This is a genomic window from Salinisphaera hydrothermalis C41B8, from assembly GCF_000732535.1.
Classification (GTDB): Bacteria; Pseudomonadota; Gammaproteobacteria; order Nevskiales; family Salinisphaeraceae; genus Salinisphaera; species Salinisphaera hydrothermalis.
In genome coordinates this window covers 1-40678 of record NZ_APNK01000031.1, presented here as the reverse complement: position 1 = coordinate 40678, position 40678 = coordinate 1, and the positions used below count along the sequence as shown (strand labels likewise).

The window sequence follows — 40678 nt, the reverse complement described above, 5'->3', positions numbered from 1 at the left end:
CGTAACGCCGACTACTTCTTCCTCAAAATCAAAGCCGCGTTTCCCGGTAAAGTGCGATGAACCCGAAAATTGGCGTCCAACGCGGCGGCGGGATCGGCAGCGGCCAGCATCGTCGCAGCCATGGGGCCGCTGTCGGCATTGAAATAGGCCACCGGCAGCCAGCGCACGACGGCACCGGGGTGATCGGCGTGCAGATGCCGCCACAGCTCGGCATCAGACGGCGCGTTCGGATCGAAAATCACCTGAAAGAGCGGCGTCGCCCCGGCATCGCCGCCGGTGACGATGCCCCGGCCGCCGCCAGCACGGACGCCGCATCCGCCGGCAACGCATGGAACGTGACCGCCGGTCGGGCCGGCTTGGGTTTGGGCTTGGGAAGGAACGGCGTCAATTCGTCGATGCGCTGGCGTGTAAGCACGGCGCGTAGCGCATCGGCCGGCAGCCCCGGGTAGCGCTGGGCCGCAAATGCGACCCAGGCCTCGCGATAGTGCAGCCAGGCGCGTTCGGTCTTGCGGATGCCGGCATGGGTGACGGTCGTCCACGGCAGACTGTCGGCCGAACCATAGGGCCCGCGTTCGTCCGGTGCGGCATGCATGGCCATGATGCGGGCATAAACCGCGTTGAGCTGCTTGTCCGCCGCCGCGTAGTCAGCGGCCTTGTCAGTCGGCCACCGTTTCTTTTCAAGACGATCCAGCAGGTGCTCGAAGACCTGACGCAGGTGCTGTTCCTGCTCGATCTCGAAAGCGGCACGCGCCGTGCCGCTCAAATCGACTTCGTTGTCGCCAATGGTTCTGGCATAGGTTTGCTCGGCATGGCGCAGAGTCGAAAACGCCGAGCGCGCGGCCGGCGACATCGTCGTGGCAAGCCGCTCGATCCGCAGCTCGCGTTTCGCGCTCTCGATGGACGCATCGCGGGCGGCGCAGAGGCCGCCGGCAAAACCGCTGGTAATGTCGTCGCAGTAATCGAAGTCGTGGCCCTGCCAGTGTTCGGCCGCCAGTTTCTGCAGATGCAGGACGCGGCCATCCAGCTCGGCCGGCGCGCCGTGAACACGACAGGCCAACGCCGTGGCGAGATTCAGATCACGACGCGCGCCCATGCCGTTGGCATAGATCATCATCAACAGGCTGATGCCGGCGAACGGCTGGTCGCCGGCATCGTCGTCCGCGCCCGCGGCATGCACCAGGGCGCACTGGCGTGCGCGCTCGGGCTGGCGCGGCTCGCCGATGCCGTAATACAAGGCGGCGGCATCACAACCGGCCAGCGCCTTGCGCGTCTTGGCGTCGGGCCGGTCGGCGGCCGGCGGTTCGAGATCCTTCAGCCGCCGACAAACCGCCCTGGACTGGGCGAACTGGGGTTTCTGCGCGATCCGGCTGTCGTCATCCGCCCAGTTCCAGGCCGAGGCGATGCCCGGCAACAAGCACAGCCACATCGCCCCGCCGATCACTCGATGACTAGTGGGTCGCATCGTTGTCCTCCGCCAGTGGATCGAACCCGAAGCCATCCCCAATGGCCTGGAGAGTCGGCAACGGCCCCGGAGGCAAGCGACGGTGCCGCACCGTGTCCTTGTCATCGGACACAGTGCCGTGTCGAAGTTCAACGCGACGGGTCGTATAGTCGACGTGTACTTCGCGCGTGCTGCCATCCATGCGATGTACCGCCATGCTCTGGTAGGCGATCAGACGAAATGCGCCGGCGATCCAGCGAAACGTGAAGGCCGGCTGGAAGATTTCCGCGCCGAAACCGCCGAGGGCGATCTGCAGCGTGCCATCGGCAATCGCGAAATCGCTGGCCACGACGCCATCGATCGGATCGTTGTCGCGATCGTTCTCGACCCGCGGAATGAGCGTGTGATTGACGAGCACGCAACGAAAGCCACCATCCGTCCGGGCGAATAGAACCACGAGCATGCGCGGATTGGTATCGACCGGCGGACTGTCGTCGAACGGCATGCGTACACGCAGCGCCGGATCGTCGTCGTGCAGGATCAGCGCACGATCGACACGACCGTCGCCGTTGAGATCGCCGCGTGCCTGGCGCTCGATCCGCCAGCCGGCGGGCACGAAATCGGCGACCGCAGCCGCGGCGGCCGGCAGGCTTGGATAGCGCACCGGCGGCGCCTGATTGATGTCGCTGGCCGCCGCGGCGGCCAGCCCAATCCACAATAGGCTCGCCATCAAGCCGGCGCCGACCGAATCCGCCGCGCCACTGTTCATGGCAACGCGCTACGCGTGAAAAACACCAGTTTCAGGCCGATCGGCTTGACCGGGCCATTCGGCGAAGCAGCGGTAAGATTCACGCAACGGCCGGTTTTCGGACACGCCACGAGGCCGAAAAAACCAGGCTGGACTGTCTGTCTGCGAATCGTCCATCCCTGCCGCTCGAGTACGGGTGGATAGAACGCAGCCGCTTGGGCGGCGGTCACCCCCTGCAAGCGTGCCACCGGCATGAAGTTGCTCGCGGCCAGATCATGGGCATATGTCGGCACCGGAAAATCGCGCGGGATTTCCCTCGCCAGATCGGTATAGCCGGGGATGGACTCTTGGTTCGGGTGCCCGCCTTCGTTGCGGTCGAGCTGAGCCAGGGTGATCGTATCGGCCGCCGAGGCGACCCCGCCTCCCACGAGCATGGCGACCATCCACAGCCCACAGGCCGCAGCGAAAGAGCGCGCGACATCCCATCCCGAGGTTCGCATGAGCCGGCTCAGTGATTCATCGCCGCCTGGGCGCGCATATCCTGCTGAATAAAGCGATCGACTTCGGCTTTGTGCGCACGGACGAAATCGAGGTTGTGGCGGCTCACGCCGGCCTGCGCGTCGCCCCCCGCGCCGGGATACAAGGCCATGCGCGCGGTAACCAGCACCAGCGAGCCGAGCACGAAATCGCGCGCCGTCATGCCATGATGGGCCAGAATCGCATGCACGCCGGGCTCGGCATCCAGATGGGCGGTGAGCGCGCTCAGGGAGTCATTGCCCGACGCCGCACTGCCGCCGCTCTGAAGCGGCAAGACCTGCATCCGCACGCCCTTGGCGGTGGCTTCTCGCTTGACCGCCATCCAGCGATGCAGATAGTGGCTATCCAACTGAAAATCGCGGAACGCCGCCACATCGTCAGCTTCCGATGCCAGAGCAATCGATGCCCAGGCGCTGACCAGCAGCAGCGCGAACCCCCAGACGGTCAACACCGTCGCAACACCGACCCGGTTATGCATGTTCGAACTCCCTGCAACATGCTGAACCGCCCCCAAAGCGGCCCGAACTTTTATATTTGTCGATCGACCAACCACGGCACAAGAACCATGGACGGCGATCGCTATCTTTATTTAGCACAGTCGCCACGACCGTGCGAATCTGGGGTTCAATGATCGAAGGCAGCCGGGACGGCCCCGGCTGCCTTTTACATCAAGCCGGCTCGACGATCCGGGCTCGCATCCGCTGGGCGGCCTCGACCATGTTTTCCAACGCCGGCTTGACCTCGGCCCAGCCACGGGTCTTGAGACCGCAGTCCGGATTCACCCAGAGTTTTTCGGCCGGCAGTACGGCGACGGCTTTTTCCAGCAGCGCGACCATTTCGTCGGTGCTCGGCACGCGTGGGCTGTGGATGTCGTAAACGCCGGGGCCGATCTCGTTCGGGTAGGCGAATTTCACGAACGCATCGAGCAGTTCCATCTGGGAACGGGACGTCTCGATGGAGATGCAGTCGGCGTCCATTGCGGCGATCGACTCGATGATGTCGTTGAACTCCGAGTAGCACATATGGGTGTGCACCTGGGTATCGTCGCGCACGCCGCCGGCCGCGAGCCGGAACGAGGCCGCGGCCCAGTCGAGATATTCGTCCCAGTCGGCCCGGCGCAGTGGCAGGCCTTCGCGGAAAGCCGCCTCGTCGCACTGGATGGCCGCCAGCCCGGCCGCTTCGAGATCGACGATCTCATCGCGGATAGCGAGGGCGACCTGTTTCACGGTTTCGGATCGCGGCTGGTCGTCACGCACGAAGGCCCACTGGACCATGGTGACCGGGCCGGTCAGCATGCCCTTCATCGGCTTGGCGGTCCGCGACTGGGCATATTTCGACCACTTGACCGTCATCGGCTTGGGCCGCGACACGTCGCCATAGATGATCGGCGGCTTCACATAGCGCGAGCCGTAGCTCTGCACCCAGCCGAGCTTGGTAAACACATAGCCGGCCAATTGCTCGCCGAAATACTCGACCATGTCGTTACGCTCGAACTCGCCGTGCACCAGCATGTCGAAGCCCATGTCTTCCTGCATGGCGATGGCTTCGTCAATCTGCTGCTTCAGGAAGGCATCGTAGTCGGCATCCGACAGATCGCCTTTCTTGTGGGCGGCGCGCGCCTTGCGCACGTCACGGGTCTGCGGGAAAGAGCCGATGGTGGTGGTCGGGAACATCGGCAGCTTCAGTTTGGCCCGCTGCTGGCGTGCGCGCTCGGCGTAGACAGAGTTCCGCTGGTAATCGGTGGCCGTGAGCCCCGCCACGCGCTTGGCGACGAAATCGTCGTGGATGAGCGAGGACTCGCGCCGATCCGTCATCGCCTGGGCGTTGGCCTCGAACAGGGCCGAATCGACCTCGCCGTCGACCGCCCGCGCCAGCGCCACGATTTCGTCGAGCTTCTCTTCGGCGAACGCGAGCCAGGCGACGAGTCGCTGATCGAGCCTGGTCTCGTTGCGCAGCGTCACCGGGCTGTGCAGCAATGAACAGGCCGGGCCGACCATGAGCCGGTCGGCGCCGAGGGTATCGCGGACCTGCGCCAATACCGTCTTCGCCGCGGCCAGATCGGTCTTCCAGATATTACGGCCATCAACCATGCCGAGCGAGAGTGCGGTGTCGCCGGGCAGGCGCGCCGCTACGGCCTCGATCTCGCCCGCGCCGCGCACGCCGTCGATATGCAAGGCACTCACCGGCAGCTGGGTGAACAGCTCGAGATTGTCGCGCAGCTCGCCGAAGTAGTTCGTGACCATGATCTTGAGGTCGCCGACCCGCGACAGCGCGGCATAAGTCTTGTCGATCACCGCGCGTTGGGCATCGTTCAAGTCCAGCGAGAACACGGGCTCGTCGATCTGCACCCACTCGGCACCGGCCGCGGCCAACTGATCCAGGATCTCGATATAAACCGGAATCAGCTGATCGGCGAGCGCGAACTTGTCCAGACCGGAACCATCGGTGACCTTGCCGAGGGTGAGATAGGTCGCCGGACCGACAAGCACCGGTTTGGTGGTCAGGCCCTCGGCCTTCGCCTCGGCGAATTCCTCGAACACCTTGGCCCCGGCGAGCTTGAACGTGGTGTTCTGCGTGAACTCGGGCACGAGATAGTGGTAGTTGGTATCGAACCACTTGGTCATCTCGCAGGCGATGGCTTCGTCCGTGCCGCGGGCCATGTCGAAGGCGAGATCCAGATCGGCGTGCTCGCCGTCCCAGTCGAAGCGCGCCGGCACGTTGCCGACCAGGCAGGTCATGTCCAGAACCTGATCGTAGAAGGAAAAATCGTTGGACGGGATCAGATCGATACCGGCGGCGCGCTGTTTTTCCCAGTTCGCGCGCCGGATCTCGGCGCCGGCGGCCTCGAGCCCGGCGCGATCGAGATCGCCGGCCCAGTAGGCTTCGGTGGCTTTTTTCAGCTCGCGGCGTTCGCCGATGCGGGGAAAGCCAAGATTATGGGATGTCGTCATGGATGGTCGCTCCTGTCCTGCGTTATCGAACGCGCCTAACGGCGATCGATCGAGAGCTTAGGACGACTCAACGATGACTAATATTGGTATCTTTGCATCAATACATGAGATCCACTCATACATGATCGAGCGAATTCATCTACGGATTCTGCGCCAGATCGAACGCGACGGCTCTCTGACCGCGGCCGCCAAGTCGCTGCATCTGACGCAATCGGCCTTGAGCCATGCCATTCGCAAGCTGGAAGATCAGGCCGGCACCGCGATCTGGCGTCGGGAGGGTCGGCGTATCCGGCTCACGCCGGCGGGCGATTATCTATTGGCCGCAGCCGAGCGCCTGCTGCCACAGCTGGAGCGGCTGGATACAGTGCTGGCCGATTATGCCGCCGGGCAGTACGGCACGCTGCGCATCGGCATGGAATGCCACCCCTGCTATCGCTGGCTGCTCAAGATCGTCGAGCCTTATCTGGCGGCCTGGCCCGGCGTGGATATAGACGTCATCCAGGCGTTTCGCTTCGGCGGCATGGCGGCGCTGTTCAACCACGATATCGATATCCTGGTCACACCCGACCCGCTCACGAAGCGTGGCGTCGTCTTCGAACCGGTGTTCGATTACGAACAGGTGCTGGTCGTCGCCGAGGCGCATCGCCTAGCCGGGCGCGAATACGTCTCGGCCGAAGCGCTGGCCGACGAAGTGCTGCTGTCCTACCCGGTAGACCCGGCGCGCCTGGATATTTTCACCGAGCTGCTCGCGCCCCGACGCATCATGCCCCGCCAGCACAAGACGCTCGAATCCACCGACATCATGCTACAGCTGGTCGCTGCCGGACGCGGTGTCGCGGCCCTGCCGCGCTGGCTGGTCGATGAGTATCGGGAGACACTGGCGATTGTGCCGGTGCGGCTCGGCCGGTCCGGGATCGCCAAGCAGATTCACCTGGGCGTGCGACGCGACAGTCGCGAGGAGGCGCCGATCGCCGGCTTTCTGACCGCGGCTCGTGCCGGCCCGGCCTGAGGCCAGACACACGAAGGCATCGGCCGCCTACACGGCCGATGCCTCGTCACGAAACGGTCGATCGCCCCGGCCGCATGCCGGAGCGAAGGCAAGCGTCTTACTGCTTCTTGCCCATCATGCCGAAGCGCTTGCGGAAGCGCTCCACCTTGCCGGTGGTGTCCATGATGTTCTGCTTGCCGGTGTAGAACGGATGCGTGTCGCTGGTCACTTCCAGCTTCACCAGCGGGTAGGTGTTGCCGTCTTCCCACTCGATGGTTTCATCCGAATCGATGGTGGAACGGGTCAGGAAAGCGAATTCGCTGCCCATGTCCTTGAAAACCACCGGGCGATACTGGGGATGAATGTCCTGTTTCATGATCTTGTGACCGTTACCGTTGCAAATCGTGTTCAAATGCCGCTGACATCCAGCGGCGACTTATTGTCGACTAGGCTTCGCGCGTCAGCGCCAGCTTGAGTTCACCGTCGCCGACGTCGAAGGCGGCCTCGACCTCGCCACTCGGCGCCTGGCTGGCTACCAGTTGCCGCGCCAGCGTCTCGCGGGACAGCAGCTCGGCATGCGTTTCGATGGCCGACACCAGATTCGCCGCCTCGGCCCGGTATTCGACCCGAATCCGATCGGCGACATGGAATTCGGCCTGCTTGCGCAGCCGCTGAATGCGGTTGATGACCTCGCGCGCCAGCCCACGCTGGATCAGCGAATCGGTAAGTGTACTATCAAGTGCCACCGTAACGCCATCCTCGCGGCCAACGAGCCAACCTTCGACGCCTTCGGCAGACACCAGCAGATCGCCTTCGCCCAGTTCGACCGCTTCCCCATCGGCGGTTACCGTCAGCGCGTTGTCGCGCAGATAGGCCGCGATCGCGGCGTCGTCCAGTTCGGCCACCGCGGCGGCCACCGCCTTCATCTTCTTGCCGAGCTGCTTGCCGAGCTGCTTGAAGTTGGGCTTGGCGCTGCGCTTGACCAGATCGCCCTCGCCGGCCACGTATTCGATGTCATCGACGTTGACCTCGTCGCGCACGATGGCCGCCACGGCCTCGACGTCGGCGCGCGCCACACCGGGCTCTTCCACGACCAGAATGCGCGCGACCGGCTGGCGTACGTTCAGACCGGCCTCGTTACGCAGGGCCAGCGTGTTGGCCACGATCGCCCGCGCCAGCGCCATGCGGCGTTCGAGATCGGCATCGGTCATGGCCGGATCGGGCGTCGGGAAATCGGCCAGATGAACCGATGCGCGGGCGCCACTCGACTCGGTGACCTGCCCATAGAGCCAGTCAGCGAAGAACGGTGCGATCGGCGCCATCATCGCCGCGGTGTCGGCCAGACAGGTCAGCGTGGTGTGATACGCGGCACGCTTGTCGGCCACTTCGGCTTCCGAGGCATTGCCGCCGGCATCGGCACGCGCGCCGGCCCAGAAGCGGGCCCGCGAGCGCCGGATATACCAGTTCGAAAGCGCGTCGATGAAGCGCTCCACCGCCCGCGCGGCCCGCGTCGGATTGTAGTCGTCGAGCGCGGCCGCGGCCTCGGCGGCGGTCGATTGCAGGCGCGACAGAATCCAGCGATCCAGCTCGGGCCGCTCGGCCACGGCCGGGGCCGGCGTATCCGCGGTGAACCCATCGATGTTGGCGTAGGTCGCGAAGAACGAGTAGACGTTTTCCAGCGTGCCGAACACCTTGGTCCGCGTCTCGCGCAGGCCGCGATCGGCGTACTTGGTGTTGTCCCAGGGCGGGCTGTTGGACAGCATGTACCAGCGGATGACGTCGGCACCATGTTCGTCCAGGGCCTCGAACGGGTCGACCGTGTTGCCTTTGGATTTGGACATCTTCTCGCCGTTGGCATCGAGCAGGAGGCCGTTGACGATGACGTTCTTGTAGGCCGGCGAATCCTTGATCAGCGTGCCGATGGCATGCAGCGAGTAGAACCAGCCGCGGGTCTGATCCACGCCCTCGCAGATGAAATCGGCCGGGAAGTTCGCCTCGAAAATCTCCTGATTTTCGAACGGATAGTGCCACTGGGCGAACGGCATGGCGCCGGAATCGAACCAGACGTCGATGATTTCCGGCACGCGCCGCATGGTGCCGCCATCGGCGGCGGTCCAGGTGATTTGGTCGACCTGCGGCTTGTGCAGATCGAGGCTGTCGTCATCGGCAACCTGATCGCCCGCATATTCCCGCAGCTCGGCAATCGAACCGATGACGACGATGTCGTCAGGGTTGTTGTCGTTCACCCAGATCGGCAGCGGCGTACCCCAGTAACGATGCCGGGACAGCGCCCAATCCACGTTGTTGGCCAGCCAGTCGCCAAAGCGGCCGGTGCCCACATGCGGCGGATGCCAATGAATCCGGTTGTTGTACTCGACCAGCTTGTCCTTGTGCTGCTGGGTCGCCACGAACCAGGACTCGACCGGGTAGTTCATCAAGGGCGTGCCCTTGCGCCAGTCGTGCGGGTAGTTATGCACCGTGACCTGTTGCGAGAACAACAGGCCGCGCTCTTTCAGATCGCGCGCGATCGGCTTGTCGGCATCCTTGAACCACAGCCCGCCGACCAGCGGGAAATCGGCACGGAAATGGCCGTCGCGCTCGATCGGGTTGAACACCGGCATGCCGTATTCGCTGGTCACGCGGAAGTCGTCGGCACCGAAGGCCGGGGCTTCGTGCGCGATGCCGGTGCCATCGTCGGTGGTGATGAAATCGGCCGCGATCACGCGCCAGGCGTGATCTGCCTCGGGATGATCGGCAAAGCAGTCGTACGGCGGCTTGTAGCGCCGCCCGATCAGCGCATCGGCGCCAAAAATATTGAGGATTTCGGCGTTCTCACCCAGCGTGGCCGCGACGCAGTCCTTGGCGACGATATAGACCGCGCCATCCTCGGCGCGCGCCTTGGCATATTCGATGCCGGGGCCGACGGCCACCGCCACGTTGGACGGCATGGTCCACGGCGTGGTCGTCCAGGCCAGGATCGCCACATCCGGCTCGTCCTCGAGGAAGAACTTCACCGTGATCGACGGGTCCTGAACTTCCTTGTATCCGAGGCTTACCTCGTGCGAGGACAACACCGTGCCGGAGCCCGGCGAATACCAGTGAATCTTGTGGCCCTTGTAGAGCAGCCCCTTCTCGTGCAACTGCTTGAGCAGCCACCAGACCGATTCGATGTATTCGTTGGAAAAGGTGACGTACGGCGCATCGAGATCGACCCAGTAGCCAATCCGGCGTGTGAGCTCGTCCCACTGGTTCTTATAGCGCAGTACCGATTCGCGGCAGGCCGCGTTGTACTTGTCGATGCCGTAGGCCTCGATGTCCTCGCGCGAGGACAGCCCGAGCTCCTTCTCGACTTCGATCTCGACCGGCAGGCCGTGCGTGTCCCAGCCGGCCTTCCTGTCGACGCGATAGCCGCGCATGGTCTTGTAGCGGCAGAACGCATCCTTGATGGTGCGCCCGAGCACGTGATGAATGCCCGGCCGGCCGTTGGCCGTGGGCGGGCCTTCGTAGAAAGTGAAGGTCGGGCCGTCGGCGCGCGCGGCCGTGCTGGCCTCGAAAACGCCGGCGTCGTCCCACCAGCGCCGGATCTCGGTCTCGACGGCCGGCAGGTTCAGGGGCTTGTGCTCGGAGAAACCGCTCATGGGCTATGTGTCGATTGGGTTTCGGATCGGCGGAAACCGCCCGTGAAATCACGACAGACGGCGCCACGTCTCGACGGGCTGCCCGCATGCCGCAAGGCGCGACACTATAAACCCTGAACCGTCGCGTTGCACTAAACGCCGTTGAAACGCAAGCCCCGAGCATTTAACGATGGCGGTGCCGACGCCGGGGCGGCACCGGATCGTAGCCGCCTTCGTTGAGCGGATGGCAGCGCAGAATACGGCGAATCGCCAGCCAGCTGCCGCGAATCGGGCCGTGGCGCGACAACGCGACCAGCGCATATTCAGAGCAGGTGGGCGCAAACCGACAGCGCGGGCCGATGAGCGGCGAAATCGCGTAGCGATAGAACAGGATCGGCGCCTGCAGCAAGCCGACGACCACGCGGCGAATCAACGCCGTTATCTGTCTACCGAGTCGTCGTGCCGGCATGGCTTGCGCTTGACTGACCGAATTTACGACCCAACCTTATGCCGATAGCCACCGTTATCGATACCTCGCCATGGATGACCGCGTCGAACAGCTCAAGACCACTTTCGAGATGCTGCCGGACTGGGAAGAGCGCTATCGCTACATCATTGATCTCGGCCGCAAGCTCGAACCGCTGGAAGACGAAGAACGCAACGAAGCAACCCGCGTCCGGGGCTGCATGAGCCAGGTGTGGCTGGTCGCCGACGATACCGACGACGAACGGCTGCATTTCCGGGGCGACTCCGACGCCCATATCGTGCGCGGCCTGATCGGCGTGCTGTTGATGATCTATTCCGACAAGACACCGCGCGAGATCGCCGAAACCGATATCAACCAGATCTTCGCCGATCTGAATCTGGAGCAGCACATCACCATGAATCGCCGTAACGGGCTGTATTCCATGGTAGAGACGATCCAGCGCTCGGCCGCGGAGCGTCTGTCCTCGTAACCGCCGATTGACCCGGCCGAGCAATGCCCGGCCGGATCGACGCGGCTTTACTTGCGCTTGCTGGCGCTGCCGATCGGCACGTGCTTGGCTTGACCCGGCTTCGAAGCCGCCTGATTTTTGCCGCCGGCTGCTTGTGATGGCTGTTGCGTGCCCGACTCGGCCGGCTTGCCGCCGGTGACCTTGGCATCGGCGGCGCTGGCGACCGGCTTCTTATCCCCGGATGCCGGCGCATTCGCTCCATTGGGCTTTTTCGCGGGACCGCCGGCACTCGCGGCCGTGGACCCGGCGCTCTTCGAAGCTGCGGGCTGCGCCGTGGCGGCGCCCCCCGTTGACTTGGGCGCATCACTCTTTGCGGCGCTTGGGCCCGCGCTGCCCGCTGGCTTGCTGCTCGCGCCGGACGACGTCGTGGCGGGCTTCCCCGGCCCCGACAGCTTGGCACTGCTATCGGCTCGGGTGATCTGATCCGGAGACGGCGGGGCCGCGATTTTCTCGCTGTTCAGATCGGCCAGCTTCTCCGCGCCCTCGGACATGTGCTGATACATATCGCGGTAGTCGTCGACCATGCGCGACATGATGGCCGAGGTCTGCTGGAAATGTTCGCGCACGTCGGCCTTGAGTTCGTCGTGCTTCTGTTTTTCCTTGTCCGCAGCCTCGTTGTAGTCGCTCCCGGCGCGGCTGCCGATGAGGTAGCCGATAACCAGCGCGATGACCACGCAAACGGCAAGAATGATGATCATGACTACCGGGCTCAGATTCGCCATATCGCGAGTCTCCTGGAATTTTCGAGTCGGACTTCAGACGTCATATTGGGCGGCTCGCCGCGCAGCGGCAAGGCGACAACAGTCGCAGCCAGCCCAACGACCGCGCCGCACGAGGCTTATTCGTCCGACGCAAGATTCGTGCAAGCGCTTATCCCAGCAGGCGGTTGAATTCCTTGTACATGCAGCGATCCATCACGACATGAATACCACGGGCCGCCGCTTCGCGTGCTGCCTCCTGATGAACCACGCCCTCCTGCAGCCAGAGATTGCGCACGCCTTTCTCGATGCAAAGCTCCACGATCGCGGGCACATGCTTCGGATCGCGAAATACCGTGACCATGTTGATGGTATCGGTCACGTACTTGAGATCAGAGAACGTTTTTAGACCGAGAATCTGGTCGGCGTTCGGATTGACCGGGATAATTTCGTAACCCGCGTCCATCATGCCCTTGGCTACCGCGTACGAGGGGCGACTCGGATCGGGCGACAACCCAACCACGGCGATGCGGCGCACATGAGCCAGGATTTCGCGGATGGTGACGTCGTCTGTGATTATTGGCACTTATTGTTCCTCTGTCGTGAAACTCTCCGGAATACTCCGGCCCGCGGCTTCGAGCGTCCTGCCAATGGACCGCACGAGCGCCTTGTTAACCCAGACCGTCGCCGATCGGTGCTGGAGAGCGACATAGCGCTCGAGCGTGTCGGTATCCACATCGCGATAAACATAGAGCAACATCAGCGGCAGCTGCTGTGCCAGCTTGCGTTGGAGCCCGGCCCTCGTACTCGACAGGATACGCTGAATTTGTGTTTCGTCGACCCGCGCGCCCGGCCCCACGGCCAGATTGCGGGCACGAATCATCGCGCCGAGCAACGTCACGTTGAAGCGCGTTTGCAGGGCCGCCAGATGCCTGTCCCGCACCAGTTGATCCATCAGCCGCAGGCGCCGTTTGCGCTGTTTGCCGGCTGGCTCGTTCTGGAACTGCTTGAACGCGCTGGCGAAGCCTGGCTGGCCGACCTTTCGCTCGAGCGCCATCATGCGGCGAACCAGGGGCTGGTCGAGCGCGCTGGAGGCTCGCACGAGATCGCGAGTGCGGCCTTGTTGACGCGCGGCCTGTGCCAGACGCCGGACAGTATCGTCGACCAGAGCCGAGGGGGCGAACGTTCGATTCACCAGCCGATCAACGCGATGTCGACGCGCCAACGCCACCGAGTGCGGCAGATTGCGATTGAGCGAACCCGATACCGCCGGGGCCGCCTGAGCCAGCAACGCCGAGACGTTGTACACCGATACCAGATGCCGGGCGGCCGCCCGATCCTCCTGCGCCGGATGCAACGCGCATCCGGTGGCGACCAGCGCCAGCGCAAGCAACAACACGATGAGATAGCATCGCCGCGCCCACTTCATCTTTGCCCCGTGCCGTGAACAACTTCGAGACTGTACGCGAAAGCCCGTCGGCTACGTCTGACGTTACGCCCGTCAGCGCGATCGGCATCGACACGCTGCGCCGACTGCTGGCCGAATTCGATCTCGGCGTCACCGAAGTAGCGCTCGACGCCCCGATCCCGGGCAGCTTCTGGGGCGATGCCGAAGCCGGCCTGCGGGGCGATACCCTCCTCGTACGGCCGGATACGCCGCTGCATTCCGCGCTGCATGAAGCGGGCCATTACGTCTGCATGGATCCGACCCGACGCGCGGCCCTGGATACCGATGCAGGTGGCGATTACGACGAGGAAAATGCGGTCTGCTACTGGCAGATCATGATCTGTGACCGCATCGACGGTGTCGATCGCGCCACGATGTGCGCCGACATGGATGCCTGGGGCTATACCTTCCGCCTGGGCAGCGCCGGCGCCTGGTTCGCCGAGGATGCCGAGGACGCACGCGCCTGGCTGATCAGTGCCGGCCTGCTCGACGACGACGCCGACCGGCTGATGCCGGGCGTCCGCACGGCCTGAACGCCGGTTCCGGCCAACCCCGCGAACAACCGGCGACGAAACGGCAACCCGCCCCGCCGCCGCTGACGATTACTTGTTCTTGGCCTGGTCCGCGACGGCCTTGGCTGCCGCTTCGGCCGCTTCGGCGTCGCCGAGATAGGCCGATTCGATGACGTTGAGCTCGTCATCGAGCGTATAGCGCAGCGGAATACCGGTCGGGATATTCAACCCGGTGATTTCGTCGTCGGCGATGCCGTCGAGATATTTCACCAGCGCCCGCAGGCTGTTGCCGTGCGCGGCGACGAGCACGTTGTCGCCCGCTTTCAGCCGCGGCGCGATCGCATCGTGCCAATAGGGCAGCACGCGTTCGAGCGTGAGCTTGAGGGATTCGGTACCCGGCAGGACGCGGGCATCGAGCTTGGCATAGCGCGGATCGTGACGCGGATGCCCCGGATCGTCGAGATCCATCGCCGGCGGCGGCGTATCATAGCTGCGGCGCCAGATGTGAACCTGTTCGTCGCCGTGCTTTTCGGCGGTTTCGGACTTGTCCAGGCCCTGCAGACCGCCGTAGTGACGTTCGTTGAGCCGCCAGTGGCGTTCGACGTCCACCCAGGGCTGGTCCATCTCGCCGAGCGCGAGCCACAGCGTCTTGATCGCACGGGTCAAAACCGAGGTGAAGGCAATATCGAAGCGGATATTCTCGTCCGCCAGCAGCTTGCCTGCCTGCTTTGCTTCTTCACGCCCCGTATCGCTCAGGTCGACATCGACCCATCCAGTGAAACGATTTTCCAGATTCCACTGACTTTGTCCGTGGCGCAGAAGTACCAGCTGGCCGGCCATGACCTCTCCTTCGATGATGGGTAACGAGCACGCAGATTACCACGCGCACAGGCCGGGTCAGCTGTTGTCGTTCTCGACATAGAGGATACGAATATCGTGCTGGATGCCCCAGTCGCGCGCCTTGGCGACATCGTGGCCCATGTAGATATCGATCTTGTTGGTCCAGCGCGCGGCCATCTTGTCGCGCACGACGTAGATCCCCGGCAGGCCCTGAATCTTGACCTTGGTGCCGTGAGTGAGACCTTTTTTGATCAGATCGCGCGAGACCGCGATCGCGTGCATTCCGGGCTTGAGCACGTCACCCCAGGCCGCGACCGATGGGTCGTGCTTGGTGGTCTGTGAAGCTACGGAGTTGTAGGCCGATGCGGCCACGCTCAACGTTTTCCACTCAACGGATTCTGCGTTGGCAACACCACAACTTATCAGCAGCAGCAAGCCCGCACAGGCAGCGGCGCGTACCTTTCGGCGCATATCCGGTCCCTCGGCTGTTCGCGAGCGCGGGATTATAATCAGTCAAACTGAACAGGGCCTGTCTGCGACCTGCAGATTGACGAAATCCGCAATGCGATCGAGCTCGTCGCCCTTGAAGCGAAGCGCTGCAGCAAGGGGCGCAAGCAGCATGACATGGTTCACGCCCGGATAGATTTTCACTTTGGCCGATCCGCCGTCTTCATTGACCTTCGCTGCCAGATTCGTCGTATTTTTGGGCAGAACCGTGGTATCGGCGCCCCCATGCAGCAACAGCATCGGCGGCTCGTTGCCGTCCACGAAATGGATCGGCTGCGTGCGCGGCCATTCCGACTTCGGCGCGAAAATCTTCTGCAGCGCCGGGTCCTTGATCGGCAGGAAATCATAGGGCCCGGACAGGCCGATAAAGCCCGACAGATCGCGCACCGAGGCACCGGCGTCGTTTAGATACGTAGCGTTGGTCGCCAGCATCGCGGCGATATGCGCGCCCGCTGAATGGCCGGCCACGAACAGATGACAGGCATCGCCGCCGTAATCGGCGATATGGGCTCGAGTCCAGGCGACGGCCGCCGCACCGTCGTCGACAAAGGTCGGAAATTTGACCTGGGGATATAGGCGATAGTCCGGCAGCACCGCCGTAATACCGCGCGAAGCTAGCGCTTCGCCGACAAACCGATAGCCGTCCTTGTTGCCCGTCTGCCAGCTGCCGCCATAGAAGAACACCACCACCGGATGCCCGGGCGCAGGCTTGTCCGGCGCATAGACATCGAGTTTCTGGCGCGGCTGATCGCCGTAGGCGATATCCGAATGCCGGTCGTAGCCCCAGCGGGGCACCAGCGTATTGACCCAGAACTGGCCGGAACAGGCAGCCAGCAGCGGCCCGAGCAGGCTCACGGTCGCCGCCCGCATGAGACGCTGACGCCCACGACGGCTCACGTCATGGTCACGAATTCTTCCGCACTGGTCGGATGAATGGCCACGGTATCGTCGAAGTCTCGCTTGGTGGCGCCCATCTTCACCGCCACCGCGAAGCCCTGGGTCATCTCATCGGCACCATCGCCGATGACATGCGCGCCGACGATCTTTTCGTCCTCGCCAACACAGACCAGCTTCATGTCTGACGGCGTTTTTTCGTCGAGCACGCCGTGGTATAGCGCCACGTAATGGCTGGTGTAGATCTTCACGGCGTCGTCACCGTAGGCCTCGCGCGCCTCGGCTTCCGACAGCCCGACGGTGCCGATCGGCGGATGCGTGAATACCACCGTGGGAATGTTGTGGTAGTCCAGCCGTCGATCCGGCATGCCGCCGAACAGACGATCCGCCAGACGGCGCCCGGCCGCGATGGCCACCGGGGTAAGTTCGATGGCGCCGGTGACATCACCCAGCGCATGGATACCCTCGACCGGCGTGTCCTGCCATTCGTCGACCGGCACCGTGCCGTCGGAATGCAGCTCCAGGCCGGTGTGTTCGACACCAAGGGCTTCGGTGTTGGGTACGCGCCCGATCGCCCAGATCAGTTCGTCGAAACCGCCGATCGTGCTGCCGTCCTCGAAGCGCGCAATGATGCCGTCGTCGCCTTCGGTGAGTTCGGCCACCTGGCGCTTCATGTGAATATCGATGCCGGCCGCGCGCATGCGCTCGATCAGCGTCTCGCCGAGCATGGCGTCGAAGCCAGCCAGCACGTGATCCTTGCGTAGCAGCAGGGTGACCTGGCTGCCGAGCGCGTTCAGCACGCCGGCCAGTTCACAGGCGATATAACCGCTGCCAACGATGGCCACGCGCTCGGGGCGCTGCGTCCAGGTGAAAAACCCGTCCGAATCGGTCCCGAGCGCGGCGCCCGGAATCTCCGGCCAGCGCGGCTTGCCGCCGGTGGCGATCAGGACATGCGTCGCGCTGATCTGCCGACCGTCGACCTCCACCGTCCGGGTATCGACGAAATGCGCCTCACCGGCGACGTATTCCACGCCGCTCTTGTCCAGATTGCGGTCGTAGATGCCGTTCAGGCGCTTGATGTAGGTCTCGCGATTGGCCACCAGCTTCGACCAGTCGTGATCCTGGGGCACCGCGTTGAAGCCATAGTTGTGGGCATGAGCGGCATGGGTCGCGAATTCGGCGGCATGCCACATCACTTTCTTGGGCACGCAGCCGACGTTGACGCAGGTGCCACCCAGACGGCCCCGTTCGACGAGCACGACTTTCGCACCGTAGGACGCCGCCCGGCGTGCCGTGGCGATACCGCCGGAGCCACCGCCGATCACGAGCAGATCACAAGACTCGGACATGGTTTATCGTCCATCATTCAATCGAATGCGAGCATTGTAGGCACGCCGCGACAGCCCCGACCAGCGAGGCAGGGCTCTTGATTGCGGCCCTACGCGCCGCATCATCATCGGATTAACGACAACGGCCGACGAGACGATCCATGAGCGCAGTGACTGAACCCGCCGACAATCCGCTTCTCGAGATGCTGGAGACCGGCGAGCTGCCGGATTTCGAACGGCTGGCCCCGGAACACGCGGAACCGGCGGTCGATGCTTTGATCGCCGAGGCGCAGGCCGCGGTCGAGCGCTGCACGACCGACGCGACGGCCACGAGCTGGGCCGAGCTCATTGCCCCGGTGGAAGACGCCGAGGATCGTCTTGAGCGCGCGTTTTCGCCGGTCGCGCACATGCATGCGGTAATGGACTCGCCCAAATGGCGCGAGGCTTACCAGGCCTGCATACCCAAGCTCACGGCGTTCTCTTCGGAAGTCGGCCAGAACACGGCGCTGTACGAGGCCGTGAAGGCCCTGCGCGATGCGCCCGAATTCGAAACGCTCGATGCCACCCGTCAGCGCGTGATCACCGACCGCCTGCGCGATTTCGAGCTGGCGGGCGTGGCCCTGCCCGACGAGGCCAAGGCCCGCTACAAGGAGATCGCCCAGCGGCTGTCGGAGCTGTCCACGGCGTTCCAGCAGAACCTGCTGGACGCCACCCAGATCTGGCAGAAGCACATCACCGATCATGCCGCGCTCGAAGGCCTGCCCCAGTCCGCATTCGACCTGCTGGCCCAGAATGCGGCCAACAAGGACATGGACGGCTGGCTGATCACGCTCGATGCGCCGAGCTTCATCGCCGTACTCACCTACGCCGAGGATCGCGCGCTGCGCACGGAAGTGTACGAAGCCTTCTCGACCCGGGCCTCGGACGTCGGCCCGCATGCCGGCGAGTACGACAACTCGGCGATCATGGACGAGATCCTCGCGCTGCGACACGAGGCGGCCAATCTGCTCGGCTTCGACAACTACGCCGAGCGCTCGCTGGCCCGCAAGATGGCCGAATCGCCGGCCCAGATCGAAGCCTTCCTGCTGGATCTGGCCGAGCGCAGCTTCGCCCCGGCCCGCGAGGAACTGGACGCGCTGACAGCACTCGCGGCCGAGGACGGCATCGACGATCTCGCCGCCTGGGACATCTCCTACTACGCCGAAAAACTCAAGGAAGCCCGCTACGACTTCTCCGACGAGGACCTGCGGCCCTACTTCCCGGCCCCGGCGGTGATCGACGGCCTGTTCAAGGTCACCCAGCGCCTCTACGACGTGAACATCCACGCACGGGAAGACGTACCGGTCTACCATCCGGATGTCACCGTCTACGAGATCACCGACGCCGACGGCAGCTCGCGCGGCGTGTTCTATCTCGACCCGTACGCCCGCGAAGGCAAGCGCGGCGGCGCCTGGATGCATCCATTCCAGAACCGGCGTGTGATGGACGACGGCGGCGTGCAGAAACCGCTGGCGTTTCTCACCTGCAACTTCTCGCCGCCGGTGGGCGGCAAGCCGGCGCTGCTGACGCACGGCGAAGTCACCACTCTGTTCCATGAATTCGGCCACGGCCTGCATCACATGCTGACGCGCGTCGAGCGGCCCTCGCTGGCCGGTATCTCCGGTGTGGAATGGGACGCCGTCGAGCTGCCCAGCCAGTTCATGGAGAACTGGTGCTGGTATCGCGAATCGCTCGACCTGTTCGCGGCGCATTACGAGACCCGTGAGACCCTGCCGCAGTCTCTGTTCGACAAGCTCTCGGCGGCCCGCAACCACATGGCCGGCTGGCAGATGCTGCGCCAGGTCGAGATCTCGTTGTTCGATCTGCGCCTCCATCGCGATTTCGACCCGGAACGCGGCGCCGCCGTGATGGACACGCTCAACCAGGTGCGCGCCGAGGTATCGCTGTTGCCCGCCCCCGCGTTCAACCGCTTTCCACACGCCTTCATGCATATCTTCGCGGGCGGCTACGCGGCCGGTTACTACAGCTATAAATGGGCCGAAGTACTGTCGGCCGATGCGTTCTCGGCGTTCGAGGAAACCGACCTGTTCGACGTCGAAACCGGGCGCCGTTTCCTCACCGAAGTGCTGGAACGTGGCGCTACCCGCGACGCCATGGACAGCTTCGTCGCCTTCCGTGGCCGCGAACCCTCGATCGACGCGCTGCTGCGCCACAGCGGGTTGACCGGGCCGAAAGCGGCCTGATCAAGCCCGACAGGCAACCCGCGCGCCGTCGCCCGGTCTGACGACAGGCCGGGCGACGGGCGCCACCCCATACGCCGCAACGGTTCGCGCGTCTCCCGAACCGTATTCCCGCCCCGCGGCGTCGCGCCCTGCGCGCCTTCGAAACGCCGACAGCTTGCCGCTGACGAGTATCGACTTTCGGATTACAAACGCCCAATCCCGTTTGACACCCTCAAATTATGCTGATATCAAAACTGTAAACGATTACAGAAACAGCTCGGGAAGAGCAGATGACGCCCACGATCAACGACGTGGCCATACGGGCCGGCGTGTCCACGGCCACCGTATCCCGCTACATGGCCGGCGAGAAGATTCGCGCCGAGGCCGCGGTTCGCCGCGCGGTGGAGGAGTTGGGCTATCGGCCGGCGATGGCGGCACGCAGCCTGCGGTCGGGGATTCACTACGTCGTCGCGATGGTGGTGCCCGACATCACCAACCCTTATTTCGCATCGGTGGTCAAAGGCGTGGAATCGGTGTTCCGGTCCACGCCCTACAACATTTTCGTCTGCAACAGCGATGAGTCGCCCGAGACCGAGGAACAGGTCCTGCTGGAGGCGATGAACCGGGTCGACGGCATCATCCTCGCGCCGACCACCGAACAGGACGACACCCCGCTCCAGGTGCTCGAACGGGGCCTGCCGCTGGTCTTCATCGACCGCGAGCTCTCGGGCGGCGATCTCGACAGCGTGCTGGTGGACAACGTCGGCGGCGCCCGCGCCGCGGTTCGTCATCTGATCGAGCTGGGCCATACCGACGTCGCCATCATCAGCGGCCCGCTCAACACGACGCCGGGCCGGGGCCGTTACGACGGCTATCTGATGGAACTGTGCAACGCAGGCATCGAGGCGCCGGAAGCCTATCGCCGAGTCGCCAATTTCCGCGAATCCAGCGGCTACGATGCCATGGAACAGCTGCTCGCGCTCGACAAGCCGCCGACGGCTGTCTTCTGTGCCAACAACCTGATGACCATGGGCGCGCTCAAGGCGCTGCAGGCCAATCGGGTGGCGATCGGCGACGAGATGTCGGTGATCGGCTTCGACGACCTCGACATGGCCTCGATGCTCAATCCGCCGCTGACCGTCATCGACCGGCCGGCGGTCGAACAGGGCGCGATCGCCGCCCGGCTGCTGCTCAAGAGTTTCGCCCACAACGATGCCGAGACGCCGGCCGAGCGCCAACGCATCGTGCTGCCCACACATCTGATCGAACGCGAATCGTGCCGGCCACCGCGAGGCGGTGCGCTCGCCATGAAACACCAGACCAACGGCAGCTGAGCTGCCGACCAAGAATTAAAGAAAAAGCGCGCGGGCTCGAATCCCGCGCCGGAGGAGACAACATGCTAAGCGTTCGCGATCTGTCGGTGCGCTTCGGTGCCGTGCAGGCGCTCAAGGGCGTCAGCGTCGATATCGAACCGGGCACGATCCATGCCCTGGCCGGCGAGAACGGCTCGGGCAAGAGCACCCTGCTCAAGGTGCTCGGTGGCGCCCAGCAACCCACCAGCGGCGAGGTCCGTCTCAACGGCGAACGGGTCGTGTTTTCCGACCCTGCCAAGGCGTCGCGTGCCGGCGTCGGCCTGATCTTTCAGGAACTGAGCCTGTTCCCGACGCTGTCCGGCTACGCCAACATCTTCATCGGCCACGAGCCTTCGCGCCTGGGGCTGATGCGGCTGCGCCAGCTCGCCGCCGAGGCCGATGCCCTGCGCGAACGCCTGGGCTTTCCGGCAGTGGATCTGTCGCGACCGGTCGCCCAGCTCACGGTCGCCGAGCAGCAGATCGTCGAGATTCTCAAGTGTCTGAGCCGCTCACCCAGGATCATTCTGTTCGACGAGCCCACGGCATCGCTCACGCAGAAAGAGGTGCGCCCGGTACTCGACACCATGCGCCGCCTGCGCGACAACGGCTACACGGTGATCTTCGTCTCGCATTATTTGGAAGAGGTGTTCGCCGTCGCCGACCGCGTCACCGTCCTGCGCGACGGGCAGATGACGATGGACGAACAGATCGCGAACGTCGACAACGAGAAGGTTCTGGCCGCCATGCTCGGCCGCACGCTGACCGACTTCTTCCCCGCGGCGGCGGGCGGCACGGACGCGAGCCGGAAAGCGTTCCTGCGCCTGGACGGCATCACTTGCCCGGGCCTCGAGCCGGTCGATCTGGAGATCCAGGCCGGCGAGATCCTCGGCGTCGCCGGCGCCGTGGGCTCGGGCAGCGCGCTGCTCGGCGAAGTGCTGGGCGGACTGCGCCGGCCCACCGGCGGCCGTCTGCAGGTGGCCGGCGAGGAAACCCGGCTGAATTCGGCCGCCCGGGCGCTCAAGGCCGGCATCGCCTATGTACCCGAGGACCGCCGCACCGAAGCGCTGCTGCAGGATCTGTCGTCGGCCACCAACATCAGCCTGCCGCTGATCGCCGCCCCCGACAGCCCGCTCGTGCATCGCAGCGGCTTTCTGCGCCGCCACCGCGAACGCGAGCTGATCGAACACGAGATGGCGCACATGGGCGTACGCCCGGGCGATCCTTCGCTGCCCGCCCGGAATCTGTCCGGCGGCAATCAGCAGAAGCTCGTGCTCGGCCGCTGGTTTCTCTACGACCGGCCCTGCCTGATTCTCAACAACCCCACCAAGGGCATCGACATCGGCTCCAAGGCCGAGATCTATCAGCACATCCGGGATCTGGCCGATTCCGGCCACTGCATCGTCTTCATATCGAATTACAACCCGGAGTTGCTCGGCATATCCGACCGCATCGTGGTGTTCCGCGAAGGGCGGCTGGTGGCCATGCACAACCGGGGCGAAGCCGACGAGAACCTGCTTCTGGACCAGACCATGGGCGATGCCAGCGTCGTCGACGCCTAGCCGCCGTTTTTGGAGGAGATCAATACAACATGACTGCCCAACAAGTAACCAATCCCGCCCACTCGGACATGGCTGAAGGCCGTGCCGGTTCCCCGGCCGCATCGAGTCACGACGCCGCACCGCGCCGCCGATCGATGCAGGCGATGATCTTTCAGCTGCTCAATTCGTCGCTTGTCGCCGCGGCCCTGATCGCCCTGTTCGTGACGTTCACGATCATCTCGCCGTTCTTTCTCACCGAAAGCAACATGCTCACCCTGCTCAATTCGATCGCCGTGATCGCGGTGCTGTCGATCGGGCAGACGTTTGTGATCGTGACCGCCGGCATCGATCTGTCGCAGGGGTCCGTGGTCGGCCTTTCCGGCATCATCGGCGCCCAGGTCATGACCGCCACCGGCAGCATCACGCTCGGCGTGATCGCGGCGATCGCGGCCGGCGTGGTCGTCGGCCTGTTCAACGGCGTACTCACAGCATTCACCCGCGTGCCGGCATTCATCGCCACGCTGGGCACACTCAGTATCGCCGGCGGCGCCGCCCTGCTGCTCACCGGTGGTCAGCCGATCTACCAGCTGCCCGCCGCCTTCAACGACTTCGGCACGGCCGCCATCGGCATCCTGCCCTACATCATGATCGTGAGCATCGTGCTCGCCGTCATCGCCCAGGTGGTGCTGTCACGCACCCGCTTCGGCCGCAGCGTTTTCGCCATCGGCAGCAACCCGCGCGCGGCCCTGCTGTCGGGACTGCCGGTCCGGCTGAACACGGTGATCGTATTCGTGATTTCCGGCGCGCTGTCGGCGGTCGGCGGCGTGCTGCTCACGGCCTATGTGAACTCGGCCCTGCCCACGGCCGGCGCCAATTACGAGCTCGACTCGATCGCCGCGGTGGTCATCGGCGGCGGCAGCCTGTTCGGCGGCCAGGGCGCCGTCTGGGCCTCGATTCTCGGCGTGCTGCTGCTGGGCGTGCTGTCCAATGGCGCCGAACTCGTCGGTGTATCCAGCTACGCCCAGACCGTGATTCTCGGCTGCGTGGTGATTGTCGCCGTGTTCATCGATTCGTTCCGCAAACGCGCGGCCATCTGATTCCCATCCGGCAACCATGCGAGCGCGGCGTCGCATCCGGTGCAATCCAAACAACCCCAGCCGCGAACAACAAAGCAAGAAAACATCCCAGGAGGAGACCATGTACCACCGCAAGCAATCCCGCCGCGCCAGCCGCCGGCTCGCTCTGAGCGCCAGCGCCGCCCTCACCATCGCGGGCACGGCGCTGCTGTCGACCGCGGCCGTCGCAGCCGATACGCCCAAGACCATCGAATTCATCCCGTCGTCCAACGCGACCCCTTACTTCCTTCAGGAATACGAGGGCGTCAAGAAGGCGGCCGCCAAGTACGGCTATCGCACGATCTTCCAGGCGCCTTCGGTATCGGTGCACGTGAGCAAGCAGATCGGCATGGTCTATACCGCGGTGACCCGCCACGTCGACGGCATCATCCTGGTGCCCTACAGCCCGACCGCGCTGTTGCCGCCGGTGAAGAAAGCGATGGCCGCCAATATCCCGGTCATCGCGACCGATTCCACCCTGACCCCGATGAAGGCCGTGTCGTTCACCGGTGTGCCCAACGAGAAGGCCGCAGCCGCCGTGGCCAGGTTCGCGGCGAACGCGGTCCACGGCAAGGGCGAGTACGCCATCATCGACTACAACCTGTCGACCACCTCCGGCCGAGCGCGCAAGAAGGGCTTCAAGGAGGAAATGGCCAAGCATCCGGGGATGAAGTTCGCCGGCATTCAGATCAGCCATTCGCTGCCGGAAAAGGCGATGAAGGAAGCCACGACGATGCTCGAGCGCAACCCGAACATCAACGTGATCTTCGGCGCCAACGACCGCTCCGCGCTCGGCGTCGCCCAGGCGGTCAAGCGCATGCATCTGGAGAACAAGGTGACCGTCGTCGGCTTTGATGCTGACCTGGGTGAAATCGATTACATCAAATCCGGCGTGATCAAGGCTTCGGTGCTGCAGAGCCCGATCACCATGGGCGAAACCGCGGTCGACATGCTGCACCAGGTGTTCACCGGCAAGAAGGCCGATGTCCCGAAATACAAGCCGCTGCCCTACCACCTGGTGACCTCGAAGAACTACTCCTCGCCGGAGTCGGTCAAGGCCATCCAGCAATACATCAAGGACTACAAGAACTGAGCGCGGCCGGATACCGGGCGAACCGCAATAATCGAGGAGACAACATGACCGCACGCAAAGTGATCGAGAACTACTGGCGCATCGAATGCACCCGCAACGTCGACGACATCATGGAATGCTATGCCGACGACGCCGAGATGGTCGTGCCCGGTATGGGCCGGCTGAGCGGCAAGAACGAGATCCGGCGCTTCTACCAGGACAGCGTTGATCGTTTCCCCAAACTGAGCGTCGATATCGTCGGCGCAGTCGAGGACGGCGACCAGGGCGCGTTCGAGTGGCAGTCGCTGTTTCACGATCACAAGGATCGGCCGTTTCCGCTCGAGGGGGTCAACGTGGTTCGCGTCGGCAACGACAAGCTGCAGAGCGTTCACGTGTACTTCGACCCGGCCGAGTTGGGCTGACCCGCCCACGGCCACGCTGAACGCCAGACCGCCCCGGCCTCGATTCCGGGGCGGTCCGGCTTCACGGATGACCGGCACCGCCGACCCGGCAAGCACGCCGCACCGGCGGTGCCCAACCCAGGTATTTCTCCATGACGAGCCCACTTGTCACCATTCTCGGCGCGTTCTTCGTCGATCTTGCATGCCGGACCGAGCGCATGCCCGCCTGGGGCGAAACCCTGCACGGGCGGCATTTCGCGATGGGCCCCGGCGGCAAGGGATCCAACCAGGCGGTCGCCGCCGCCCGCCAGGGTGCGTCGGTGGAACTGATCACGCGCCTCGGTCAGGATCATTTCGCGGCGATGGCCCGCGAGGTCTTTTCCGAAGAAGGCATCGGCCGCCGCCACGTTGGCGAGGATCCCGATCAGCCGACCGGCACCGCCACGATTATCGTCGACGACGAACGCGGCGAGAACGCCATCCTCATCGTGCCCGGGGCCTGCGACCGGCTGACCCCGGCCGATATCGACGCTGCCACAGATACGATTGCCGGCTCCGCAGTCTTCGTCTCGCAACTGGAGCTGCCGGCCGAGACCTGTTTTCATGCCATTGCCGTGGCGGCCGGTAACGGTGTGCCGGTCGTGCTCAACCCGGCGCCGGCCCGGTCGATCCCGCGCGATATCCTCGCCATGGTCGACTACCTGACGCCGAACGAGACCGAAACCGAAGCGCTCGTCGGCCACGCGGTGAATAACCTCGAGGACGCCCAACGCGCCGCCCGTACCCTGCGCGATTGGGGCGTCGCCAACGTCCTGATCACCCTCGGCGGCGAAGGCGTCTATGTCTGCGGCGACGCCTACGAAGGCCGGATCGCTGCCTTCTCGGCCGGCCCACTGCGCGATACCACCGGCGCCGGCGATGCCTTCAACGGCGGCTTCGTCGCCGCCCTGGCCGCCGGCGCCCCGCTGGAGGCAGCCGCGCGCACCGGCTGTGCCGTGGCCGGCCTGTCCGTCACCCGCCAGGGCACGGCGCCCTCGATGCCGAGCCGTGCCGAAACCCGTGCCCTGCTGGAGACTGCATCGTGAGCAAGACTGCCAAGAAACAAACACCGAAATCCGGCGACGAACCGACGGCGCGCGTCACCGCCCGGCCGCAGTTCCATCCCGATAACCGCGGCATGGCGCTGGACCTGGACTGGGTGCGCGACGTGCGCATCAACCTGAGCGCGGTGGAAGCCCGTGCCGCCACGCTGCCCAAGCGCCGCAGCGTGAAAAAGGTCTGGCAGGCGGCCTGGCTGCTGAAAGCCATCTCCTGCATCGACCTGACGACCCTGTCCGGCGACGACACCGCCGAACGCGTGCGCCGGCTCTGTCACAAGGCGAAGACCCCGGTACGTGCCGATCTGATCGAGGCACTGGGCGTCCAATCGCTCGATCTGCAGGTCGCGGCGGTCTGTGTCTACCACGCCTATGTAGAAACCGCGGTCGAGGCACTGGCCGGCACCGGCATCCCGGTCGCGGCCGTGTCCACCGGTTTTCCGGCCGGGCTGTCGCCGTTCGCCGAGCGGGTGGCCGAAATCCGTCGCTCGGTGGCCGCCGGCGCACAAGAGATCGATATCGTGGTCACCCGAGCCCATGTGCTCGGCGGGCACTGGGACGCGCTCTACGACGAGGTTTTGGCGTTTCGCGAAGCCTGCGGCGAGGCGCACATGAAGACCATTCTCGCCACCGGCGATCTGTCCACGCTGCGTAACGTCGGCCGCGCCAGCCTAGTCTGCATGATGGCCGGCGCTGATTTCATCAAGACCTCGACCGGCAAGGAGTCCGTGAACGCGACGCTGCCGGTGGGCCTGGTCATGGCGCGCTCGATCCGCGACTACCATGAGCGCACCGGCATGCGTGTGGGCCTGAAACCGGCCGGCGGCATCAGCAAGGCAAAGGCCGCCCTCGACTGGCTGGCCATGATCCGCGAGGAACTGGGCCGCGAGTGGCTCGACCCGGGCCTGTTCCGCTTCGGCGCGAGCTCGCTGCTCGGCGATATCGAGCGGCAACTGGAACATCACGTCAGCGGCCGCTATTCGGTCGACTACCGGCATCCCGTGGCCTGAGCCCGACGGCCAAGCCTGGAGAAATCTTATGAACACACTAGAAGCCTTCGCCATGATGGACTACGGCCCTGCGCCCGAGGATGCCCGCGAAGCCCACGCCTGGCTGGACGCCCACGATCGCCGATTCGATCTGTTCATCGACGGCCAGTGGCAGCCCGCCACCGACGACACGCGTTTCGACAGCCACGATCCGGCCAGCGGCGAGACGCTGGCCTCGATCGCCAGCGCAAGCGCCGCCGACGTCGACCGCGCCGTGGCCGCCGCGCGCAAGGCGTTTCCGGCCTGGCGCGATACGCCCGGCCATATGCGGGCCCGTTATCTGTACGCGCTTGCCCGCCAGATCCAGAAACATGCCCGGCGTCTGGCCGTGCTGGAAACGCTGGACAACGGTAAGCCGATCCGCGAGACCCGCGATATCGATATCCCGCTGGTCGCACGCCACTTCTATCACCACGCCGGCTGGGCCCAGATCCTGGCCTCCGAATTCCCGGACCACGAGCCGCTCGGCGTCGCCGGCCAGGTCATCCCCTGGAACTTTCCGCTCCTGATGCTGGCCTGGAAGATCGCCCCGGCGATCGCCGCCGGCAATACGGTCGTGCTCAAGCCGGCCGAGTTCACCTCGCTCACCGCGCTCGCCTTTGCCGAGCTGTGCCGGAACGTGGGCCTGCCGGATGGCGTGGTGAACATCGTCACCGGGGCCGGCGAGACCGGGGCGGCCCTGGTCGCGCACCCGGATGTGGACAAGATCGCCTTCACCGGCTCCACCGAGGTCGGCCGCGAGATCCGCCGCCAGACCGCCGACAGCGCCAAGCGGCTGACCCTGGAACTGGGCGGCAAATCGCCCTTCATCGTGTTCGACGACGCCGATCTCGATTCCGCGGTGGAAGGCATCGTCGACGGCATCTGGTTCAATCAGGGCGAGGTGTGCTGTGCCGGCTCGCGCCTGTTGGTGCACGAGGCTGTCTCCGAACGGCTGCTGGCCAAGCTGCGACGACGCATGAACACGCTGCGCATCGGCAATCCGCTGGACAAGGCGATCGATATCGGCGCCATCGTGGCGCCGGTCCAGCTCGAACGCATCCGCGGTCTGGTCGATCAGGCGGTGGCCGAGGGCGCGACCTGCCACCAGGCCGAGTGCCCGCTGCCGGAGACCGGCCTGTTCTATCCGCCGACGCTGCTCACCGACGTCGGCCCGGCCTCAACCGCGGCCCAGACCGAGATCTTCGGCCCGGTCCTCACCGCCATGACTTTCCGCACCCCGGACGAAGCAGTGATGCTCGCCAACAACACGGCCTACGGCCTGGCCGCCAGCGTCTGGTCGGAGAACATCAACGTCGCGCTCGAACTGGCGCCGCGGATCCAGGCCGGCGTGGTCTGGATCAACACCACCAATCGGTTCGATGCCGCCTGTGGTTTCGGCGGCTATCGCGAGAGCGGCTATGGCCGCGAAGGCGGTCGCGAAGGACTCGCCGCCTATCTGCGCCCGGCCTGGGAGCAGCGCCTGCCGATGCTGCCGCTCGACACCGGCGACGAACTCGGCGCCGCCGCGCCGGCCGGCGATCCCTCGGCCGCGTTCGGCATCGATCGCACGGCCAAGCTGTACATCGGCGGCAAGCAGAAACGCCCGGACGGCGGCTACAGCCAGCCGATCGTGGCCGCCGACGGCCAGCATGTGGCGGATGTTTCGCTCGGCAATCGCAAGGATATTCGCGACGCGGTCGAAGCCGCGCGTGCTGCCGCCGGCTGGGCGCGCCAGGACGGACATGCCCGGGCCCAGATCCTCTACTACATGGCCGAGAATCTGGCCCAGCGACGCGATGAATTCGCGGCCCGCGAAGCACGCCTATCCGGCGCCAGCGCCCAACAGGCCGGCGCCGAGATCGACGAAGCCATCTCGCAGGCCTTCAGCGCGGCCGCCTGGGCCGACAAGTACGACGGCGCCGTGCACAACCCGCCCGGCCGGGTGCTCACCGCCGCCCTGCACGAGCCGATGGGCGTGATCGGCATCGTCTGCCCGGCCGAAGCACCGCTGCTGGCATTCGTGAGCCTGGCGCTGCATGCGATCGCCCTCGGCAATCGTGTGGTCGCGATCCCGTCCGCGCGTTGCCCGCTGCTCGCCACCGACTTCTACCAGGTGCTCGAGACCAGCGATTTGCCGGACGGCGTGCTCAATATCGTCACCGGGCGGCCGACGGAACTGGCGCCGGTACTGGCCGATCACATGGGGGTCGATGCACTCTGGTACTTTGGCCCGCCAGCCGGCGTAGCCGACATGAAAACCCGATCGACGAGCAATCTGAAGACGGTCTGGACCCACGAAGGTCGGGCGCTGGACTGGCTCGCCCTCGGCGCCGGCCATGCCCGCGAAATCCTGGGGCATGCCAGCCAGGTCAAGAACGTGTGGATACCCTACGGCGAATGAAAGCACGCCGCCGGCCGTTTCGGCCGGCGGCGCTCGGACTGAGACGCTATTCCGCCAGGGCGTGGAGGCCGATCCGCGAGGGGCGGTGCACTCCATAATGTCGGCTTACGGCCTGCGGCCCAAGCCGACCTACGCCGATGCTCTCGCTCATGCCCTTATCCGCCGCCCGGTGACGTCCTCGTTACATCAGGCATCCATTCACGGAACATCATCCGACGTGGCGGCCCCGCGAGTGCTGGTGGTTGCCGTCCTATGGCAAGAGGTCTGAAGCGCGCGCTAACGTGCCGCGGCGAGCCGGGCTTCGAACGCCTTGCGAATCCGCGCCACCCGGTCGCGATTGACGCCGAAATCGTAGTAGCCGATACGCGAAGACGATTTCACGTCGATGACCGCCGCGGCCGGCTGGATGATGAAAGTGACATCGTCCACGAAACCCAGCGTGGTGGTGAACGTGGCATGCACGAAGTGGCCCTTGGCGGAGACGATTCTCGCGTTGTCCTCGCCCCTGAGTACCGCCATCAGGGTTTGCTTCGCCTGCCGGGCCGAGCCGTGGTAGGCCAGCGGGCGCACGTAGTGCGCATCGCTGGGTTCGGCCTGCGAGGATACGCAATGCGGTGCGTGGGCACACGGCGTGAAATGGTTGGCGTCGATCCGGAACTGCTTCGGCGGGCTGGCACCGCAGCCAGCGAGGGCCGCAACCATTACAATAGCGGTCGCCATCGGCTTGTGGATCGACTTGTCGAAGACACGGGGCATGACCGCTCGCTGCTGGGTGCCGTCGTTCTTGACTCTACACCACGCCGGGCGCTACCAATCGCTGCCGCAGTCTGGGACTTCCGCCATGCAAATCGCCACCTGGAACGTGAACTCGCTCAACGTGCGTCTGCCGCACGTCACCGCCTGGCTGGAGAAGAATCCGGTCGACGTGCTGGCGCTACAGGAAACCAAGCTCACGGACGACAAGTTTCCCGCCGATGAGCTCACCGAGGCCGGTTATCACAGCGTGTTCGCGGGCCAGAAGACCTACAACGGCGTGGCCCTGCTATCCAAGAATCCGGCCCAGGATATCGTCACCGCGCTGCCGGACTTCGAGGACGATCACAAGCGAGTGATCGCGGGCACGGTCGACGATGTTCGTGTGATCGGGGTGTACTGCCCGAACGGCAAGGATCTGGACAACCCGAGCTACGACTACAAGCTGGCCTGGTTCGAGGCCCTGCGCGAATGGCTGGCGCGCGAGCTCGAAGCGCACGACAAGCTCGTCCTCACCGGCGATTTCAACGTCGCCCCGCGGCCCGAAGACACTTACGACGCCGAGAAATGGGAAGGCCGCATCCTGTGCTCGCCACCCGAGCGCGCTGCGTTGCAGGCCCTGCTCGATGCCGGGCTCACCGACTGCTGGAGGGCCTTCGAAGCCGACAAGGAAGGCCGGCATCGCTTCACCTGGTGGGATTATCGCAACGGCGGCTGGGCTCGTAATGCGGGCCTGCGCATCGACCATGTGCTGGCGTCGAACGCGCTGGCCCAGGTGTGCAGCGATTGCCGTGCCCACGTCGGCGAACGCGGCCGCAAACGGCCGTCGGATCACGTGCCGGTCGTCGGCACCTTCGATATCGCCTGAGCGCGCGGCGGCCCATCGGCCGACCCGGTCAACGTACCGGCCGGCGGGCTCAGTAGCGGCTGGATTCCGCGACCGCCGCGTTGATGCGCTCCAGCGTTTCGATCACCGTCACGGCGCTGGCGCCGTCCGAGCGCGGACGGGCTCGGGTGTTCACGCAATCCATGAAGTGGGCGAGTTCGAGCCGCAAGGGCTGGCCGTCGCCGCGATGGACGACTTCGCTGCCCTCGTCGTGATTCTGTAGATCGGCGTCGATCCATTTGCGGTGATGGGTGACGGTCTGGGCCACTTCGTCGTAGACGAGCATGCCGTGCGAGCCCCGCAGCATCGTGCGGCGCGTGGTTTCCGGCCACAGCCAGGACGTATAGATGTTGCCGCGGATGCCGCCGGCGAACTCCAGATGCACATGGACTTCGTCCTCGACCGGCAGGCCCAGCATGCGATGCCCGGTGCCGCGCACGCGTTCGGGCGCCTCGCCCGTCAGATAGAGCATGATCGCCATATCGTGCACGCCGATATCCCAGATCACGTTCTCGGCGCTGCGGGCCCGGCCGAGGTTGAGCCGCTCGTGCCGGATCGAGAACAGCTCGCCCAGTTCGCCGGCTTCGACGTAATCCTTGATCCAGGCGATCGCCGGTTGATACATCAACAGATGACCGACCATGAGAATACGGCCGGCCGCGTCGGCCGCGTCGGCCAGCTCGCGCGCATCGACCGCGCTGTGGGTCATCGGTTTTTCGACGAATACGTCTTTGCCCGCCCGGATCGCGGCCAGCGCGATTTCGTGGTGCGTGGGCGTGGGCGTGGCGATCGCCACGGCCTCGCAATCGGACGCCAGCGCCGCCCGCCAGTCGGCGTATACCGCGAGATCGGGGTTGGCCTCGGCATAGGCATTGAGCCGCTGATTGTTGCCCTCGACGATACCCGCCAAGGCACCGAGTTCCTCGAGGTTGCGGATGATGTTCTTGCCCCAGGCGCCGGCGCCGATCGCTACGATTTTCATATATGCCCTGACGAACCGCGAAGGCCCTAGTGTAACGAGCGCGTTAGACGGCGACAGAAACAGCCCGTCGGTTGGCCGGATCGCGGCGGCGACACGATACCGCAACATACCGGCGTTAGTGTCGGTTATTAATCCGGCACGCGAATCACGTGATGCCGGCTTGAATACGACGCATGCGATCGCGTGCTCGCCGCGGCCATCGGCCGCCAAGCCTTTGAAAAATCAAAGACCGAAAACACGATCTTCCATTTTGAAGGCGTCGAACACACGGCGGCGTGCCCACTGTTTTATGCCGGACCCATGATCGACCGCATCGACTGGGCGTCATCACCGGTCTACAAGGACGACATCCGGCGGGCAACGTGTATCGAGTGCTGTGGATGAATGTTTAGTAAACGAAGGGATTTCGCCCTTTCTTAGTTTCATTCGGGGCCGATCACGACGGCACGCCCCGCCAGCCGAGGATACGCAATTGACTGTGCCTTCAGCAGTGTCGGCGCCTGAGGAGCTGGCGTCTGAGCTTGCCACGCCACCGAGCCCCGACGATTTCATGGATCGTCTGGCACAGCACATCGACTACGCCTTCCAGCCGATCGTAAGCATCAACAGCGGACGCTGCTATGGCGTCGAGGCGCTCATGCGAGGTTGGAATCAAACCGGGCTCGCCAGCATCGATGCCGTCCTCGACTTCGCCCACACGCACGATCTGCTGATCGAAACCGATGCCCTGCTCAAACGCCTGGCCTTCGAGAAATTCAGCCGAGTACCTTTCAGTCGCCACCTGCGACTGTTCTTCAATATCGACAACCGGCTCTTCAACAGCGCGGCATACAACCCCAAACGCACGGTCTGGGCGCTCGAGCAATACAACCTCCATCCGTCGTCGGTCGTGCTGGAAGTATCGGAGCGCAATCATCTGAATCGCGATGCCGGGTCATACCGGGTGCTGGAAAAATATCGCGACAGCACCATTCGCATGGCGCTCGACGACTTCGGCACCGGCTTTTCGGGGTTGTCGCTGCTGTTCGACACCAACCCCGAATACGTAAAAATCGACCGTTATTTCATTTCCGACATCGGCGCTAATCATCGCAAGAAAGTGTTCGTTTCCCACGTCGTGAGCCTGGCCAAGACATTGGGCATCAGCGTCGTTGCGGAAGGTGTGGAAACCGCTGCGGAGTTCTATACCTGCCGCGAGATCGGCTGCGATCTGGTGCAGGGCTATCTGATTCAGCGCCCGACCCGTGACCTGGCCGACTTGCGACCCGACTATCCGGCGGTACTCGAATTACGCGCGGCCGATCGACGCAAGAAACAGGACCGCGTGAAATCGGTGCACGAACAGCTCGATTTGGCGCCCGCGCTGGATGTCGGCATGCGTATGGAAGATATCCTCGACGCATTCCGCCGCCACCCCGAGCGGTCGTTCTTTCCGTTTCTCGATGACAACCGTCATCCCCTGGGCATGATTCGCGAAACGGAGCTCAAGGAATATATCTACTCGCCCTACGGCCGCCAGCTGTTGTCACGCAAGGGGCGCGACGAGTATCTCGAGCTTTTTCTTCGGCGCTGCCCGATCGCCGATGTACACACCGGCATCGATCTCATTCTCGAGCAGTACGCGATGAGTCCGAGCCGGGACGGCGTGCTCATTACCGACGACGGTGCCTATCTGGGGGTGCTGAGCGCCGAGGCGCTCGTTCTGGCAGTCCAGGAACGCAACCTCGAACTGGCCCGCGACCAGAACCCGCTAACGAAATTGCCCGGCAATCCATCCATCGAACGTTTGATCAACGAACTGGAAAACACCGATCAAAGTGTCGCACTGCTGTATTTCGATCTGGATAACTTCAAGGTCTTCAACGATGCCTATGGCTTCCGTCTGGGCGATCGCGTGCTACGGATGTTCGCGGAAATCCTGCAGAAGCACTTCGCCGTACTGGGCGCTTTCATTGGTCATATCGGCGGCGACGACTTCTTCGTCGCGACGCGCGACGAAACCTACGATGAGGTCGCCCGCACCGCGGAACGGGTACTCGACGGATTTCGCTTTAGCGTGCAATCGCTGTATACCGATGCCGATCGTCAAGCCGGCTTTCTGGTCGGCCTAGATAGACGCGGCCGACCGACCGAATTTCCATTACTGTCGGCCAGCTGCGCGCTGCTCGCTGTCGCGCCGGGCAGGAGCGACCGAACCGAATACACCTTTTTATCCGTCATCACGCAGCTCAAGGAAGCGGCCAAGCACGGCGGCAACGCCGTAGTCGCCGCCAGCGTGTTATAGCTCTCGGCGCCCCAGGGCGTGTTGAGGTTTCGTGCGAGCGCCGCGTTGGCGTCCGCAAATCGTGACCGGCAAGGCGCGAGTCGCCGCGTCGTAGCGTGCCACGACCCAGACTTGCAACGCCGCCGGGCGGGATTTGCGGCCCAACCCGAAGGGACAAGCGCTGTTTTGCGGCAATACAGCGTTATAGCTCTCTCGCGTAGAAAGACTACGCCGCGTTCGCTACGCCTCGTCTTGCCGCAAAACAGCGCTTGGCGCGGACTCGGACGAAACCTCAACACGCCCTAGAGGTCTCGGCTGGGCGCCGCCATGCTTTTCGGGCTTCGTCCGGCAAACAGACCAATCCACCAATGGCGCAGATGAAACCGATACGGGCGTACGCGCGCGGCATAGCGGATTCACGTCATCCGATAGAGACGTTATTCCGCATTCGCCGGCGCGGCCGGCCATGTCGACTTACGGTCCGCCGCCCAAACCGGCCGATGGCTGCTACCCATCAACGCCGCAGCCGACGAAGAGAAAAGTCGTGCGGGGCCCTGAAACCGCAGAGCATCGCGAACCCGACCCACCGTTTCCGCCCTTTGCGTTCCCTGGCGCACTGAAAACATCAGCGCCAACGAATCAGCACACCACCGATTGACTGTGATTTACGTTGATCTGCGGATAAGCGTATCCCACGGCGACACGCTCTGGAACAAACGCGTCTGCACAGTTCAAACCGTATCGAGCATCACTCGCCCGTTACGATGCGATCGGCATCTCTCGAGCCTGTTCGGCATCGGCATAGCCGTCGCGGCAGAGTGCCATCCGTTGCTCATCGATCGCTTTGGCCATATCGGCACCGCAGGCGGGACAGGCGCTGTACGCCTCACGCTGCAACAGCCACCAGGCCGAGCGGTCGATCGCCTGCCCGCAGTCGGGGTTGGGACATACCACGGTAAACACGTCGGTTGATCTAATCATCACGGCCTCCGAAATACTGCGAGCAGCCCGGTGCGCAACACGCTGACGCACTCGCCCCTCGCAAGAGCGCCGATGTTGTTCATCCGTGATTCTACGGAGCCCGTCGCGCAATGTCGAAAGCTGAAGCCGGCCTATAGGCGCAGGCCGCCCGATCCGGTTCGAACGAATCGTCGTCATCACGGCTTGACGTCGCGTACGGGCCCACTGCCGACATGTCGGCGCGGTCGCTCTCGGGCTTGGGCTCCGGCTGGCCGGCGCCCTTGTTGTCCCCCGGCGTCGACTGTGCGAATGCTATCGTCGGCCAGCGCCATGATGTCATGCGCCGCGTCGCACATCGCGCGGCCAGTTGACGCACTTTGGTCGCCGCGGTCGCAAAACCCCGACCGTGCTTCCCGGCGCGTGGCCTCGACCGAAGCATTCAATACCCGCAGATTGGTCTGATACGAGATGTCGTCGATCGGCTTGACGATCGCGTTAATGCCCGGCTCGATTGATTGATGGCATCCATCGACGATACCGCATGGGTCGCATCACCCGGGGGCAAACCTGAATTACAGGCGCGGACGCTCGGCTCGAAACCCGGTTCACGTTCATCACTTGCGACGCTTATCGCAATACCAACGTATTTTTTTATTGAAGCCGGCCCAGACGGCTTTGAAAATATTGAGTTTTCGTCACTTTTGACCAACGCCCAAATTCGGCTCCGTGCTTCACTCCGACAGCACGATCGAGGCTCGATAGGAGGGCCCGCGTGCCCGCATGGCTTCGACCACGTCGCGCATGGTGGCGACTAGCAGCTCGGTTTCCGCGCTGGGCCCGTCACGTTCGCTGTAGACATAGCCGAACGACAGCCAACGCTCGGGAGCGAGCGGCCGCATCACCGCACCACGCATGTCGATGGCCGGCGCACAGAGCCGGTCGAAGATAGCAATGCCCGCCCCGTCGCGCGCCATCTGGCAGGCAATCAGCGATGAGCTGGTCTGTACGATGTGCTCGGAATCCACGCCGCCGGCCTTGAGAAACAGGTCGACATGATCGCGCCAGATCTGGCCCGGATTGAGCCCCAACAGTGGTTCGCCGGCCAGGTCGTGGGCGGTGATTTCCTCTTTGGCTGCCAACGGATGATCGGCGTGCATCATGGCCTCGGCGCGTACGCGCACCAATTCCACCGATCGGATATCGAGCAGCGAGGTAGACACCGGCAACGAAATCACGCCCAGGTCGTAAACGCCAACGCCCAGACGTTTTTCCAGCTCGGTGCGCGAATACAGATCGATCTGCATCGCGATCTCGGGATGTTCGGTGCGCATGCGGGTGAGTGCCGGCGCGACCAGCCCCTGAGCGATGCGCGCCGCCGACATCACGCGGAACCGGCGGCGGGCCTTGTCCCGGATGGTGTCGGCGATGGCCGGAATCTCGTCCAGCCCGGAGACGATGTGCTCGGCCTCGCGAAAGAACTGCTGGCCGTCTTCGGTGAGCATCAGGCGCCGGCCGGAGCGCTCGAACAGCGTCAGCCGCAACTCGTGCTCGAGCTGGGCGATCAGACGGCTGGCCGCCGGCTGGCTGGTATTCATGGCCTCGGCCGCCGCCCCCAGCGAACCCCGGATGACGGTCTGCCGGAACAGTCGCAGCGCCTTGATATTCATCACGCGAGCCTAGCCGTGGATCGCGACTCATGCAAAAAGCGCATGAGTTGATCGCATCTTTAGATTTGTCCCCGCCCGCCCCCTGGTGAACTCTAGTCGGCACAAAAAAGGGGACGTCCGCCGACACCCGAACAGAATTAATCCATGGCGGATACGGAGGAGAAATGGCCCGACTACTGGTATTTGTTTTATTTCTGCTGGCGGCAAGCGCGGCATTCGCGGGCGCGGCACATGAACTGCCCGCCGGCGCCGGACAGTATGTCTATCACGACACGGCGACCGACAAGAACGTCACCGTCTTCTATTACAAACCGCGCAATTACAAGCCGGACATGCCGGTAGTGTTCGTGCTGCACGGCCTGCGCCGCAATGCGGCCGAGTATCGCGACAGCTGGATTGGTCCGGCCGAGCAGAACGGGCTGATGGTCCTGGTACCGCTGTTCAAGCGCGATCCATATCGCGGTTCGAACGGCTACAACCTGGGCAACGTCTTTCATGCAACCACCCATCGCGAGGCGATTGGCCGGGCCAAGCCGGACACGCTCAACCCGAAGTCGCTCTGGGCCTTCACGCTGGTCGGCCGCGTGTTCGATGATTTTCGTCATAACCGCCAGACCACCGAACGTACGAGCTACGATCTCTACGGCCACGGCGCCGGCGCCCAGTTCGCGCATCGATTCGCGATGTTCATGCCGAACGCCCGCGTGGACCACATCATCGTGGGCGCGGCCGGCTGGTACACCGTGCCCGATCGCCAGGTGAACTGGCCCTACGGCATCGCCGACGTCCCGCAGATCACCGATGCCGATCTCAAGACCTATCTCGGCCGACACGTACTCATCCTGATCGGCGGCGCGGACAACCGGCGGCGTAACACGATCATGCGCCAGAACCGCTATGCCAACGCTCAGGGCGATACACGCGTTGCGCGCTCGCTTTATGAATTCCAGTACGCCAAACGTCTGGCGAAACGGCTGGATACGCCATTCAACTGGCAACGCTGGGTCATCCCGGGCGTGACCCATACCCCGGCGCAGATGACGCCTTTCGCGGCGTCCTATTTCGCCGCGGTGGCCGACTAGACAACCCCGACCGGGCCATTCGATGCCCGGCACGACATAACACGACTCGGAGGAGACTCATGGGTGATTATCATCACGGCGCACGCATGCGTGCGCTCGTAGGGATCATCGTGGCCGCCGCGGTGCCGGTCACCGCGATGGCGGCCGACAACCCGCCCAGCCGCGCCTCGTTGGCGGACCTGGTCCGCCAGCAGGCGGCGCAACTGGCCAAGCAATCGCAACAGATCCAGGCGCTGCAACAACGGCTGAGCAAGGTGGAAGCCGAGGAACAGGCGCAGCACAGCAAGCCGGCGCTGGCGAAGCGGGCTGCGACCCGACCGTCCGCATCGCAGCTCGCGGCCAACACATCGGGCACGTCCAGCGGCCCCGCTGCCACCGCCCAAACCGATCGCAATACCCAGGCGATCAGCGAGCTCCAGGACAAGACTGCGCTGCTACAGGCCTCGGCCTCACAGCATTCGTCGGTGGACCTGTCCGATGGCGGCCCGAAGTTCGTCAGCGCCGACGGCAAGCGCAGTTTTCAGATCGGCGGGCGGCTGCAGTTCGATGCCTCGACCACGTCGGGATCGCGCTACAGCGACAAGAGCGACGGCCGCGATATCAGCGGCACGGAAGCACGGCGCCTGCGTCTGGATTTCAAGGGCAAAATCGCCGATCACCTCCACTATCGCCTGCAATACGACCTGGCCGGTAACGACGCCAGCGTGCGCGCGGCCTACATCGAGCCGGACTTCGAGCTCGCCGGGCACGAGGTCAAACTTTACTTCGGCAACAAGTACGACGACCGAACCCTGAGCGGCGCGACCTCGTCTAACAACACCTGGTTCATGGACCGCAACTTCGTCAACAACGCCGTCGAACCGGACCGCGGACCGTACGGCCTGGGTGTAAAGGGCAAGATCTACGGCCACAACTGGCACTACTCGCTGGCGGTGACCAGCGGTGCGATCGGCCGCAGCAACGATACCTCGGACAACGTCACCTATATGTCACGCGTGCACTGGAACCCCTGGCGGCGCGGACCGAACATGGTGCATCTGGGCGCCTGGGGCTTCTACGAGGACTTCGATCGCAGCGACAGCGCGGTCTACAAACGCATCCGCACGGCGGGCCACTTCAACGACAATGTCCGCATCCGCAGTCGTCTGTTGCGTGACCCGTCGAGCAGCCAGGCCTATGGCTTCGAACTGGCGACCTCGCTGGGCGCGTTTGCGGCCGCCGCCGAGTACGGGCATCGACACGTCGACCAGCGCGATTCCGCCGGCGGGGAGAACATGGCCTACGACGCCTACAGCGTCGAGGCGGGCTATTTCCTGACCGGCGAACACCACGGCTATTCGCACAAGAACGGCGTGTGGAAATTCCCGCATGTGAAGAACCCGGTCACCGGCGGCGGCTACGGCGCCTTCGAGATCGCCACCCGCTATCAGGCACTGAGCTTTAACGATCAGCCCAACTATCCGGGCGGCAATGGCCATAGCACGACCATCGGGGTGAACTGGTACCCGGCGGACTGGGGCCGGATCATGCTCAACGACATTCTCTGGTACACCAACAATCGCAGCGGCGACTACAAGGGGCCCGATCACGGCAACACCGTGGAAGCCCGCCTGCAGGTGATGTTCTAACCCGAGATTCGCTCAAGACCGGGCCGCGCGGCCCGGTCGCCCCGGGTTTTCGTTTTCCCCCGTCCGAGGTCATCGATGTACGGCTCTCGAATCCGCCATCACCGATACGCGGCCCTGCTGGCCATTATGCTCGTAGTCCTGGCCGCTCTGCTCTCCGGCTGCAGCGGCCAGCGTACGCACGACCATGTGCTGGATGTGGCGTTCCAGTCCGAGATCAGCAATCTCGACCATACCTATACGACCAAGCGCGCCTACATCATCCTGTCGCAGCTGACCGACGACTATCTGTTTCTGGTCGATCCGAAAACGCTCGACTACAAGCCGTTGCTGGCGAAGTCCTACCACTTCGAGAACGACACGACGCTGGACGTGAAACTGCGCCACGACGTGCACTTCCACGACGGCTCGAAGATGACCGCGCGTGACGTGGTCTATACCTATCGCTTCGTGATGGACCCGGCCAACGGCGCCCGCGCCCAGCAGCATATCGGCCAATGGCTGAAATCGGTGGAACAGACCGGGCCGTACTCGGTGCGTTTCCACCTGAAATACGCCTACCCGCTGGCGCTGCGTGACATGGCGATCACGGTGCCGATCCGCAAGGCCGGCAGCTATACCGTCGACGGCAAACTCGACAAGAGCGCGCTCGCCACCCACGAGAACGGCCTAGGTGTGACCTCTCAGTAGATTGTTCATCCGAGCCGCAAGCCTTGAAGCTGATGGGT

The 40678-nt window shown here is 64.3% G+C and carries 38 protein-coding genes; 18 read left to right on the top strand and 20 right to left on the bottom strand.

From position 1 onward, the window contains the following. Positions 1-11: 11 nt before the first annotated feature. The 6 genes from C41B8_RS15370 to metE form a co-directional block, all read right to left on the bottom strand. Positions 12-242: a hypothetical protein gene (locus C41B8_RS15370; protein ID WP_037340175.1), complete on the bottom strand. Its 231-nt coding sequence runs from the start codon at positions 240-242 to the stop codon at positions 12-14. Continuing rightward, positions 239-1462: a lysozyme inhibitor LprI family protein gene (locus C41B8_RS15365; RefSeq protein WP_198025240.1), complete on the bottom strand. Its 1224-nt coding sequence runs from the start codon at positions 1460-1462 to the stop codon at positions 239-241. The genes C41B8_RS15370 and C41B8_RS15365 overlap by 4 nt, the downstream gene beginning before the upstream one ends. After that, complete coding sequence (locus C41B8_RS20725; protein ID WP_051883638.1) at positions 1449-2210, bottom strand: hypothetical protein; 762 nt, start codon at positions 2208-2210, stop codon at positions 1449-1451. The genes C41B8_RS15365 and C41B8_RS20725 overlap by 14 nt, the downstream gene beginning before the upstream one ends. Beyond that, entirely contained in the window at positions 2207-2689 is a 483-nt protein-coding gene (locus tag C41B8_RS15355) for a hypothetical protein (RefSeq protein ID WP_156962562.1), read from the bottom strand. The genes C41B8_RS20725 and C41B8_RS15355 overlap by 4 nt, the downstream gene beginning before the upstream one ends. An 8-nt stretch (positions 2690-2697) precedes the next feature. Beyond that, complete coding sequence (locus tag C41B8_RS15350; RefSeq protein ID WP_037340169.1) at positions 2698-3204, bottom strand: hypothetical protein; 507 nt, start codon at positions 3202-3204, stop codon at positions 2698-2700. Positions 3205-3394: 190 nt separating this feature from the next. Continuing rightward, complete coding sequence (gene metE, locus C41B8_RS15345; RefSeq protein ID WP_037340166.1) at positions 3395-5677, bottom strand: 5-methyltetrahydropteroyltriglutamate--homocysteine S-methyltransferase; 2283 nt, start codon at positions 5675-5677, stop codon at positions 3395-3397. A gap of 121 nt (positions 5678-5798) precedes the next feature. On the opposite strand from metE, the gene C41B8_RS15340 reads away from it, so the two are divergent. Continuing rightward, positions 5799-6686, top strand: a complete 888-nt coding sequence (locus C41B8_RS15340; RefSeq protein ID WP_037340162.1) for a LysR family transcriptional regulator — start codon at positions 5799-5801, stop codon at positions 6684-6686. 97 nt (positions 6687-6783) lie between these two features. On the opposite strand, the gene C41B8_RS15335 is transcribed toward C41B8_RS15340, so the two are convergent. From C41B8_RS15335 to yidD, 3 genes are all read right to left on the bottom strand, one after another. Continuing rightward, positions 6784-7041: a type B 50S ribosomal protein L31 gene (locus C41B8_RS15335; RefSeq protein WP_037340160.1), complete on the bottom strand. Its 258-nt coding sequence runs from the start codon at positions 7039-7041 to the stop codon at positions 6784-6786. Between the two features lie 70 nt (positions 7042-7111). Then, a complete protein-coding gene (ileS, locus tag C41B8_RS15330; RefSeq protein WP_037340154.1) occupies positions 7112-10303 on the bottom strand; it encodes an isoleucine--tRNA ligase in 3192 nt (1063 codons plus the stop codon). 163 nt (positions 10304-10466) lie between these two features. Then, positions 10467-10751 (bottom strand): membrane protein insertion efficiency factor YidD, encoded by a 285-nt coding sequence (yidD, locus tag C41B8_RS15325; RefSeq protein ID WP_051883637.1) that lies wholly within the window; start codon positions 10749-10751, stop codon positions 10467-10469. A gap of 70 nt (positions 10752-10821) precedes the next feature. Between yidD and C41B8_RS15320 the strand changes: the two genes are divergently transcribed. After that, entirely contained in the window at positions 10822-11238 is a 417-nt protein-coding gene (locus C41B8_RS15320; protein WP_037340151.1) for a SufE family protein, read from the top strand. Between the two features lie 47 nt (positions 11239-11285). On the opposite strand, the gene C41B8_RS15315 is transcribed toward C41B8_RS15320, so the two are convergent. From C41B8_RS15315 to C41B8_RS15305, 3 genes are all read right to left on the bottom strand, one after another. Continuing rightward, positions 11286-11999, bottom strand: coding sequence for a Z-ring associated ZapG family protein (locus C41B8_RS15315; RefSeq protein WP_037340148.1), 714 nt, complete (start codon positions 11997-11999; stop codon positions 11286-11288). A gap of 148 nt (positions 12000-12147) precedes the next feature. Then, positions 12148-12561, bottom strand: a complete 414-nt coding sequence (locus C41B8_RS15310; RefSeq protein ID WP_037340146.1) for a CoA-binding protein — start codon at positions 12559-12561, stop codon at positions 12148-12150. Continuing rightward, positions 12562-13404, bottom strand: a complete 843-nt coding sequence (locus C41B8_RS15305) for a hypothetical protein (RefSeq protein ID WP_037340144.1) — start codon at positions 13402-13404, stop codon at positions 12562-12564. A gap of 14 nt (positions 13405-13418) precedes the next feature. Between C41B8_RS15305 and C41B8_RS15300 the strand changes: the two genes are divergently transcribed. Beyond that, positions 13419-13955, top strand: a complete 537-nt coding sequence (locus C41B8_RS15300) for a hypothetical protein (protein WP_198025239.1) — start codon at positions 13419-13421, stop codon at positions 13953-13955. A 69-nt stretch (positions 13956-14024) separates the two neighbouring features. On the opposite strand, the gene gpmA is transcribed toward C41B8_RS15300, so the two are convergent. Genes gpmA through gor form a run of 4 tightly spaced genes read right to left on the bottom strand, consistent with a single transcriptional unit; the run spans position 14025 to position 17524 of the window. Further along, positions 14025-14774, bottom strand: coding sequence for a 2,3-diphosphoglycerate-dependent phosphoglycerate mutase (gene gpmA / locus C41B8_RS15295; RefSeq protein WP_037340143.1), 750 nt, complete (start codon positions 14772-14774; stop codon positions 14025-14027). Between the two features lie 57 nt (positions 14775-14831). After that, a complete protein-coding gene (locus C41B8_RS15290) occupies positions 14832-15245 on the bottom strand; it encodes a 3D domain-containing protein (RefSeq protein WP_037340141.1) in 414 nt (137 codons plus the stop codon). A 42-nt stretch (positions 15246-15287) separates the two neighbouring features. Then, positions 15288-16178 carry an alpha/beta hydrolase gene (locus C41B8_RS15285; protein WP_232226092.1) on the bottom strand — a complete coding sequence of 297 codons (891 nt, stop codon included), beginning with the start codon at positions 16176-16178 and terminating at the stop codon, positions 15288-15290. Further along, complete coding sequence (gene gor / locus C41B8_RS15280) at positions 16175-17524, bottom strand: glutathione-disulfide reductase (RefSeq protein ID WP_037340138.1); 1350 nt, start codon at positions 17522-17524, stop codon at positions 16175-16177. The genes C41B8_RS15285 and gor overlap by 4 nt, the downstream gene beginning before the upstream one ends. A 140-nt stretch (positions 17525-17664) precedes the next feature. On the opposite strand from gor, the gene C41B8_RS15275 reads away from it, so the two are divergent. The 9 genes from C41B8_RS15275 to C41B8_RS15235 all read left to right on the top strand — a co-directional run bounded on the left by C41B8_RS15275 (position 17665) and on the right by C41B8_RS15235 (position 29732). Continuing rightward, a complete protein-coding gene (locus tag C41B8_RS15275) occupies positions 17665-19746 on the top strand; it encodes a M3 family metallopeptidase (protein WP_037340134.1) in 2082 nt (693 codons plus the stop codon). 269 nt (positions 19747-20015) lie between these two features. Continuing rightward, positions 20016-21059 (top strand): LacI family DNA-binding transcriptional regulator, encoded by a 1044-nt coding sequence (locus tag C41B8_RS15270; RefSeq protein ID WP_051883636.1) that lies wholly within the window; start codon positions 20016-20018, stop codon positions 21057-21059. Between the two features lie 62 nt (positions 21060-21121). After that, positions 21122-22636, top strand: coding sequence for a sugar ABC transporter ATP-binding protein (locus C41B8_RS15265; RefSeq protein WP_037340129.1), 1515 nt, complete (start codon positions 21122-21124; stop codon positions 22634-22636). 29 nt (positions 22637-22665) lie between these two features. Then, positions 22666-23712 carry an ABC transporter permease gene (locus C41B8_RS15260; RefSeq protein ID WP_084189081.1) on the top strand — a complete coding sequence of 349 codons (1047 nt, stop codon included), beginning with the start codon at positions 22666-22668 and terminating at the stop codon, positions 23710-23712. A 100-nt stretch (positions 23713-23812) separates the two neighbouring features. Next, the gene (locus C41B8_RS15255; RefSeq protein ID WP_051883635.1) at positions 23813-24823 is read left to right on the top strand and encodes a sugar ABC transporter substrate-binding protein; all 1011 of its coding nucleotides are present in this window, start codon (positions 23813-23815) and stop codon (positions 24821-24823) included. 44 nt (positions 24824-24867) lie between these two features. Then, a complete protein-coding gene (locus C41B8_RS15250; RefSeq protein WP_037340125.1) occupies positions 24868-25224 on the top strand; it encodes a nuclear transport factor 2 family protein in 357 nt (118 codons plus the stop codon). A 131-nt stretch (positions 25225-25355) separates the two neighbouring features. Further along, complete coding sequence (gene rbsK / locus C41B8_RS15245; RefSeq protein ID WP_037340123.1) at positions 25356-26288, top strand: ribokinase; 933 nt, start codon at positions 25356-25358, stop codon at positions 26286-26288. Between the two features lie 92 nt (positions 26289-26380). Next, positions 26381-27310 (top strand): deoxyribose-phosphate aldolase, encoded by a 930-nt coding sequence (gene deoC / locus C41B8_RS15240; RefSeq protein ID WP_037340184.1) that lies wholly within the window; start codon positions 26381-26383, stop codon positions 27308-27310. Between the two features lie 28 nt (positions 27311-27338). After that, the gene (locus C41B8_RS15235) at positions 27339-29732 is read left to right on the top strand and encodes an aldehyde dehydrogenase family protein (RefSeq protein WP_037340121.1); all 2394 of its coding nucleotides are present in this window, start codon (positions 27339-27341) and stop codon (positions 29730-29732) included. 276 nt (positions 29733-30008) lie between these two features. Here C41B8_RS15235 and C41B8_RS15230 read toward each other — a convergent pair whose 3' ends face one another. Next, positions 30009-30488: a DUF1499 domain-containing protein gene (locus tag C41B8_RS15230; protein ID WP_051883634.1), complete on the bottom strand. Its 480-nt coding sequence runs from the start codon at positions 30486-30488 to the stop codon at positions 30009-30011. Positions 30489-30573: 85 nt separating this feature from the next. Here C41B8_RS15230 and C41B8_RS15225 point away from each other — a divergent pair, with 85 nt between their 5' ends. Next, positions 30574-31353 (top strand): exodeoxyribonuclease III, encoded by a 780-nt coding sequence (locus tag C41B8_RS15225; RefSeq protein WP_037340118.1) that lies wholly within the window; start codon positions 30574-30576, stop codon positions 31351-31353. A gap of 49 nt (positions 31354-31402) precedes the next feature. On the opposite strand, the gene C41B8_RS15220 is transcribed toward C41B8_RS15225, so the two are convergent. Continuing rightward, on the bottom strand, positions 31403-32353 hold the full coding sequence (locus C41B8_RS15220) for a Gfo/Idh/MocA family protein (RefSeq protein WP_037340116.1): 951 nt from the start codon (positions 32351-32353) through the stop codon (positions 31403-31405). A 183-nt stretch (positions 32354-32536) separates the two neighbouring features. On the opposite strand from C41B8_RS15220, the gene C41B8_RS15215 reads away from it, so the two are divergent. Then, positions 32537-32737, top strand: coding sequence for a hypothetical protein (locus C41B8_RS15215; protein ID WP_037340113.1), 201 nt, complete (start codon positions 32537-32539; stop codon positions 32735-32737). A 166-nt stretch (positions 32738-32903) separates the two neighbouring features. Then, entirely contained in the window at positions 32904-34637 is a 1734-nt protein-coding gene (locus C41B8_RS15210) for a bifunctional diguanylate cyclase/phosphodiesterase (RefSeq protein WP_156962561.1), read from the top strand. Between the two features lie 738 nt (positions 34638-35375). Here the strand turns inward: C41B8_RS15210 and C41B8_RS15205 are convergent. Together C41B8_RS15205 and C41B8_RS15200 are read right to left on the bottom strand one after the other, a co-directional pair. Further along, on the bottom strand, positions 35376-35597 hold the full coding sequence (locus C41B8_RS15205) for a hypothetical protein (RefSeq protein ID WP_156962560.1): 222 nt from the start codon (positions 35595-35597) through the stop codon (positions 35376-35378). Between the two features lie 710 nt (positions 35598-36307). Next, a complete protein-coding gene (locus tag C41B8_RS15200) occupies positions 36308-37243 on the bottom strand; it encodes a LysR family transcriptional regulator (protein WP_037340108.1) in 936 nt (311 codons plus the stop codon). Between the two features lie 164 nt (positions 37244-37407). Between C41B8_RS15200 and C41B8_RS15195 the strand changes: the two genes are divergently transcribed. The 3 genes from C41B8_RS15195 to C41B8_RS15185 all read left to right on the top strand — a co-directional run bounded on the left by C41B8_RS15195 (position 37408) and on the right by C41B8_RS15185 (position 40640). Continuing rightward, positions 37408-38325 carry an alpha/beta hydrolase family protein gene (locus tag C41B8_RS15195; RefSeq protein WP_037340106.1) on the top strand — a complete coding sequence of 306 codons (918 nt, stop codon included), beginning with the start codon at positions 37408-37410 and terminating at the stop codon, positions 38323-38325. Positions 38326-38384: 59 nt separating this feature from the next. Then, positions 38385-39953, top strand: coding sequence for an OprO/OprP family phosphate-selective porin (locus C41B8_RS15190; protein WP_037340103.1), 1569 nt, complete (start codon positions 38385-38387; stop codon positions 39951-39953). Between the two features lie 75 nt (positions 39954-40028). Continuing rightward, a complete protein-coding gene (locus C41B8_RS15185) occupies positions 40029-40640 on the top strand; it encodes an ABC transporter substrate-binding protein (RefSeq protein WP_051883632.1) in 612 nt (203 codons plus the stop codon). Positions 40641-40678: the final 38 nt, after the last annotated feature.

What these genes read in the sequence shown, in the direction of transcription:
- deoC (WP_037340184.1), top strand. Translation starts at nt 26,381, where the DNA reads ATGGCGCTGGACCTGGACTGGGTGCGCGACGTGCGCATCAACCTGAGC.
- C41B8_RS15185 (WP_051883632.1), top strand. Translation starts at nt 40,029, where the DNA reads ATGTACGGCTCTCGAATCCGCCATCACCGATACGCGGCCCTGCTGGCC.
- ileS (WP_037340154.1), bottom strand. Translation starts at nt 10,303, where the DNA reads ATGAGCGGTTTCTCCGAGCACAAGCCCCTGAACCTGCCGGCCGTCGAG.
- C41B8_RS15265 (WP_037340129.1), top strand. Translation starts at nt 21,122, where the DNA reads ATGCTAAGCGTTCGCGATCTGTCGGTGCGCTTCGGTGCCGTGCAGGCG.
- C41B8_RS15210 (WP_156962561.1), top strand. Translation starts at nt 32,904, where the DNA reads ATGGATCGTCTGGCACAGCACATCGACTACGCCTTCCAGCCGATCGTA.
- C41B8_RS15305 (WP_037340144.1), bottom strand. Translation starts at nt 13,404, where the DNA reads ATGAAGTGGGCGCGGCGATGCTATCTCATCGTGTTGTTGCTTGCGCTG.
- yidD (WP_051883637.1), bottom strand. Translation starts at nt 10,751, where the DNA reads ATGCCGGCACGACGACTCGGTAGACAGATAACGGCGTTGATTCGCCGC.
- C41B8_RS15355 (WP_156962562.1), bottom strand. Translation starts at nt 2,689, where the DNA reads ATGCGAACCTCGGGATGGGATGTCGCGCGCTCTTTCGCTGCGGCCTGT.
- metE (WP_037340166.1), bottom strand. Translation starts at nt 5,677, where the DNA reads ATGACGACATCCCATAATCTTGGCTTTCCCCGCATCGGCGAACGCCGC.
- C41B8_RS15350 (WP_037340169.1), bottom strand. Translation starts at nt 3,204, where the DNA reads ATGCATAACCGGGTCGGTGTTGCGACGGTGTTGACCGTCTGGGGGTTC.
- C41B8_RS15250 (WP_037340125.1), top strand. Translation starts at nt 24,868, where the DNA reads ATGACCGCACGCAAAGTGATCGAGAACTACTGGCGCATCGAATGCACC.
- C41B8_RS15230 (WP_051883634.1), bottom strand. Translation starts at nt 30,488, where the DNA reads ATGCCCCGTGTCTTCGACAAGTCGATCCACAAGCCGATGGCGACCGCT.
- C41B8_RS15270 (WP_051883636.1), top strand. Translation starts at nt 20,016, where the DNA reads ATGACGCCCACGATCAACGACGTGGCCATACGGGCCGGCGTGTCCACG.
- C41B8_RS15225 (WP_037340118.1), top strand. Translation starts at nt 30,574, where the DNA reads ATGCAAATCGCCACCTGGAACGTGAACTCGCTCAACGTGCGTCTGCCG.
- C41B8_RS15190 (WP_037340103.1), top strand. Translation starts at nt 38,385, where the DNA reads ATGGGTGATTATCATCACGGCGCACGCATGCGTGCGCTCGTAGGGATC.
- C41B8_RS15290 (WP_037340141.1), bottom strand. Translation starts at nt 15,245, where the DNA reads ATGCGCCGAAAGGTACGCGCCGCTGCCTGTGCGGGCTTGCTGCTGCTG.
- gor (WP_037340138.1), bottom strand. Translation starts at nt 17,524, where the DNA reads ATGTCCGAGTCTTGTGATCTGCTCGTGATCGGCGGTGGCTCCGGCGGT.
- C41B8_RS15205 (WP_156962560.1), bottom strand. Translation starts at nt 35,597, where the DNA reads ATGATTAGATCAACCGACGTGTTTACCGTGGTATGTCCCAACCCCGAC.
- C41B8_RS15200 (WP_037340108.1), bottom strand. Translation starts at nt 37,243, where the DNA reads ATGAATATCAAGGCGCTGCGACTGTTCCGGCAGACCGTCATCCGGGGT.
- C41B8_RS15340 (WP_037340162.1), top strand. Translation starts at nt 5,799, where the DNA reads ATGATCGAGCGAATTCATCTACGGATTCTGCGCCAGATCGAACGCGAC.
- gpmA (WP_037340143.1), bottom strand. Translation starts at nt 14,774, where the DNA reads ATGGCCGGCCAGCTGGTACTTCTGCGCCACGGACAAAGTCAGTGGAAT.
- C41B8_RS15365 (WP_198025240.1), bottom strand. Translation starts at nt 1,462, where the DNA reads ATGCGACCCACTAGTCATCGAGTGATCGGCGGGGCGATGTGGCTGTGC.
- C41B8_RS15335 (WP_037340160.1), bottom strand. Translation starts at nt 7,041, where the DNA reads ATGAAACAGGACATTCATCCCCAGTATCGCCCGGTGGTTTTCAAGGAC.
- rbsK (WP_037340123.1), top strand. Translation starts at nt 25,356, where the DNA reads ATGACGAGCCCACTTGTCACCATTCTCGGCGCGTTCTTCGTCGATCTT.
- C41B8_RS15255 (WP_051883635.1), top strand. Translation starts at nt 23,813, where the DNA reads ATGTACCACCGCAAGCAATCCCGCCGCGCCAGCCGCCGGCTCGCTCTG.
- C41B8_RS20725 (WP_051883638.1), bottom strand. Translation starts at nt 2,210, where the DNA reads ATGAACAGTGGCGCGGCGGATTCGGTCGGCGCCGGCTTGATGGCGAGC.
- C41B8_RS15220 (WP_037340116.1), bottom strand. Translation starts at nt 32,353, where the DNA reads ATGAAAATCGTAGCGATCGGCGCCGGCGCCTGGGGCAAGAACATCATC.
- C41B8_RS15195 (WP_037340106.1), top strand. Translation starts at nt 37,408, where the DNA reads ATGGCCCGACTACTGGTATTTGTTTTATTTCTGCTGGCGGCAAGCGCG.
- C41B8_RS15260 (WP_084189081.1), top strand. Translation starts at nt 22,666, where the DNA reads ATGACTGCCCAACAAGTAACCAATCCCGCCCACTCGGACATGGCTGAA.
- C41B8_RS15235 (WP_037340121.1), top strand. Translation starts at nt 27,339, where the DNA reads ATGAACACACTAGAAGCCTTCGCCATGATGGACTACGGCCCTGCGCCC.
- C41B8_RS15320 (WP_037340151.1), top strand. Translation starts at nt 10,822, where the DNA reads ATGGATGACCGCGTCGAACAGCTCAAGACCACTTTCGAGATGCTGCCG.
- C41B8_RS15315 (WP_037340148.1), bottom strand. Translation starts at nt 11,999, where the DNA reads ATGGCGAATCTGAGCCCGGTAGTCATGATCATCATTCTTGCCGTTTGC.
- C41B8_RS15275 (WP_037340134.1), top strand. Translation starts at nt 17,665, where the DNA reads ATGAGCGCAGTGACTGAACCCGCCGACAATCCGCTTCTCGAGATGCTG.